The following is a 57,472-nucleotide window of genomic DNA, read 5'->3' as shown; positions in this document are numbered from 1 at the left end:
GCGGCCTGGGCGGCTTCGTGCGCTCCGACTGGAACGAAGTCAACGAACTCATCGCCGCGGCCAACATCCATACCATCCAGCGCCATGGCCCCGACCGCGTCGTCGGCTTCTCGCCCATCCCGGCGATGTCCATGATCTCCTACGCCGCGGGCAGCCGCTATCTGTCGCTCATAGGCGGCGTCAACCTCAGTTTCTACGACTGGTATTGCGACCTGCCGCCGGCTTCGCCGCAAACCTGGGGCGAGCAGACCGACGTACCCGAATCGGCCGACTGGTACAACTCCACGTTCATCATGATGTGGGGCTCGAACGTCCCGCAAACCCGCACGCCCGACGCGCACTTCATGACCGAATCGCGCTACCGCGGCACCAAAGTCGTTTCCATCTTTCCGGACTACGCCGAGGGCGCCAAGTTCGGCGATCTATGGCTGCACCCCAAGCAGGGCACCGACTCCGCGCTCGGCCTGGCCATGGGCCACGTCGTTCTCAAGGAATTCCACGTTCCGGGCAAGTGCGACTACTTCATGGATTATTGCCGGCGGTTTACCGACATGCCCATGCTGGTGCGCGTGGTCAAGCAGGGCGACCACTACGTTCCCGAACGCCTGCTGCGCGCGGATGAATTCGAGGACGCGCTCGACCAGAAAAACAACGCCGCATGGAAAACCGTCGTCTTCGACGAATCCAGCGGCAAGCCGGTGGCGCCCGTGGGCTCCATCGGATTCCGCTGGGGCCAGAAGGAAGGCGGCGACGCGGGCAAGTGGAACCTCAAGCAGGAAGACGCGCAGGGCAACGCCATCCGCCCCCTGCTGTCGCTGGTCAACGGCCACGACGCCGTCATCGACGTTGCCTTCCCGTATTTCGGCAATGTGGAGCAGACCCATTTCACGCACACCGGCCACGCCAGCGTATTGCCGCGCCGCATCGGCGTGCGCAAGGTCGCAACACGCAACGGCGAGACGCTGGTCGCCACCGTATACGACTTGTTCATCGCCAACTACGGGGTTGATCAAGGCCTTGGCGGCCCCAACGTCGCCGCCAGCTTCGACGACGACGTGCCCTACACGCCCGCCTGGCAAGAGCGAATCACCGGCGTCAACCGCCACGAAGCCATCGCGGTGGCGCGCGAGTTCGCCGACAACGCCCTCAAGACCGAGGGCAAGTCCATGGTCATCGTGGGTGCGGGCCTGAACCACTGGTTCAATATGGACATGAGCTACCGCGCCATCATCAACCTGCTCGTCATGTGCGGCTGCGTCGGCAAATCGGGCGGCGGCTGGTCGCACTACGTGGGCCAGGAAAAGCTGCGGCCGCAAACGGGCTGGCTGCCACTGGCCTTCGCCACCGACTGGCACCGCCCGCCGCGCTTCATGAACAGCACGTCGTTCTTCTATGCCCATACCGGCCAGTGGCGCTACGAAACCCTGAAAATCTCCTCGCTGCTGTCGCCGCTGGCCGAAAACGGCCAGTACGCCGACAGCCCCATCGACTACAACGTCGCAGCGGAGCGCATGGGCTGGCTGCCGTCGGCGCCGCAGCTCAAGACCAATCCGCTGGAACTGGGCCGAGCCGCCGCCGGCAAGGATGCCGCGCAGTTCATCGCCGAGGGGCTCAAGGACGGCTCCATCGAAATGTCCTGCACCGACCCCGATGCCCCCGAAAACCATCCCAGGAATATGTTCGTGTGGCGCTCCAACCTGTTGGGGTCGTCCGGCAAGGGCCACGAATACTTCCTCAAGCACCTGCTCGGCGCCGAGCACGGCGTGCAGGGCAAAGACCTGGGAGCCAGCGCGCAGGGCCTGCCGCGCGAAGTGAAGTGGCGCGACCCCGCCCCTCAGGGCAAACTCGACCTGCTGGTCACGCTCGATTTCCGCATGTCGACCACCTGTCTGTACTCCGACATCGTGCTGCCCACCGCCACCTGGTATGAAAAGGACGACATGAATACGTCCGACATGCATCCCTTCATCCATCCCTTGTCGGCCGCCGTCGACCCGGCCTGGCAATCGAAAAGCGACTGGGAAATCTACAAGGGCATTGCCGAAACGTTTTCCCGGCTGGCCGAGGGCCGCCTGGGGGTCGAGCGCGACATCGTGCTGTCGCCGCTGCAGCACGACAGCCAGGGCGAAATCGCCCAGGACGATGCCGCCGACTGGGGCAAGGGCCAATGCGAACCGATACCGGGCAAAACCATGGCCAGCGTTGCCCTCGTAGAGCGGGACTACCCCAACACCTACAAGAAGTTCACCTCGGTGGGGCCGCTGCTGGATTCGCTGGGCAATGGCGGCAAGGGCATCAACTGGGACACCACCGAGGAAATCGAATTTCTTCGCAATCTGAACCGCAGCGTCGCGCAGGAAGGCGTGTCGCAGGGACGCCCGCAAATCCTCACCGCCCTGGACGCGGCCGAAGTCGTGCTTTCGCTGGCCCCCGAAACCAATGGCTCGGTCGCCGTCAAGGCATGGCAGGCGGTTTCGGAACGCACCGGCCTCGATCATGCCCATCTGGCCCGTGCCCGTGAAGACGAGAAAGTCCGTTTCCGCGACATACAGGCTCAGCCGCGCAAGATCATTACCTCACCCACCTGGAGCGGCATCGAATCGGAACACGTTTCCTACAACGCCAGCTACGTCAATGTGCACGAGCTCGTGCCGTGGCGCACGCTTTCGGGGCGCCAGCAACTGTACCAGGACCATCTCTGGATGCGCGAGTTCGGCGAATCCTTGTGCGTGTACAAGCCGCCGCTCGACACCCGCAGCACGCAGGGCATGCAGGGCAGCCGCTCGAACGGCAACCCGGAAATCGCGCTGAACTTCCTCACACCGCACCAGAAATGGGGCATCCACAGCACCTATACCGACAACCTCCTGATGCTTACGCTATCGCGCGGCGGCCCCATTGTCTGGATGTCCGAAACCGACGCCGCCAAGATAGGCGTGGCCGACAACGACTGGATCGAAGCCTTCAACGTGAACGGGGCACTGACCGCCCGAGCGGTCGTCAGCCAGCGCATTCCCGCCGGCGCCGTCATGATGTACCACGCACAGGAAAAGATCATCAACACGCCGGGCTCGGAAGTTACCGGGGTGCGCGGCATCCACAACTCCGTCACCCGCATCATCCCCAAGCCCACGCACATGATAGGCGGCTACGTGCAGCTTTCCTACGGCTTCAATTACTACGGCACCGTCGGCTCGAACCGCGACGAGTTCGTCATCATCCGCAAGATGAACGTCGTGGACTGGAAGGACGAATCGACGCCGGCCTCGGTGCTGTCGGCACAGGCCGCCGCCCGGCACGCCCACACTCTGGAGCATGGCGCGCCGACACTGGCCATGGTGGATAACGAAGCGGAGGGCAAGCAATGAAGATCCGCGCACAGATCGGCATGGTCATGAACCTGGACAAGTGCATAGGCTGCCACACCTGTTCCGTCACCTGTAAAAACGTCTGGACCTCGCGCGAAGGCATGGAGTACGCCTGGTTCAACAATGTCGAAACCAAACCCGGCATCGGCTATCCCAAGGATTGGGAAAACCAGAAACGCTGGAAAGGCGGCTGGAAGCGCAAGGCCAGCGGCAAGATCGAGCTTGCGGCGGGCAGCAAATGGCGCGTGCTGTCGAATATCTTCGGCAACCCCAACCTGCCGGAAATCGACGACTACTACGAGCCGTTCACCTTCGACTACGCGCACCTGCACGATGCTCCCGACGTCAAGGTCGGGCCGGTGGCCCGCCCCCGGTCGCTCATTACGGGCGAACGCATGGAGAAAATCGAGTGGGGACCCAACTGGGAGGAAATCCTCGGCGGCGAATTCGAAAAGCGCAAGGCCGACTATAACTTCGACCAGGTCCAGACCGACATCTACGGCGAATTCGAAAACACTTTCATGATGTACCTGCCGCGCCTGTGCGAGCACTGCCTGAACCCGGCTTGTGTGGCGTCCTGTCCTTCGGGCGCCATCTACAAGCGCGAAGAAGACGGCATCGTCCTGATCGACCAGGACAAATGCCGCGGCTGGCGGATGTGCGTGTCGGGCTGCCCCTACAAGAAAATCTACTACAACTGGCAAAGCGGCAAATCGGAAAAATGCATCTTCTGCTATCCGCGCATCGAAGTCGGCCAGCCGACCGTCTGTTCGGAAACCTGTGTGGGGCGCATTCGCTACCTGGGCGTGCTGCTGTACGACGCCGACCGCATCAAGGAAGCGGCGTCGGTCGAAGACCCGCAAGATCTTTACGAAGCGCAGCTCTCGGTCTTCCTGGACCCGAACGATCCGCAAGTGTGCGCCCAGGCCGAACGCGACGGGGTTCCGGCCAACTGGCTCGAGGCGGCGCGGCGCTCGCCAGTCTACAAGATGGCGATGGACTGGAAAATCGCCTTCCCGCTGCATCCGGAATACCGCACCCTGCCCATGGTCTGGTATGTTCCGCCGCTGTCGCCCATCAATGCCGCCGCCAGCGACGGCCGGCTCGGCATGCAGGGCCTGCTGCCCGACGTCGACGCCCTGAGGATTCCTCTGCGCTATCTTGCCAACCTGCTCACGGCCGGGCGCGAAGAGCCGGTGCGGCTTGCACTGAAACGCATGCTGGCGATGCGCGCCTTCATGCGCGAGCGCCATGTCGAACGGCGCGACAACCCTGCATTGCTGGACGAAGTGGCCCTGAGCACCGCGCAAGTCGACGAAATGTACCGCTACCTGGCCATTGCCAACTACGAGGATCGATTCGTCATTCCCACCACCCACCGCGAATACGCCGAGGACGCCTTCGACCTGCGCGCCTCCTGCGGCTTTTCGTTCGGCAACGGCTGTTCGGACGGCACGACCGAGACCAGCCTGTTCGGCGGGCGCAAGGGCATCGGCAAGGAACGCAAGGTCATCCCCATACGGGCGGCAGGAGAATAAATGGAAACCCACGAACCGGTTCTCAGTGTCCTGAGCGCCCTGCTCGATTATCCCGACCAGCCGCTGCTTGACGCCATTCCCGAAATCCGCGGCATACTGAACGGCCACCGGAAACTGCCGCGCGCCACGCGCGCGGGCCTCGACGGCCTGATCGCCCACCTCGAGGCCACGCCGCTCATCGAGCTGCAGGAAGCCTATGTCGAAGCGTTCGACCGAGGCCGCGCAACCTCGTTGTACCTTTTCGAACACGTGCACGGCGAATCGCGCGAACGCGGACAGGCCATGATCGATCTGCTGGCCATGTACGAGGCCGGCGGGCTGTACCTGTCCGCCGGAGAACTGCCCGATTACCTGCCCGTCTTTCTGGAGTTCCTGGCGCACGAGCCGCCCGAGCGGGCGCGTTCGCTGCTGGGCGAGGTGGCCGACATCAACCGGGCGATTGCGGAGCAGCTGGCCAAGCGCGGCGCGCCCTATTTTGCGGCCGTTGCCGCCCTGCTGCCGCTGGCGGGCGAACCGCCGCTGGCGCTGGACGGACAAGCCGTGGACGAAAGCCCGCCCATCGACACCGAAGCGCTGGACAAGGAATGGCAGGACGAGCCGGTCAGTTTCCTTAATGCCCAAAGCCCTGTTTCCGCACAGCCCATCCGGTTCTACGACAAGCGGCCGCCGGGATAGCTTCGGGGCTGGTCGTGGCCCAGCCCGCAGCGGCTCTCAGGAATCAGCGTTTCCAGGAGAAACTTCATGGATCAGAACGTCGTGAATACATTGCTGTTTGGCATATACCCTTATGTTTGCCTGACCATTCTGCTGCTTGGCAGCCTCATCCGCTTCGACCGCGAACAATACACCTGGAAAAGCGATTCGTCGCAACTGCTCAGGCGCAAGCTGCTGCGCCTGGGAAGCAACCTGTTCCATTTCGGCATTCTCATCGTCGTCGCCGGGCACTTCGTGGGCTTTCTGGCGCCGCACTGGATGGTCTCGCCCTTTTTGAACGCCTCGCAACACCAGATGCTGGCCATGGCGGCGGGCGGCGCCGCAGGCATCGTGGCCATTGTCGGCCTGAGCATCCTGGCCTACCGCCGGCTTTCCGACCCACGCATCCGCATCAACAGCGCCAGGGCGGATATCGTGGTTCTGGCAGTGCTTTGGGTGCAATTGGCACTGGGCCTGCTGACCATTCCCATGTCCATGTCCCACATGGACGGCGTCATGTTCGAAACCCTGAGCGATTACGTCAAGGGCATCGTCACCCTCCAGCCGGAAGCGGGTCTGCTCCTTGCGGTGCCGCTCGTCTACAAAGTCCACATCGCGCTGGGATTCACCATATTCCTGATCTCCCCGTTCACGCGGCTGGTGCACATCTGGAGCGGCGTATCCACCGTCGGATACCTGGCTCGCCCGCAACAAATCGTGCGTAAACGCTGAACCAAGGAAACCCATGGCAGGAACTACTCTCGAAACACAGGACAACATGTCCAGGGCAAACGAGCTCAGCGTCAACGGCATCGTCATCGGCGCTGCTGAAATCCGTGCCGAAGCGGCATCGCATGCGGGCGACGCCGATCCCGACCTCGCCGCACGGCGCGCGCTGGTGGTGCGCGAGCTCCTGACCCAGCGGGCACGCGCCACGGGATTGCTGGCCGCGGACGCCGAAATCGACGACGACGTCATCGATCAGTTGCTGGCCATGGAATGCGCCACCCCCCTGCCTTCGGAAGACGAGTGCCGGCGCTACTACACCGCCAATACCGCAAAATTCAGCAGCCCCGACATCGTCTTCGCACGCCATATTCTTTTCGCTCTGCCCCCCGGCGCGGCCATGGCCTCCATACGCGCCCGCGCCGAACATAGCCTGCGCGAGCTCAGGCGGCATCCCGACCGCTTCGAGGCGCTGGCCGCGAGCCAGTCCAACTGTCCCTCGGGCCAGGTCGGCGGCAACCTGGGCCAGTTGTCCCGGGGCGAAAGCGTGCCCGAATTCGAAGCCGCCGTGTTCGGCGCAACGCATACGGGTGTTCTGCCGGATCTGGTCAAGACACGCTACGGCTTCCACATCGTTCAGGTGGAACGCCGAATCGACGGAGAGCCGCTGCCCTTCGAAAGCGTGCACAAAAGCATCGAACGCTTTCTTTGCGAATATGTGCGGCATAAATCGATTCAGCAATACCTGACGCTGCTGGCGTCGGAGGCCGAATTGCACGGTATCGCGCTGGACGTGCGTGCCGGGCCGCTGTTGCAGTAGTGCGCCGAAGCGGCGTTTGCCCCCGTATTCGCAAGCCAGCGCGGCATGGCCGCACACACACGTAACCGAACCGGAGTCGCTATGGTCATGCAAAAGAAGCCCATGCTGGTATTGCTGGTCACCACCCTGGCATTCATGGTCTGCTTTGTCGTCTGGATGATGTTTGGTGTAATAGGCATCGAATTGCGCAAGGAGCTGGGGTTGAACAGTTCCGAATTCGGCCTGCTGACGGCCACGCCGGTTCTGACTGGCGCGCTGCTGCGCCTGCCTTTAGGCGTCTGGACGGACAGGTTCGGCGGCCGCCTGGTCATGACCGTGCTGCTTGTCGCCTGCGCCATTCCCGTATTTCTTGTGTCGTACGCCGCCGCCCTATGGCATTTCCTGCTCATCGGGCTTTGCCTGGGCGCCGTAGGCGCCTCGTTCGCCGTTGGCACGCCCTATGTCGCCCGGCTTTTCCCCCCCGAAAAGCGCGGCTTCGCCATGGGGTTCTTCGGCGCGGGCACGGTCGGCGCCGCCGTCAACCTGTTCATCACGCCATCGCTCCAGGACATCTACGGCTGGCGCGCCGTCCCCAAGATATACGCCGTCGCTCTCATGGTCACCGCCGTAGTGTTCTGGCTGGGCTCCTCGCCCGACCCCAGCGCGGGCAAGGCCGCAAATTCGCTGCGCCAGCAATTCACCGTGCTGAGGGACGCCAAAGTATGGAAATACTGCCAGTATTACTCCATCTGCTTTGGCGGCTTCACCGCCCTGTCGCTGTGGATACCGCAATACATGATGCAGGAATTCAACTATTCGGTCACCCTGGCCGCCGCCCTGGCAGCGGGCTTTTCGCTGCCGGGCTCGGTGCTGCGGGCGTTGGGCGGCGGCCTGGCCGACCGCTACGGAGCGCACAAGGTAACCTGGTGGGGGCTGTGGGTTGCGTGGGTATGCCTGTTCCTGCTGTCGTATCCCGACACGACCTTCGTGGTGAAAACCATCAACGGCCCGGCCAGTTTCCACATTCATCTTGGCGTGTACGTCTTCACTGCGCTGCTGTTCATCCTGGGCACGGTGTTCGCTTTCGGCATGGCCTCGACCTTCAAGTACGTTGCCGACGACTTCCCCGAGCAAATGGGGGTCGTGACCGGCATTGTCGGCCTGGCGGGCGGCGTGGGCGGATTCCTGCTGCCGATTCTATTCGGGATAGCCCTGGACTTGACGGGCGTGCGATCCAGTTGCTTCATGCTGCTGTACGGAATCGTCTGGGTATCGTTGATTCTGCTGTACCAATCGAATGTGCGGCGTATTTCGATCACCGGCCAGTACGACAATGCCTGAAGCCCGCCTCGCCATAATCCATGATATTCGCGGCGCCGCGCGTGCATGCACGTCAATCTAAAACGGATCATCCATGAATATAACAAGCCTCGACGACCTGATCGTTGCAGCCCGGGCCCAGCCCGAGCCGCAACGGCTGCTTTTCGTATTCACCAAAGTCGAGCTGCCTGACGACTGCACTCCCGCGCAACGCGCTTCGTTCGAAGCCGGTTCCGGAGGGGCCTTGACGCCGCTGGCCTGTCTGGACAAGCCTCCCGAGGAAATCGGGTCGTTTGCGGAACTGCTCGAAGAGTCCAGGCAACACATCCCCGACTGGGCCATCGTCTTTGTCGCGGCCATCTCGGGCAGAAACGGGCAAGCCCCCGCCACCGAAGACGCCGAAGCACCTTTGAACAAGATGGTGGACATGATCAAGACGGGCCTGATCGGATCGCTCATCCCCTTCGATGCGCGGGGCGAAACCGTATTGATCGGGCCTTGAGCGGCTGGCGACGCGTTTCGAGCCGGCACACGCCACCCCCGATAAACTGCCGCCGGCACGGCGGCAGGACTGCGCCACGGCGAACAAGCCATGATCATCGAGCCTCGCCGCGTGGCTCCGCAATCGCACGCGCAATGGCCATGGCCTGCTTGCCACTCGCAACGCCGACCACCATCTCTCCCTGCGTCAACGGCTTGCCGATGCGAGGCGCCGCCACCAAATCGTTGTCGATGGTAAGCACTAGCAGCTTGCCCGGGAAACGACGGCTTAGCGCCTGGAGCTTGCGAGCGCCCTCCTGGGTAAAGCCAAAGCGGACAAAGGCCCTGCCCTGTTGCGTCTGGATAGGCTCGACGCTGGAAAGATCGGCGCGGCTCAACACGGGCTGCGGCAATACCCAGATCGAGCCGCCGGACAGGCGAAGCTCGCTAAGCCCCTTGGCCTCTTTAGCTTGCGCCAGCCGAAAGAATACCTCCGCTCGATGCCGAGGCTGTCGCGCGCCCGGCTGCCGCACGGTATTTTCGGCATTGCCCTCTGTCGCGGCACGCTGTGCAGGCCCGGCGGCCTGGCAACCGGCCAATGCCACGGCCATAGCCGCCAGGACGGGAATGCAATGTGCATACTTCATATAGATCCTTCCATAAGGCAACATCATTCAGTGGGGACGCCCGCTGCGCCGATACTTTCAGTTCAACTGCGAAACACATGCTTCGGGCTTCCAGAAGAAGCTCCGGGCATGCTTATCCTTGTCGAAAAGAATCTTGTACTGGCAGGTCTTTTCGCCCCGAGACGTGCGGAAATGGAATAGATAATCCCATTCGCGCACCCCGGCCAGGCCTTCGCCAAAATGCGGGCGGCCCAGCAGGTTGTACAACTGATCCTTGCTCATGCCCGGTTCGATCAGGCGCAAGGCATCGACCTTGGGATACGAACCCGCCTCGAAGCTCGCGCTTGCCGGATCGGGCCAGACGGGTTCGCTCGTCGTGCCTTGGTCGCTGACCTGGCTGAGATTGCCGCAAGCGGCAAGCGCCACAGCCAGCAGGATGCCGCCTGAGCGCAGAACAATGGTTTGCAATGACTTCAACATCTGATTTTTTCCTTGGGTAGCCGAACCCGCCGGCCGTGCGCCAGCGGGCCGCGCAAACAATGACGGTCTGACAATTACCACTGATAGCCGACGCCGACCGCGCCGCCGTAGTCGCCGCGCGAGGAGCCGGCGAAGCTTCCCTTGACGATCTACTTGCCGTTGTCGGAGACCGTCGACAGGCCCATGGCGTAGCCGCTTTCTCCACGCCATGTACCGCTCGCGAGGCTGAACATGCTCTTGCCCGGCAAATAAGCCTGCGGCAGGCCTGACATGGCAAGCGCCGCGGCCACGCCCGCGCTGGCCCGGTTGTCGACTTGACTCACCCTGCCATCCAGACGATTGATGCTGTTGGCCACACTGCCCGCTACCTTGTTCAACTGGCCGACGTTGACCGCATCGCTGTCGGCCTTGCCATCGGCCAGGTTGGTGATCTGCTTGCCGCCCATGTCGATGCCGTTCTGGTTGATCGTCGGGCCGTTCTCGATTGCCAGCTCCTTGGTCGTCACCTTGTTGCTGGTCACGGTGTCGACTTTGATGTTCTTGGCCATGCTCACCGTGATATTGGCGTTGTCGCGGGTGATCTCGACATTGTCGCCATTGATGAACTGCACGGTATCGCCCGGGCCGACCTTGCTCGCCGCATCGCCATTGGCCTGCACATTCCAGCCCATGTTGGCGACGTTGCTTACATCGTCGATATTCGCCTGCACGCCATTGAGCGCATCATTGACGTTGTTGTAAGTGCTGCCGCCTACATTCAGCTCGGTCACCAGCTTGCCGTCGACGAACGTCGAGCCACCGCCCATGCCTTCGGCAATACTGTTGCCCATGTCGTGGATCTGGCTGCCGTTGACGGCATCCGTGCTGTTCGCGGAAATGTCGCCGCGCGCCACATTGGTGATGCCGGTGCCGCCCGTGCGGCCTCCATCCGAGGAAACGTCGCCCGCCATCGTCACCTTGCCGTAGTTGACGGTATTGTCGGGATTCAAGTCGTACTTGACCGCGCGGTCGGCCAGGTCCTGCGTGGCGCCCTGCACCAGCTTGAGCTGCTCTTCGGTGGCCGCGCGGCCCGCCGTGGCAAAGCCGGGCGCCGTCAATGCCGTATTGGACAGGCCGACGATGTCGTTGGTGGCCGACGAGATCACAATCGTGCCCGCCCGCATGCCGGTATTGGTCAGTGCCACGTTTGCGCCGACACGCACGCCGTCCGTATCCATGACGGCATCGCCGGTCGTGACGCTGTCGAAGGTCGCGTCCTTGGCCAGCTCGATGCTGATGCCATCCGCCGTGGTGCGTGTGACGACATTCTCGCCGCTGGTCGCGGAGGCGAGGGTGGAGCCCGCCATGCCGCCGCGTATGGCCAGAGTCTGGCCCAGGTCGCGATGCACGTCGCCACCCGCGTTGGCCGAGAAGTTCATTCCTGCGCCGGTTACGTTCTGGACGGCATTGTTCAGGTCCCCCGCATTCACCGCGTTCAGCGCATTGCCGGCATCGGTGTAGTCGCCCGCACTGGCCACGTTGGTGATCTGCGTCCCGCCCGTCGTTTCGATGCGCCCGGTGTCCGCATCCTTCGTCGCGCCGCCCGGCGTACCCGCCATCGTCACACGGTCATAGTTGACGGTATTGTCCGGATTGAGGTCATACTTGACCGCGCGATCGCTCAATCCGCCCGTCTGCTCCTGCACCAGCTTGAGCTGCTCTTCAGTGGCGGCGCGGCCTTGCGTGGCGAAGTCCGCGGCGTCCAGGTCCCGGTTGGCAAGACCGGTGATGTCGCCGGCACTGCCGTTGATGACGATCGTCTTGGCGCCGCTGCCAACAACGATGCCGCCCGCGCCGACCTGGGTGACAAGCGCTCCGTGGACGACGCTCAGGCCGGAGTCGCTCATCAGGCTGTTGCCGGTTCTGACGCTGCCGGCCGCGCCCAGGTCGATATTCTTGTTCAGTGCGACATTGATGGCGCCGTTGTCATCAACACCCGCTTGCACAACCGTAATGTTGCCGTCGCCATTGAACATGACGTCGCCGCCAGGGCCTATATTGGCCGTCGTGGATCCTGCGCCGTTGGCCGCCAGGTTCCAGCCCGCGTTGGCCGCCGTGTTCACCGACTTGATGGCATCGTGGATGGTATTTTCGCCCGTGTCACCAATGTTGGTGAAGGTGATGGCGCCGTTGTTGTTGACCGCATTGCCGCCGAAGATATTGGTGACGTTGCCCGCCAGGCTGTACAACTGGCTGCCGTTGACTGCCTCGGTGCTGGCGGCGTTCACCGCTCCGGCAGCCACGCCGCTGATCTTGCCGGTATTGCCGGCATTGACGACGACATTGCCGAATTTGGGCGAGTCGGCCATCTGGATGTTGATCGCGCCGCTGGCGGGATCGGTCACCGTCTTGACATTGGCGCCGCTGAAAGCGCCAGCCGTGGGTGTCGCACCGCCCCTGATGGCCAGCACCTGGCCCAGGTCGCGATGCACTTGCCCTCCCTCGTTGCCGGAATAGTTCGTGCCCCGCTCCGTCAGCAGCGTGTCCAGCGCCTTGAGCTGCAGCACGTTGACCGCGTCGGTGTCGTCCTGCCCTCCCGCCAGGTTGGTGATGCGCCGTTCGATGGTGCCATTGGTGGCATTGGACGAGCTGGAATCATGGCTGCCCACGGATACCACGCCCGATTTGGCATCGTCATGCGCCACGTTGGAATACGCCGAGGTGGTGGACACATAGACGTTGCGGGTGGTGGAATCCACGCCCAGGGCCACGGAGTTCTTGGCCAAGGCCTGGGAACGCGTGCCGATGGCTATGGTGTCCAGGTTGTTCGGCACGTCCTCGGGCGACGGATCGGCAATGCCCGACACAGCGCCGCTGCCCACGGCGATGGCGTTGGAGGCGTAGCCCCGCGCGCCCGTTCCGGAGGCAATGGCATTCTCGCCCGATGCCTGGGCGTCCGTGCCGCTGGCGTAGGCGTTGGAGGCTGTGGCGCGCGAACCGCTGCCGATGGCCATCGCATCCACGCCGGAAGATTCGGCATCGTAGCCCTGCGCCACACTGCGCAGATTGGAAGCCAGCGCGCTGCGCCCCATGGCCATGCCGTCATCGGCGGTCGCTTCGGCGCCGGTACCGATGACCACCGCATTATCGACCGTATCCAGCGGCGTCTTCAGGTCGGCCTGCGCTCCCGTGCCGATGACGATGGAGTTTTCACCGCGGCTGACGGCCTGCTGGCCTACGGCTACGCCACCCGTTCCATAGGCCAGGCTGTTGTTGCCCAGCACGCTGGCGTTGGCGCCTATGGCCTGGGCCAGTGTGCCGATGGCGACGGAATTGCTTTGCTCCGCACTGGCCTGCAGGCCCAACGCCAGGCTGGCATCGCCCACCGCCGCAGCCTCGGGACCTATGGCAATGGCATCGTTGCCGGACGCTCCGGTATTGTCGCGGTTGCCGGGCCGGCTGGTCTTGACGCTGAAATACTTGGACTTGCCATCCGCCACCGCGCTATTCAACTGGCGCACGTTCACCGCATCCATGGGATCGCTGCCGTCCGCCACATTGGCCAACACCGTGCCGCCGCTCCCGCCCTGCAGGGTGACTTTGCCATTGCCGGCGCCGCTGTCGTAGCGGACGAAGGAAGGATCGGCCGGCGTGATCGTGCTGCCAGGCGACGTGATGGAGCTTAGCGCATCGTTGATGGAAGCATAATAGTCGTCGCCGATCTTGATCGGGCCTTTTCCGGCATCCGGACCCACCAGCCTGCCGTTCTCCACCTTGACTCCGCCGCCGATAATGGCGGCCACATCCGTCTGCGCTGCATTCAACTGGCGCACGTTCACGGCATCATAGCCCTGCGAACCATCGGCCACATTGGTGACGCGGCGCTGCAGGCCGGCATTGCCGACGGACACGACATTGTTGGGAGCCGCGCTGCCTGTGATATAACCCAAGGCGGTCGATGCCGGCTGGTAGGCTTCCGAGCGCGCACCCAACGCCACGCTGTCGCCCTCTGTAATGGCGTTGCGCCCGATGGCCACGCCCCAGCCCGTGGTCGACTGGGCCTCCACCCCGATGGCTACCGAGCCTTCGCTGACACCGTCGGCCCCGTAGCCGATGGCCACCGCATTGGTGCCGGCATTGGTGTTGGAGCCTATGGCCGTCGAATGTTCGCGCGCGACGGCCGAGCCATTGCCATAGTTGGCTTTGTAGCCTATGGCTACGCTTTCGTCTCCATCGAGGTCGGTGCCGGCCAAGGCGCCCAGAGCAATGTTGTAGTCTCCATCTACATTGGAACCCGCGCCGAACCCGATGGCCGTCGTCTGATTGCCCACCACGCCCTGCCCCGAATTGGTACCAATGGCGATATGGGACGTGCGGTCGCCGCCGCTATTGCCGAAGGTGCCGGCGCCCGCGCCGCTGCCAAGTGCAATGCTGTTGGCCGTCGCAGCCAGGGCGCCGTCGCCGACGGCCACTGCACCGTCAGCAGTCGCGGCGGCATTGCGCCCAAAGGCCGATGCGCTGGCGCCCGTGGCCAGGGCGCCGCTGCCCACGGCGGCCGCATCGGCGGCGCCAGCGAGCGCCCCGCTACCCACCGCCAACGCACCGCTGCTGTAATTGCCCTCCACCGTCGCCTGGGTCCCCAGGGCCAACGCATTCTGGACATCCTTGGAGTTGACCGTGGCGCCATCGCCCAGGGCGATATTGCTGTTGCCTTGGGCCGCGCTGTTGCGTCCGATGGCAATGGAGGCAACGCCATCCACCTCATCGTCCGTCCCGACTTTTGCGTCCTGCCCCAATGCGATGGCCGCCTCGGCGCTGGCCGTGGTGGCCGCGCCATGGCCCGCGGCAAAGCTGCCCTTGCCAGCCGACTCCGCCTCGGGCCCGATGGCGATGGATTCGCTTCCGGCCGCCGTGGAGTCGTCCAACGCGGAATTGGCGTGGAAATACTTGACGCCCTGGCCTTGCGAGTAGAGCTTCTGTTCCAGCGTGTACATTTGCCCGCCGGTTATGGCGTCCTTGCTTCCCGACGCGATATTGCCGTCGGCCAGGTTCGTGATGCGGGTACCGGAGCCGCCGCCCTGCAGCGTGATCAGATTTTTGGCAGCGGCGTCGTCATAGCGCACAGAGGCATTGGCTGCTGTCTGCAGGCTCGATATCTGCGTGGCATGGGTGTCGACCGTCGTGCTCAACGCACCGATATTGCTGGTCAAGGCGCCGACAGATGTGTTCAAAGCGCCGACATTGGTGGTCAAGCTGCCGACATCGGTGGTCAAGGCGCCCACGGAGGCATTCAGCCCTGTAACCGTAGCGGTGACCGTGACCAGGTCCTCATTGGTCTGCCACAACTGCCCGGTGGTGACGGCGTTCGTGCCGTTCGAAACCAGCGTGCTGGTCGTCAGCCCGCTGATGGTGCCGCCATCCTGGAAGTCGATGGTTCCGGCGCCATTGCTGAACTGAATACCGTTGCCATCGGCATGCACGGGAGAAACGCTGTCATCGATGCTCACGTCGGCAAATGCCGGCGCCCCCATACTTGACAGTATCGCTCCCGCCAGCACGGCAGCCGCCAAAGACAGCAGGCCGGACAGCCTGGCGCGCGACGAGACGCTGCCTACGGAAGTCCTCGCGCTTTTGCCGCGTGCATGCGCAAGCTCTGAAACCGCGACGAACGTTCGTGTCCGCTCATTCCAAACCGTTTTGTATACCCGATTCACAATACTCTCCACCCAATACAAGAACCGCCTCGCGCAAACACCGCGCCTGTTATGCAAGCGCACGATTACAAGAGGCGAAGATTCATCAACCGGCATCTGGATTGCCGCTTCGATACTTTGCAGAATCAGGAGGAGGTCAGCATTTACTTTTGAAGCAGAAACTTTTAGTTTTTTGCTGAATGGGTATCGCAACTGTCAAGGATTGAAAAATCGCATGGATGAACCACATCGATCACCTTGCGCGAGGCTAAAGATAGGTACGGCCAACATCACCCGGCACGATGGAGGCGGTTCAGCGCGGGGGAATGGCTCGCCCCCTGAGGCCGGAGCCCGCGGGCTCGATACCCCCCGAGTTTCGTCGGAACGCCGAAGGAGCCTGGCCGGAATATTCCTTGAACGCGGTGGAGAAATTCGCAGCGCTGGAGAATCCCAGTTCCTCCGCAATGGAAATGATGCTCAACGCCGAGTGGGACAGCAAATACTCCGCGCGGCGCATGCGCTTCAAACGTATGAAACCCGGCACCGTCATGCCCAGGCATTGCTCGAATGCGCGGGTGAGTCGGCGTTCGGAGACGCCAAGCTCCCGCGCAAGATCAGACGCACGGGGCGGCATGGAAAGCCGCTGGAAAATAATGCGCCGGGCCGCCACGACCAAGGCGGATTCGCCATTCGTATGGGAATCACGGCCGGCGTTCATCGGCGCAGGCGGAAACACCCGCGTTCGCTGAATATGCCCGGCGGTTTTCGCGATAGGTCTCGACGGCGCGAAAGAATACGCGGCGGGCGGCCGCACAAGTTGGCCCTCGCCGGCCTCGTGTCGCACGCCGGCGCGCAAATCGGCTTCGTCGACGCCCTCGGCCAGAGTCCGTTGCCGCGCCAATTCCAGATGGATATTGACACGCTCGACAACCTCTTCGGCCAGATAGGGCTTGACGATGTAATCGACCCCTCCGTTGCGCAACCCCTCCAGCCGATCGGTAAGATCGGCGCCGGACGAAAGAAACAGTATGGGAATATGCGCCGTCACCGGGTTCGCCTTCAACAGCCGGGCCAGTGCAAAGCCGTCCATCTTCGGCATGTATACATCAAGCAGGATCAGGTCGGGCAGGTTCGCCAAGGCGCGGGCGTATCCTTGCGCCCCGTCAAAAGCAACCGTGATGCGGTATCCGCGATGCCGCAGCTTTTCAAACAACATCCGGAGCTGCTCGGAATCATCGTCTACAGCCAATATATGAGCACGGAACGGAGCACAAGTATTCATAAATCGACAAACTCATTTAGCTACGCCATCGACGATAACGAGCGTAAATATGATTGTCTATATATCTACCTGAATATTTCCAATGCTTGACAAAATGAGGGGCTGGCAAATGAAGAGCCGGCCGAGCCTAGCTGACATCCTCGTGAACCTCGCGCACGCCGGGGGTTGCCTTCAGACGCTCGCGTATGGCCGAATATTGCGTCGGCGACACTTTGGTCAGTGTAATGTGAACCTCGTCCAGCGCTTTGTCGCTGTCGCTCGGCTGCACGACGAACTGCTTGATCCGGCTTCCGCCCGAGCCCAGGGTCGATGACAGCACATGCAAGTTCAACGCCCCATGCTCCACCACCAGTTGCATGCGGCGCTCTTGCTTGGCGGCGATGTAGCGCTGCTCCAGCGGCTTGATACCGGCCAGGATGATCAGGATGATGATGGTCGAGGCAATGGACGCCACGTACATCCCTCCGCCGACGGCCAGGCCGATTGCGGCAACCGACCAAAGGCTGGCCGCGGTGGTGAGCCCGCGGATGACCTCGCCGCGCAGCAAAATAGAGCCCGCCCCAAGAAAACCGATGCCCGACACCACCTGCGCGGCCATGCGCGAGGGGTCGAGCGTCACATTGCCCTGGCCAAGGATGTCCGCAAAGCCAAAGGCCGAGACGATCATGATCAGCGTGGACCCCACGCACACCAGCATATGGGTCCGCAGCCCCGCCGCCCACGACAGCCGCTCGCGCTCGAAACCGATCACGCTGCCAAGCGCCGCGCCAAGCAATAGGCGGCCGACGAGTTCTGTATCACTGAGCATATTTTTCCTTTGGCGAGCCCGGCATGACGCATTGGAGCTGAATGCTCGAGCTAAGTACGGCCATGCCCGCAATGTCTCTGATGCAATCAGTCGTTTCGTGAAACGGCTTATATTTTGACACAGTGGGATATGCTGGCAAGGTCTTTCATATTCACGACAAATTAATTTTTTATCGATGAAATTATTGACCAGCGATAAAAAATTATATAAAGTCTGGATATCGCCCACGGACCTGGAAATGGCATGCGCCTCAAGGAAGTCACCATCGTCTTCAACTACCGAAGCCCGTTTTGCGCATTGATAGTCGAAGACATATTCCAGCTTGCGCAACGCTACTCGGTCGACGTGAAATGGCGAATCTCGCGCGAAGTGCCGCGCCCTTCCAGCCTTCCCGTCACGAAAGAGAACCCGCGCTTCGCCTACAACCGCCAGGACTGCGCCCGAAGGGCGGCCTGGCAAGGGCTCGCGTGGCATCCGCCGGAGTGGCGCCTGACGGATGTCGACGCGGCCTCCGTCATTGGACACTGGCTGCTGACCCAAAACTCCCCATGCTTTCAGGAATTCACCATCCGCTGCAGCCAGGCGTACTGGTGCCATGGCTTGAATACCAGCGACCGGCTCGTGGTGGAACGCATCGCTCTTGAAGCGGGACTCGATCCGGCCGATCTACGGCAAATATGGAGCGAAGAACATCGGCTCCGGGCGGAGCTCGACGCCAATGCCAACTGGTGCTCCGGCAACGGCGTGCTGGGCGTGCCGTACTTCATCGTCGACGACCAGCGCTTCTGGGGCTCCGACCGGTTCGGAGCCTTGGAGTACTACCTTGCCGACCAGCATGCAGGCCCCGCTCCCTGCGGGCTCGATGACGGTCTGCTGTTCGCGGATCGTTGCGTGCCCACGATTCCCATACAAGGAAAAACAGCCAAGGCCGCCGTCAATCGCGTCTTCTGCGTCGAATGGGAAGCCCCGGCAAGCCCAAGGCGGGCAGAAGCGGCTCCCGATCCCGAGCCCCTGTTGTTTTTCATGAAACCGTCCAGCGCGGTGGCGCTCGACGGCGCAGCCGTCCCCTACCCTTCGCGGGCCTGCGGCCTACAGGGCGAGCTGAAGCTCGTGGCCGTGCTGCGCGACCCTTTATTCAATGCCACGGAAGCCGAAGCGGCGCGGGCCATCTTCGGCTACGCGGCGGGGCTCGACATGGCCAGGCCCGTCCTGCAGTTGCGCGCCATGGAAAAAGGCGGCCCTTGGGAGGCGGCGCGGGTTTTCGACAGTTCCGCCATCGTTGGACCCATCCACCCATACGACGACTCGATCAGTGCAAAGGGCGAAGAAATCCTCTTGACCATCGACGGGGAAACCGCATGCTCAGGCTCGGCTGAAGACGTGCTCTCGTCCATGCCCAGAATACTCAGCGAACTCTCCCGACACCTCCAGCTTCAACCGGGAGATCTCGTATATGCCGGCCGTACTGGCGCCAGCCGCCCGCTGCGGCCGGGCATGACGCTGCACGGCAAGATCGGGCGCCTGGGATCCGTGGAGTGCTCCATCGGCGAAGAACAAGGCGCCGAACCACCCGCAACACCACAAGCGCACAGCATCTCCCAAAGGCTGCAAGCAAGCGGGCATTGAACGATCAACGACAAACAATAGCGACAACATTCGACAAGAGGCAGAGGAACTGAAAATGAACAGCCGTTTGAAAACAGAATATCCGGTGATTGTGGCCGGAGGCGGGATCGGAGGGCTCAGTGTGGCGCTGGGCCTGGCGCGCAGCGGTTTCCAGGTACAGGTGTTCGAGCAGGCTTCGGAATTTCGCGAAGTGGGCGCCGGCATCCAGCTTGCGCCGAATGGGATGAGGGCGTTGCACCGCCTGGGGCTGACGGACAAGATCAATGTATGGACATCGCTGCCGCCAGCCATAGAGCTGCGGGACGCCCTGGACGGCAGCAGGTTCGCGCGCCTGGACCTGGGCCAGGACTTCATCAAGCGCTTCGGACACCCGTACGCCGTCATTCACCGCGCGGATCTGCTCTCCACGATTTTCGCGGCATGCGAAGAACATCCGAACATCCGGCTGGAGCGAAACGCCGAAGTCGCGGACTTCGACCAGGACGACAGCTCGGTAACGGTATCGTTAGCGGATGGCCGCGCCATCAAGGGCCACGCGCTGGTGGGGGCGGACGGATTGCGGTCGGTGATCCGGCAGAAAATCATCGGGGATGGGCGAAACAAGACATCCAGACTGGTCTGCTACCGGTCCGTCGTGCCTCGTTCCGCAATCCCGGACTCTTTGTGGAATCCGGACGTCGTCATGTGGAGCGGGCCGAACGCGGATTTCGTGCATTATCCGCTGCGGCGCGGAGAACTTTACAATCTGGTCGCCACCTTTCTTTCCGACGAAGAGTTCGACGTCACCGATATTGCCGGACGGCCGGACGAGGTCCATGGCAGCTTCCAGGGCCACCTTCCTGAAGTCCACGAACTGCTGCAGAAGATCGACATGGGCCGCCGCTGGCTGGTAGGAGGACGCGAACCCGTCAAGAACTGGTCCGAAGGCAGGGTCACCTTGATCGGCGACGCCGCGCATCCCATGTACCAATATGCCGCGCAGGGCGCCTGCCAGGCCCTGGAAGACTCCGTATGCCTGGCCGAAAGAATGAAGGCGGCCCCTGAAGATCCCGCCGCAGCCTTCCAGGCTTATTATTCCGCGCGGTACGTGCACACCGCGCGGGTGCAGCTCACCGCCAAGCACCTCAGGGAATTGGCTCAGTTCGGCGGCGCGCTCGCGGATCTGCGCGCCCAGCTCTTCGCGGAACGCTGGGCCACCCAGGACAAGAGCTACGACACGCTGACCTGGCTATGGGGAGAAGCCACGACCGAACAAAGCCTGCTTTGCCTGGACGAGGCAGCGTAGTCTCCAACCGGCGCGGGAGGCCGCAACGCATCGGGCCCCCCCGCGCCATCGTTCCCGGTCAACGTTTGATCAGCGCCAGGGCCTTGCCGAAAAGCAGGCTGCCAGGATCGGCAAGCTCATCGACGATTTCAAAGTGATTGCGGCCTCTTGCCACATACCGCTCCAGTCCACGGCATTGCGGGTCGAATACTTGCGCACAGAGATCCGACTGGCGATTGAACTCCGCGGACTCCAGCTCGCCGCTGGCGACAAGCAAAGGAGAGTCGATGCGCAGCTCACGGCGCACGGGACTTTGCTTTTGTGCCTGCTCCTCATCGAGATTCAAGTTCATTTTCTGCGAAGTGAACAGCAGCGGCGCAAGATCGAAAATACCCGAAACCAGCAACGCGCTCTTGAACAGATTGCCTGAAAGGCCGTTCGCGACGGATGTCCAGTCCGTCGTCAGCATCATCGCCGAGAGATGGGCCCCCGCCGAATGGCCGCCGATATGCAGATTGTCCCGGTCCAGCCCCAATGCCGCACCGTTATTCCATATCCAGGCGACGGCGCGCTGAACCTGCGCCGCGATCTGGGCAAGAGACACCGTGGGGCACAAGTCATAGCTCAAGGCCAGGAACGAGACTTCGTTGGCAACGAACGGTTCGGCCAGAAAACTATAAACGGACTTGTCGCCTTTCTGCCAATACCCGCCATGGATGAACACCAGCGTGGGCGCGTGCCCGGCATCGCCGGCGGGGAAAAAATCCAGCTTCGAGCGCGGGCCCGAATCGTAGCCGATATCGAGCTCGCATGCCGCAACGCTCCGGTATGCCTCGCTACGCTCCGCCCAGGGCGGCAGATACTTCACTTGCGGCTGTAGCTGATCGAGCCGGTACTGCCTCTCCATTTCTTCGAGAAATGCCTTCGTTCCCAGAGGCGCTCCGCCTTGCGGAATTTCATGATCCATATTCTTCCCTTACGTTTGCATGCCGGGCTAGACGCCCAAAAACCGCTGCCGCAGCGAGCCGTCGGCCAGCAGGGCCGGCGACGTTCCGCTCCACATGATCCTTCCCTTCTCCAGGATGTAGTGCCTGTCGGCCAGGCGGGCAAGCGCGTCGACATTCTTGTCGATGATGAGGATGGACTGGCCGGCGTTCCGCAGGGTTTGCAGAACCCGCCAGATTTCATTCCTTATCAGCGGAGCGAGCCCCTCGGTGGCTTCGTCCAGCACAAGCAGCGAAGGGTTGGTCATCAGGGCGCGCCCCACGGCCAGCATCTGCTGCTCGCCGCCCGACAGCAGTCCCGCCATGCTGTGCAGGCGGGGCACAAGCCCCGGAAACAGCGCCAGGACGCTTTCCAAGACCCAGGTTCCGTCGCCTTCCCGCGCGGACGCCGTGGCGAGCAGATTCTCCTGGACCGTCAGATTGGGAAAGACCTGGCGCCCCTCGGGCACCAGCCCGAGCCCCGCCCGGGCAACCTCGTAGGGCTGGCTGCCGAAGATCGACTTCCCGTTGAAAACGATTGCTCCCCCGCACGGCCTCACGATTCCCATGAGCGACGAGACCGTCGTGGTCTTGCCCATGCCGTTGCGGCCCAGCAGGGTCACGACCTCGCCGCGCTGGATCTCGAAGTCGATGCCGAAAAGCACCTGGCTCTCGCCATAGCCGGCCTGAAGATTCGACACCTTGAGCATCAGGCATTCTCCTCTTCGCCCAGATAAGCCTGACGCACGGCCGGATTGCTCCGTATCTCGTCCGCCGCGCCGGTGGCGATGATCCGGCCATGAACCAGAACGGTAATCCGATCCGCCAGCGCGAACACGGCGTCCATGTCGTGCTCGACCAGCACTATCGTTACATTGCCCTTCAACGTGGAAAGAAAAGAGACCATTCTTTTCGAATCCTCGGGCCCCATCCCGGCCATGGGCTCGTCCAGAAGCAACAGCCTGGGCTCCGTGGAAAGCGCCATCGCCAGCTCCAGCGCACGCTTCTCGCCATGGGCCAGCGCCGAGACCAGCCATTCCGCCTTTTCGTGCAACCCGACCTTGCGCAAGGCTGCGCGGGCCGGCCCGCGCAGTTCTTCTTCCGAATCGGCGGCTTTATAAAAATGGAAGCTGTGGCCGGCATGCGCCTGCACAGCCAAGGCCACATTATCCAAGACCGTGAATCCGGAAAAAACACTGGTGATCTGGAAAGTCCGGGCCAGCCCGCAAGCGGCCCGCTGGAAAGCCTTCAAGCGCGTGAAGTCGCGCCCATCGAAGAAAATCCCGCCGTCATCGGGCCGCAGTTCGCCAGACAGTTGGGAAATCAAGGTTGTCTTCCCCGCGCCATTGGGCCCGATGATCGCATGGACCTCGCCTTCGGCCACTGCCAGGTCCACGTGGTCGGTGACCACCATGCCGCCGTAGCTCTTGCTCAGGCCCGAGGTTCGCAAGATCGTCTTCGGACTGTTCGCGGGATCCGCAATGGCCGGCATCGAAAAAACTTCAGACATGAGACGCAACCCCCTTCTTGCCCAAAGCCATGCGAAGCCGGTCTTTGATGCATGGTGGCGCCGACGCCCCTTGCGCGCCGCCCGGCCCGTCGCGGAATATTCCGAGGATGCCCCGTTTGGCAAACAGTACGACCAGGATCAGGAAAGGCCCCATGAGCGCCTGCCAATGCTCCGTGGCATTGGAAAGCCAATGCTCCAGCAGCAGGTAGGCGGTCGCCCCCACCACGGGGCCGAACAGCGATCCCATGCCTCCAAGAATCACCATGATCATGATTTCGCCCGAGCGCGTCCAGTGCATGGCCGAGGGCGAAATGAACAGCAGTTGATTGGCCAGCAAGGCGCCGGCCAGGCCGCATACGGAGCCGGCGATCACGAAGGCCGTCAGCTTGTAGCGGAATACAGGGTAGCCAAGAGCCGTCATCCTGCGCTCATTGGCCTTTGCCCCTCGTATGACCATGCCGAAGCGCGATTTGACGATGCGGCGGAAGGCCCATAGAACAACCAGGAGCACGGCAAACGAAACGTAGTACAGCACGATGGGCTTGCTGAAGTCGAGCCCCGGAAACTCACTGGGCTGCATGATGTTGAGACCGTCGTCCCCTCCGTAGGTGTCGATGCTGATGGCGAGGAAATACAGCATTTGCGCGAATGCAAGCGTAATCATGATGAAATGGATGCCGGTCGTTCTAAGAGAGACCAGCCCGATCAGCAGCGCCAGCAGCGCGCAGACCAGGATCGCCGCCGCGAAGTGGATGAACCCGTCCGTTACGCCGTGGTAGCTGAGGATGCCTACGGTGTAGGCGCCTATTCCCAGATAGGCGGCATGGCCGAAACTGACCATGCCGCCATAGCCCAGGATGAGGTCCAGGCTTACCGCCGCAATGCTGAAGACGAGAATGCGCGTGACGATATCCATGTAGAAGGGTTGGTCGAAGACACGCGACAGCACCGGGACGGACGCCAGCGCCAAAAGAAATACAACGATGAATAGGTTTTTTGCTTTCATGCACTCACCTGGTTCGGGGCGGGAACAATCCCTGCGGGCGGGCGAACAGGATCGCCGCCATGAGCAGGTAGATCAGCATCGAGGCGATCGCCGGGCCTGCGCTATTGGCCGCGGAGTCCGACACCAGGCTTCCCAGCGCGGGCTTCAGCAACGAGCGCCCCAGCGTATCGACCACGCCGATTCCGAGCGATGCGATGAGCGCGCCTTTGATGGAGCCGATCCCTCCGATCACGATCGCCACCAGCACCAGGATCAGGAAGTTGTCGCCCATGCCGGACTCCACCGAAAATATCGGGCCGGCCATCAGCCCCGCCAAAGCGGCCAGCACCGCTCCCAGGCCGAAGACCATCGTGTACAGCCACTTGATATTGACGCCCAGCGCATTGACCATTGTCCGGTTGCTTGCGCCCGCCCTGATCAACATGCCCAGTTTGGTTCTGGTGATGACGAAATGCAGCAGAAGCGCCACCAGCAGGCCGGCCACGATGATGGTCAGCCGGTAAGTGGGATAGCTCAGGTCGGGAAGGATCCGAGTCTGCCCGGCCAGGTAGGCGGGCAGGTTCACGCTCAGGGCTGAGCGGCCCCAGATCATGCGGCATCCCTCGTTGAACAGCAGGATCAGGCCGAAGGTCGCCAGCACCTGATCCAGATGATCCCGTTCGGAAAGTGTCCTGAATATGACCAGCTCGATGAGCACGCCGATGACGAACGCCGCAGCGAGCGCGGCCAGCACCGATAGCGCGACCGAACCGGTCGATGCCAGCGACCATGCGAATACATAGGCGCCGATCATGTAAAGCGAACCGTGCGCCAGGTTGATGAGGTTCATGATTCCGAACACCAGGGTCAGGCCGGCCGCCATCAAGAAGAGCATCACCCCGTACTGGATCCCGTTCAACAACTGCACGAACAGCAGACTACCCATATCCATATTGCGTTTCCCACGATAGATTTTCGCCGCCGCGTTCTGCGGGAAGGAGACCGGGACTTCCCAGCCTCTTCCCGCCCCCCTCCATCCGGGCCCGCGCCGGCGAGCCAGCCCGGGCCAGCCTTTGCCATGCGCTATTTCATCGCGCACTGGTCGTAGTAGTGATCCTTGTGCGCCTGGAATACCGTGGCTATCGTCTTGCGCACCAGATTGCCCTGCTCGTCCTTGACCACCTGGAACAAATAGAAATTCTGAATGGGGAAATGGTTGGTGTTGTAGTGGAACGGTCCGCGCACGGAATCGAAATCCGCCTTTTCCATGGCTGCTATCATTCCCTTCTTGTCCTTGACATTGCCATGCACGGCCTTTACCGCGCTGTTGATCAGGTTGATCGCGTCATAGCTTTGGGCCGCATAGTACGAAGGGATGTAGCCGTATTTCTTGCGGAACGCATCGACGAACTTACGGTTGGCGGGGAAATCCAGGTCGTAGTTCCAGAACCCCGCCTCGTAGTTTCCGACGGCCGCGTCGCCGATTGCCGGAAGCGTGGTTTCATCGGCGCCGAACACGGAGTACAGCGGAATGTCGCGCAGGCCGGCCTGCGCGTACTGCTTGAAGAACTGGATGCCCATTCCGCCGGAATAGAACACGAAGACAGCCTTGGGCTTCGCCGCCTTGAGCTGGCTCAGCTCGGCCTGGTAGTCGGCCTGCCCGAAAGTCGTGTAGACCTCGTTGATGATCCTGCCCTTGAAATAGCGCTTGAATCCGGCCACCATATCCTTGCCGGCCGCGTAATTGGGAGCCATGACGTAGACATCCGTTATCTTCTTGTCGTTCATGTACTTGCCCATGGCCTCCGGGGTCTGATCGTTCTGCCACGAAGTCGTGAAGAAGTTGGGGGCGCACATCTTGCCCGCGATCTGGCTTGGCCCCGCATTCGCGCTGACGAGGATATTGCCCGACTTGATCACGGGCTGGTAGACGGCCAGCAGCGTGCTCGACAAGATGACGCCGGTGACGAAGTCGACCTTGTCCTGCTTGAGCATTTGCTCGGCAAGCTGGCGGCCGACGTCCGGCTTGTATTGCGCATCGCCATAGATGATCTCGGCATCGACTCCCCCCAGTTTGCCGCCGAGGTTTTCCAGGGCCAGATCGGCCCCGTCCTTCATATGCTTGCCGACAATGCCGCTGGGGCCGGACGTGGTCGTGATGAAACCAACCTTGATCTTGGCGCCGGCCAGTGTGGGCGCTACGCATAGGCAAGACGCGAGTAGCGCCGCGATAAAGCTCGTTTTCATTGTGTCTCCTTTTTCCTGTTTGCTTCGGCTTGAAGCCCGCGCCGCGGGTTGCCTCGCGACCGGACCGTCGTCATTCGGCACTGGACGCGCTATTGGGCGCCGGCTCCGACAAAACCCATGGCCTTGATCTCCACTTTCAACGCGGGGATCGCAAGGCCCTTCACCTCCACCAGCGTGCAGCACGGAAAATCGCCGGTGAAGTATTCCCTGCGGGCGCGCCAGACCTCCTCCCGCTCTCGTATGTCGGTCACGAAGATATTGAGCTCGATGATGTCGTTCATCTTCGCGCCCGCCGCCAGCGTCAGATCGTGGATTTTCTGGAATGTGGCTTTAGCCTGTTCATACATGCTTTCGCCGCCCATCACATTGCCTTCCAGGTCATGCGCCGTCATGCCCGAAATAAAGAACTGATTGCCAAAGATTTTTGCGTTGGTCCACGCCCCCGGCTTTGGCTCTTTGACGGTAGGGGCCTTAACGCTTTGCATCTTCATTACATCTCCTTGAAAAATTCTGGAATACCGCGCCATGCGCGTCGAAACCGGAAAAAAACCGCTCAAGCCCGGAAGCTTGAGAGCACGGCCTGGTGGCCGCCGTTCTCCTCAAAGGACTCGCTGCGGAACAAGCCAAGGGCCTGCATCACCGGCTTGTCCGTCGCGGAAAACAAATAAGCCTCGCCGCTGCCGGCCGCATGCTCGTGCCAGGACCATGGGGGCACGACGAAGACATCGCCGCGCGCCCAAGGGAATGTCACGCCATCGATGACCGTCGCCCCCTCGCCGCCGATGACGAAATACACGGTACTGGAGGTCGAGCGCCGCGCCGCGGTGCGCATCCCGCCGCGCAGCAACTGCGCCCGGCAGGAAAGCGTCGGAAGCGTCGGCCCCGAGGTCAGGGGATTCACATATTCAAGAAGCACGCCTTCGTGCCTGTCCTCGGCTTCCCGGCCCATGGAATGCAGCGCTTCCCGCATTTGCGTCCAGGGATAGCGCAGAACAGGGTGGGCTTCCGGATAGGGAAAATCCTTCGGCGGGCGGAACAGGCCCAGGCGCTCATTGGAAAAGCCGTCCGGACGATCGGGCGCCACCTGGCCTTCGCCGGGCTGGAACATGCTTGCCTGCAGCAAATTGACCAGGGGGAAATCCAGCACATCGAGCCAGACGATGTCGTGCGCGGTTTCGTTGGCATGTTCATGCCACATGCCCGACGGCGTCAGGAGGAGGTCGTTTTCCTCCATCATGAGACGTTCGCCCTGGACCTTGGTGTAGACCGCCCCGCCATGGCTGCGGGCCGCGAACCGTATGGCGCCGGCGGCATGGCGGTGGGCGGGCGCCCGCTCGCCGGCGCGCACAAGCTGGAAGGCGGTGGCTATGGTGTGGCTGGCGCTATATGAAAACCCGAGATCGGGATTGACGTGCTCCATGGATCGCCGCTCCGCCCCCCGGTCGGGGGTGATCAGTTCTCCGGACCGCATGAGCAGCGGGATGACTTCATCCCACTTCCACAGCCAGGGCCGGTAGCCGACCCGCGGGGATTTTGAAATGAAAGACGAAATGTACTTCCAGGTCGGCGCCATGTTGGCCGCCTCCAGGTCCTCGTGCAACCGTTCAAGCGAATCCGCAGATGCATTCGTCGCGCATGCCATGCCTGTCTCCTCTCCATGCAAATTTATCGATGTATATATTTTTTATCGATAAAAATTTAGTTATATAATGCTACGAGCTAATTTATATGTAGTCAATAGCTTTATCGATAAAAAATAGAAATTTTGCTTTGGCATATCGGGGATCAATCATGTTCGAACACTCCCAACTCCTCGCGCTTCCCACCGAAACACCGAATCCGGCAGGCAATGGCGACTTGGCCGGTATCGCCTGGCAGCGTATTCGCGCCGACATCATCGCGGGAAAGCTGGCGCCCAATACGCGCCTGCGCATCGCCCTGCTGCGAACCGCCTACGGCATCGGCGCCACGCCGCTCAGGGAAGCCTTGTCCCGCCTGGTTTCGGAAAGGCTGGTCGTCAGCATGGACAGGCGGGGTTTCGCCGTCGCTCCGATTTCATTGAAAGAGCTGCGCGACCTGACCGATCTGCGCAAGCTGCTGGAAAAGGAAGCGCTGCGGCAATCCTTGAAGAACGGCGACGAGCAATGGGAGGCGGATGTCGTCTCGGCGGTCTACAAGCTTGGCCGGCTGCACGAGCGCATCCAGGGTGGGGATTTATCAGCGATCGATGGCTGGGAGCTTTTGAATCAGGAATTCCACGAAGCCCTGGTTTCGGCCTGCGATGCCCCGTGCCTTCTGCATTTTCGGCGCACGGTCTACCTGTACCTGCAACGTTATCGGCAAATCTGCCTGTCGCTGACCTCGCCGACGCGCAACGTGCACAATGAACATGTCGCCATGCAGAAGGCGGCCATCGCCCGCAACTACGAACTCCTTTGCGAGCTGACCGACGAGCATCTGGAACGCACTTACCAGCGGATCGCCGAAAACGGGTCGCTGGCGTCGACGGAAAGCGGCAAAAAGCCCGAATGAACGGATTTCGCCCTCGCGTCCATCGCCAGGGCATAAAATGAAGTCCAGCATACAGCAGAGCCGGCACTGTCGGGATGGCATCAAACCGCATCCGGCCCCGCATGCCTCTTCGACCCACCGGCAGTCCTTTCTTCCTGGAGACAAACGTGCCAAGCTTATTGCCCAATGTCGACCCCGACGGCTTGCTGGAGTATTCGGTGGTTTACACCGACCGCGCCATCAATCATATGTCCAGCGCCTTTCAGGACGTCATGCGGGGCATCTCGCGCATCCTGAAGCAAGTCTACAGCGCCGAGGCGGCCATCATCGTTCCGGGCAGCGGCACGTTCGGCATGGAGGCGGTGGCGCGGCAGTTCGCCACCAACAAGAAATGCCTGGTCATCCGCAACGGCTGGTTCAGCTTCCGCTGGAGCCAGATCTTCGACATGGGCGGCATTCCCGCCAGCACCACCGTGCTCAAGGCGCGCCCGGTGGCCGACGGCCCGCAGGCCGCCTTCGGGCCGCCGCCGCTGCACGAGGTGCTTGCCGCGATCAAGTCCGAAAAACCCGACATGGTGTTCGCGCCCCATGTCGAGACCGCGTCCGGCATCCTCCTGCCAGACGACTATATCCGCGCGGTAGCCGAAGCGGTGCACGAGCACGGCGGCCTATTCGTGCTGGACTGCATTGCCTCCGGCACCATCTGGGTGGACATGAAGGAAACCGGTGTGGACGTGCTGATCAGCGCGCCGCAAAAAGGCTGGAGCGGTCCGGCATGCTGCGCCCTGGTCATGCTTGGCGCTGAGGCCCGCAAGCAAATCGACGCCACGACGAGCACCAGCTTTGCCTGCGACCTGCGCAAATGGCTGCAGATCATGCAGGCTTACGAGCAAGGCGGCCATGCCTACCACGCCACCATGCCCACCGACGCCCTCACCGCCTTATATAAAATCATGCTCGACATGGAAGCCGAAGGCTTCGGCAAGCTGCGCGACGCCCAGCAGGAGCTGGGCGCCAAGGTGCGCGCGATGCTGGTCAAACGAGGGTTCAAAAGCGTGGCCGCCGAAGGCTTCCAGGCTCCGGGGGTGGTGGTCAGCTACACCAGCGACGACGGCATACACTCCACCAGGAAATTCGCGCAAGCGGGCGTGCAGGCCGCCGCCGGCGTACCGCTGCAATGCGACGAGCCCGAGGGCTTCAAGACCTTCCGCATCGGGCTGTTCGGCCTGGACAAGCTTCATCACATTGAACGAACCGTGGATTATCTGGCAAAAGCGATCAGCAAAATCGCCTAGTGCCCTGTCTGGTCCAAATCGAGCAAGCTCTGGCCAAAACACGCCGGCCCGCCAATTCAGGTATTCTCTTTGCTTCATCAAAAAGGAGCACGACTCATGACCCAAGCCACCGCACGCCACATCCTGGTATCCACCGAAGAACAATGCAACGAACTGAAAACCGCCATTGAAAACGGCGCCGACTTTGCGCAAGTCGCCAAAGAGCACTCCAGCTGCCCCTCCAGTCGCGACGGCGGCAACCTGGGCTCGTTCGGCCCCGGCCAGATGGTCAAGGAATTCGACACCGTCGTATTCAGCGCGCCGGTCAACGTCGTGCAGGGCCCGGTCAAAACCCAGTTCGGCTACCATCTGGTCGAAGTCACCAGCCGCCAGGACTGATCCGGCCTACCCAAGCGGCGGCCATACGGCCGCCGCACGCCCTAACGCGCTCAGTGGCTTTCCGGAGCGTGTTGCCTACCGCGCTCTTCCGCAAGGGCGATGGTCAAGCGCTGCACCTTCTTCTTCAATTGATCGCGCTCTTCGGTAAGCGTGCCGACCAGCTGCATCAGGCGGTGAATCTCGATTTGATCGGGCGTGGCGTCGCCAGGCAAGGGCTCGAGCCGAGGCTTCGGCGGCATTCTGGCCTCGCGCACCTGCCGCGCCGCCTCGCGCAGTTCCTTCTTGCCTCCGGCCACGGCCGCCACCTGCTTTTCGCTGGGCAAGGAAGCGACCGCGGCCGCGGCATTGATGGAGATCACGCCCGACTTTACCGCGCCGACCAATTCAGGCGCCGCCGTCTTCTGGATTTTTTCAATCTGCCCCAGCGTGGCGCTGCTGATGCGGGCTGCTCGCGCAACAGCTTCGCGCGTCCAGGGCGGTTCTGGCTGAGTGCTGCTTTCGGCAGCCGATTCAACGCCGGCGAGCTCGGCGGATGGCGCTTTCGCTCGAGCCTGGGCCTGGCGCGCAGCCATGATTTCCTTTTTGCGCAATGCAAGCACGCCTCGCTGGAAGTCCGAGACGCTGCGCCTCCCCAAGTGATTGTCGATCATCCACACATGCACGTCCTCCATCGAGCGGAAAGACGTGTTCTGAACCGTATTGAACGCAATTCCATGTTTCCGGCAAATGGCATAGCGATTGTGCCCATCCACCAAAAGGTCGCCCCACAGCACCAGCGCATCGCGGCACCCCTCCGACAACAGACTGCTTTCCAAGGCCGCGAACTCGTCCTCGGTCAGCGGATCGATATAGGAGCGCAGGTCGTCGTTGATGATGATGGTCATGTCGGGAAGAAAATAGAACGATGGCGCTGACAGTGTAATAGGCAAAGGCACGCCCCAGGCAAGCGGGCGGGACGCAAAGGCTAAAGCCTGCTTGCGGCCTGCTCCGAGCCAAGGCCAGCGCTCAATGCTCGAACCGCGCGCATTGTCGAAGCGCAAGCCCTTGCCGCTTCAGCGCCCTTGACCCGGAAATGCTCGAGGAAGAACTGCTGGTGTTCTTGCCCCGCATGGAAATGATGCGGCGTCAACACCGCTGAAATCACCGGGACGCCGGTGGCCAGTTGAACATCCATCAGCCCCGATATGACGGCCTGGGCGACGAATTCATGGCGGTAGATACCGCCATCCACGACCAGGCCGGCGGCCACGACGGCCATATACCGCCCGCTGCCCGCCAGCAGCTTCGCATGCAGCGGGATCTCGAAAGCGCCGGCGACCTCGAAAAAGTCGATCTCGGACTCCGCATGGCCCAAGCCGGCCATCTCGAGAATGAAAGACACGCGGCACTGATCGACGATGTCGCGATGCCAGGCGGCCTGAACAAAAGCAATGCGTCCGGCGGACTGGGCCGGGACAGTTGTAAACGTTGTTTTTTGCAGCATTGAACCACTCCTGTTTTCAATAGAAAAAACAGGGCATGCAGAATAGATGGGAACCGGCAAGGCGGAGAAACCCCGCGCCACGATCGGACTTCGAAAACCCGGCGACGCAGCCGGCCATGAAACGGAAGGCTCCGTCCACGCACCGCGCCCGCCGGCTTTGGCAAAGCTCGTGCAGTATCCCGCTCTCTCTTTATCCGGACTATGACCGTCGGTTCCGGAATCGCACCGGATCTGCTGACCCTGCTGGCAAGCCGCACACACGGCTCTTCCTGCAAGCGCTCGCGGACTAGGCGCATTGCACGCCATTACCGCCGGTGGGGAATTGCACCCCGCCCTGAGAACGTATGCGGCGCTATGGCATCATTGCGTAAAGCGCCGCGCAGTGAATTTATCACAATCGCCGGCCGAGCACCAAAACGCCCAAGGTCCTTGGCGGCGCCAGGCCAAAATAGAGGCCAGCCCACGGTCAATAGGCGGAAATGGCTCTTTTAGTGTAGAATGGCGGGCTTAGCTTGTTGGGCTAATTACAGTCCAGCCAAGTATCGGCGCAATGGCAGAGTGGTTATGCAGCGGATTGCAAATCCGTGTACCCCGGTTCGATTCCGAGTTGCGCCTCCAATACTCATGCGGGTTTCCAAGGAATTGGAAACCCGCTTTTCTTTTGTACTATCGAGAAGGTATCAACGCCCGGACTTCAGCTTGAGCCCGCTGCTCTAGAAGCCCGCCGGCCCTGGACAAAGAAATCTTCAATCGCAAGCAAGCATTCGACTCCTAAGCTATTCTCCTCTTGGCAATCCAAACTCAAAGAACAAACAAAATTGCTTATAAAAATAAGCAATTTTGTTTATTATTACTCTGTATTCAATAGAAACGCATTGAAGCCTATATGCACTATCCCGCTCAATTTGAGGCCGCTCCCGAAGGCGGCTTTGTTGTGACGTTCCGGGATATTCCCGAAGCGATCACCCAGGGCGACACAGAAGCCGATGCCTTGGAAATGGCCGCCGATGCGCTGCTGACGTCAATGGATTTCTACTTCGAGGGCCACCGGCCAGTACCGCCGGCATCAGCGCCACGCAAGAGCGAACGCATGGTATCTTTGCCCGCCAGCGTCAGCGCCAAGGTTCTGCTACTTAATGAAATGCTGGCCCAAGGTGTGACGCCAACAGAGCTTGCTCGCCGTATGGGGGTCCGCCCCCAGGAAGTGACTCGCATCATGGATCTGAGGCACGCGACAAAAATTGATACGATCGAAAAGGCCTTGGCGGCCCTCGATCATCAGTTGTGCTTATCGCTCGCATAAACGACAACACAAATTTCACGCTGTATTACGCACTAAAAGCGATTGTTGAAACTTTCTGAACCAAGTCGCGCCCAGGGATGGCCTTGCGGCTTCAACGCCCAGGCAGCATCCGCCGCAAGGTGTTGTCGCGCATCACAAAATGATGCCCCAGGGCTGCCAGCACATGCAGGCCTATCAGGTAATAGCCGATAGTGCCTATCGTCTCGTGAATTTCCTTCAGCGATTTGTACAGCGCCTTGTCGGTGCCGATCAGCATGGGCAACTGCCAGCCGAAAAAATGCACCGGGCTGCCTTTTGCGCTGATGGCAACCCATCCCAGCACTGGCATGCCGAGCATGAAGGCATACAGCGCAAAATGCATGATGCCCGCAAAAACCTTCTGCCAGCGCGGTATGGGAGGCGCGATGAGCGGGGCCGGGCCGCTTGAAAAACGAGCCCAGATGCGCACCACCACCAGCACGAGAACGCACAGGCCAAGCCCGAAGTGCCAGTTCAGCATCGCCGCCCGCAAGGCGCTGCCCTTGGGCTGGTAGCCATGCAGATTGATCGCCACATAGACCGCGACCAGGAAAAGAAACATTATCCAATGCAGGCCGATCGGCAGCGAGCCGTAGCGGCTGGTTGTGTTTTTGCAGCTCATGAATGTCCTCCAGCGTTACCGTCATTAAACCTGAAACTCACCGCGTTCAGGCAAGCTGTTCGTTTTCATCCTTGTAACAGACCAGGAAATCGATCAAGTCCCTGGCGAATACGGGCAGGGTGTCGGGATCCCGGGTGCATATCTGCAAGTCGCGCAATGCCCAGGCATCGCTCAGGCGCACCAGCCTTATGGCCATGCTCCTGGCATGCCTCAAGGCGGCCGACTCGGGAAGTATGCCTATGCCGATGCCCGACTCGGTCATGCGGCAAAGCGTCTCGAAATCGCTTACCTGGATGCGCGTCTGCAAGGTGGTGCGAAGCTCGCGGGCGGCGTGGGCGAGAAAGAAATGGATGGCGCTGCTTTCATGCAAGCCAATGAAGTCGTACTCCAGCGCCTGGCTGAAGCCGACCGATTCCTGCTTGGCCAAAGGATGGTCGGGCGCGGCAACCAGCACCAGCCGGTCGCTTTTATACGGCCTGACGTGCAGGCCCTCGGTGTTTTCGCTGGCCGCCACGATACCTATGTCGCAGGTGCCCTCGCCGACCGCGCGCACGATGTCGCCGCTGAGGCGTTCGCGCAGCTCGATATTGACATTGGGATGCATGACGAGGAATTCCCGCAGCACCACAGGCAGGAACTCCGTCATGGCCGTGGTGTTGGCCAGGATGCGGACCTGCCCCTTGACGCCGGGCGCGTATTGCTGCAAATCGCCGCGCAGGGTTTCCAACTGGTTCAATACCAGCCTGGCGTGGCGCAACAGGGTCTGCCCCGCCGGCCTGAGCGTGATGCCGCTGTTGTCGCGGTTGATCAGCGCAATGCCCAGGGACTGCTCCAGGTTCTTGACCCGGACGCTGACGGCCGGCAACGACATGTGCGCGCGGGCGGCGGCGCGGGTCAGGCTGCTTTCTTCAGCGATATACACGAACAACTGAAGATCCGTAAGGTCGAAATGGTATGCCATGGGTCAAGAAGGCAGCTCGCGATTCGGTTCGCCGGAAAGACGGCCACGGTTGTGGGTTAAGCCAGGCTTAACCCGCTATTTGTGAAATATGAATTGTACATAGGCGCAAGATACGCCATTCTTGCCAGATCGAAGATTCCAGCATCCGCCCCCCTGGCAAAAGGCGGCCGGCGATGCCAGGGGATGAAACCGCCTGGCGGCGGGGAAACCAGCCGCCGCCAATGGAAATGCCATGACGATAGACATACAACACCTGAAACAATGGGAAGGCAAGACCGAGTCCTGCGACGACCTGATCTCCCCCAATCCCATTGCGGCCCTGGCGGCCACCCTGGGCAACGAGGCCCGGATGCAGGCCTCGGCCGGCGAACTGCCCCCGTTGTGGCACTGGATGTACTGCTTGTCCCTCGCCCCGCGGCAGCAGCTGGATTCGGACGGACATCCCGTGCGCGGCGGCTTCCTGCCGCCCGTGCCCTTGCCCCGCAGAATGTGGGCCGGCGGCCGCCTCACGTTTCTGCGCCCGCTGCGCGTCGGCGAGGCCATCGAACGAACCTCACGCGTCGTCAACGTGACCGCCAAGGAAGGACGTTCGGGCAGCCTGGTCTTCCTGCTGGTTCGCCACGAACTCGGCAACTCCGAAGGGCCCGCCATCGTCGAGGAACAGGACATCGTCTACCGGGAGCGGCCATCCGGCCTTGCTCCGGCTGCCAAGCCTGCCCCAGCGCCCACGCAGAGCCTGTGGGAGGAGCGGATACATCCGGACGAAGTGCTGTTGTTCCGCTATTCGGCGCTTACCTTCAACGGACACCGCATTCACTACAGCCGCAACTATGCGACCCAGGAAGAAGGCTACCCAGGCCTGGTGGTGCACGGACCTCTTATCGCCACGCTGCTGCTCGACCTGCTGGCTCGGCGCATGCCGCTGGCGCGGGTGGCGTCGTTCAGCTTCCGCGCCGTCCATCCCCTGTTCGACACGGGCGATTTCTACCTATGCGGCTCCCCTTCGGAAGACGGGCGCACCGTCGAGCTGTGGGCCCGCGACGAGAACGGCCTCCTGGCCATGCAGGCGCAAGCCGTGCTGGCGGCCGCATCACCGATCAATCCTTGACCTCCCGCCTGCCATGGACGGTCGCCCCCAACCACGAGAATCCCGATGCAAACTTTATCCGACAACTACCAGGACATCCGCGAAGCGGTGCGAGACCTCTGTTCGAACTACCCCGACGAGTATTTCCGCGAAATCGACGAACAACGCGGCTATCCCGAGGCATTCGTCGACGCGCTGACCAAGGCTGGCTGGCTGGCCGCCATGATCCCGCAGGAATACGGCGGGTCGGGACTGGGCCTGACCGAGGCTTCCGTGATCATGGAGGAAATCAATCGCTCGGGCGGCAACTCGGGCGCCTGCCATGGACAGATGTACAACATGGGGACCGTGCTGCGGCACGGCTCGGAACGGCAGAAGCAGGAGTACCTGCCGCAGATCGCCAGCGGCGACCTGCGGCTGCAAACCATGGCCGTTACCGAGCCCAGCACCGGCACGGACACGACCAAGCTGAAGACCACGGCCGTCAAGAAAGGCGATCGCTATGTCGTGAACGGCCAGAAAGTGTGGATCTCGCGCATCCAGCACTCGGACCTGATGATATTGCTGGCGCGCACCACGCCGCTGGCCGAGGTCAGGAAAAAATCGGAAGGCATGTCGATTTTCCTGGTCGACCTGCGCACCGCGCTGGGCAACGGCCTGACCGTGCGCCCCATCATGAACATGGTTAACCATGAAACCAACGAAGTCTTCTTCGACAATCTGGAAATTCCCGAGGAAAACCTGATCGGCGAGGAAGGCCAGGGCTTCAAGTACATCCTGGACGGCCTGAATGCCGAACGCACGCTGATTGCCGCCGAATGCATCGGGGACGGCTACTGGTTCGTCGACCGGGCCGTCAACTATGCCAATGAGCGCGTCGTCTTCGATCGCCCCATAGGCCGGAACCAGGGCGTGCAGTTTCCCATTGCCAAGTCCTTCGTGAACATCGAAGCCGCCAACCTCATGCGATACAAGGCCTGCGAACTGTTCGACGCCGGCCTGCCCTGCGGCGCCCAGGCCAATATGGCCAAGATGCTGGCGGCCGACGCCTCCTGGGAGGCGGCCAACGCCTGCCTGCAATTCCACGGCGGCTTCGGCTTCGCCTGCGAATACGACATCGAACGCAAGTTCCGCGAAACCCGCCTGTACCAGGTCGCGCCCATCTCGACCAATCTCATCCTGTCATACGTGGCCGAGCACATGCTCGGGCTGCCGCGATCGTTCTAACCCTGGAGCTCAATCAATGCGCCCTCTTGACGGAATAACCGTGGTAACGCTCGAACACGCAGTCGCCGCGCCGCTGGCAACGCGCCAGCTGGCCGACCTGGGCGCGCGCGTCATCAAGATCGAACGCCCGGGCCAGGGCGACTTCGCGCGCGCCTACGACACCCGGGTGGACGGCATGTCCTCGTACTTCGTATGGATCAACCGTTCGAAGGAAAGCATCACCCTCGACCTGAAAAAGCCCGAGGCGGTCGAAGTGCTGCAAAAGCTGGTCGGCAAGGCCGACGTGCTGGTGCAGAACCTGTCCCCCGGCGCCGCCGCCCGGCTGGGCCTGTCCGCGCAGGCGCTGCGCCCCGCACACCCCGGCCTGATCGTCTGCGACATATCGGGCTATGGCTCGGACGGCCCCTACAGCAATAAAAAAGCCTACGACATCCTGATCCAGGCCGAAGCCGGGCTGCTGTCGGTAACGGGCTCCCCGGAAGAGCCGGCCCGGACGGGCTTTTCGGCGGCCGACGTCGCGGCCGGATCCTACGCCTACAGCAATATCCTGGCGGCCCTGCTGCTGCGCATGCGCACCGGCCAGGGCAGCCACATCGATCTTTCCATGCTCGAGGCTCTGGGCGAGTGGATGTCCAATCCGCTGTACTACTCATACAAGGGCAACACACCCCCGCCCCGCGCCGCAGCCAGCCACCCCAGCATCTACCCCTACGGGCCCTTCCGTACCGGCGACGGAAAAACGGTGATCCTGGGCGTGCAGAACGAACGCGAATGGGCGTTGTTCTGCTCGGACGTTCTGCAGCAGCCGCAACTGGCGCTGGATCCCCGGTTCGCCTCGAACGTCGAACGCAACGCGCACCGCGGCGCCCTGCGCGAGATCATCGAGGACACCTTCGCCCCCCTGTCGGCCGCGCAGGTCATAGAACGCCTGGACCGCGCCAAGATCGGCAACGCCCGCATGAACACCATGAACGAAGTCTGGGAACACCCGCAGCTCAAGGCTCGCGACCGCTGGACGGAGGTCGATTCCCCCGTCGGCGCCATCCCGGCGCTGAAGCCGCCGGGAGTGAACGACGGCTTCGACTACCGCGTCGACGCCATCCCCGCGCTTGGGCAACACACCCACGCCATCCTGCAGGAGCTGGGCTACACCGGCGACGCCATCGCGGCGCTGCGCGAAGCCCAGGCCATTTGAAAGAGAATCATATGCAGAACCCTCAAAGCCCAAGCGCCATACTGGCGGAATTCGCCGCCCGACTGTCCTTCGACCAGATCCCCGAGGCGGTCGTGCGCCGCACCGAAGACCTGCTGCTGGACTGGTACGGCTCGGCACTGGCCGGCAAAGGCGCCCGGCCCGTGGAGTCCATAGAGCGCTTTGCCGTTGCGATGGGACCCGGACAAGGCGCCTCCGACGTCCTGATCTCCCGCCGCCGCAGCACGCCCTATTTCGCCGCCATGGTCAACGCCGCCTCGTCGCATTTCGCCGAGCAGGACGATGTACACAACGGCTCGGTATTTCACCCGGCAACCGTGGTGTTCCCCGCCGCCCTCGCCGTGGCCCAGGCCCTGGGACGCTCGGGCCGCGACCTGCTGACAGCGGCCGTGGCCGGATACGAGGCGGGCATCCGCATCGGTGAGTTCCTGGGCCGGTCCCACTACAAGGTGTTCCACACCACAGGCACCGCTGGCACCATTGCAGCAGCCGTCGCCACGGCTCGCCTGCTCGACGCCACGCCCGAGCAAATGCTGCATGCCATCGGCTCGGCGGGCACCCAGGCGGCCGGCCTGTGGGAATTCCTGCACGACGCCGCCGACTCCAAGCAACTGCACACGGCGCATGCCTGCGCCAGCGGCCTGGCCGCCGCCTACCTCGCCAAAGACGGCTTTACCGGGGCCAGACAAATACTGGAAGGCGCGCAAGGCATGGCAGCGGGAATGTCCAGCGATGCGGTTCCGGGCAAACTGACCGACCGCCTGTCCGAGCGCTGGGCGCTGGCTGAAACCTCTTTTAAATACCATGCCTCCTGCCGGCACACCCACCCGGCCGCAGACGCCTTGCTATTGCTGATGCAGCAGCAAGACCTGCAGGCCGACGACATTGCGCACGTCACCGCGCACGTCCACCAGGGCGCCATCGACGTCCTCGGCCCGGTCGTCGAGCCCGTTACCGTGCATCAGGCCAAGTTCTCGATGGGAACGGTGCTGGGCCTCATCGCCATCTTCCAGCATGCCGGCGTCAATGAATTCGAATCGTCGTTCAACGATCCGCGCGTGGCCGCGTTCAACAAGAGGGTCAGCATGGCGCTGGACGAGGAAGTCGATCGAGCCTATCCCGCGCGCTGGCTTGGCAAGGTGAGCGTGCGCACCACCGACGGCCGCGTGTTCACAGCCCGCGTGGACGAACCCAAGGGCGACCCCGGCAATACCCTGACGCGCGCCGAGCTGGAAGAAAAAGCGCTGCGGCTCGCCCGCTTCTCGGGCGCCGCGGACGAAGCGCAAATGCACCGGGCTTTCCGTAATATCTGGGATGTGGCCAATGCGCCTATCATCGGCAGCTGGATTGCGTGATCCACTCATTGACTCATCACATCGTTCCGCCCATGCAAACAAAACCCGCCAGCTCTTATCTCTTCGTACCGGGAACCCGCCCCGACCGCTATGCCAAGGCGTTCGACAGTGGCGCCGACGCGGTCATCCTCGACCTGGAAGACGCCGTGGCGCCGCAGGACAAACAGTCCGCCCGCGACAGCGTCGCCCAGCATCTTGCCGCCCTGCCGCCGGCATTGGTCCGGATCAACGGCATCGAAACCGAGTGGTTCCGCGACGACCTGCAGATGTGCCGAATCGCCGGTGCGGCGGGAATCGTCCTGCCCAAGGCCGAGCAGGTCGGCGACATCGAGTTCATCGTCAAGCAGCTCGGCGGCGCCCCCCTCCTGCCGATGATCGAATCGGCCAAGGGCATGTGGAATGCCCATGCCATGGCGCAGTGCGAAGGCGTGCAGCGGCTGATGTTCGGCTCCTTCGATTTCCAGCTCGACATGGGAATCCCGGACGATAACGAAGCCCTGCTGTATTACCGCTCCCAGTTGGTTCTGGTGTCGCGGGTCGCGGGCATTCAAAGCCCGGTCGACGGCGTCACCGCATCGCTGCAGGATCCCGCGGTGCTGCGCGCCGATGCGCGGCGCGCCAAAAGCCTCGGGTTCGGCGCCAAGCTGTGCATACATCCGCGGCAGGTCGACATCGTCAACGACATCTTCAGGCCCTCGGAACAGGAAATACAGTGGGCGAAGCGCATCGTCGAGGCCGCCGCTTCGGCTCACGGAGCGGCCATCGCCGTCGACGGCAAGATGGTCGACAAGCCTGTACTGCTGCGCGCGCAGGCCATTCTCGCCCGCGCTACCTGACGGACGAAGCCGGCGCGGGGCCGCCTCCGACGCCGTATCGACATTGTCTCGCTCGACCTCGGCCTGACCTCCAGGGCTTGCGCTTTGGCGTGCAGTCATTTACTATTGCATTACAGTGAAATTTCACTGTGATTTTACAAACCGAAATCAGGAGACATCCCATGTCGAAGAAAACCCGCGTCATCAGCCCCAATGTCGCAGAAGCTGCGCCCGGCCTTTGGTCCAACTGCCTCAAAGTGGACGACACCTTGTATCTTTCCGGGCTCACCTCGCGCGCCAACGACGGCGAAACCATCCTCGGCAGCGACGAATACGAACAAGCCAAGGTGATTTTCGGCAAAATCAAGAACCTGGTCGAAGCCGGCGGCGGCAAAATGGACGATGTCGTCACCATGACTATCTTCGTCACCAATATCAAGGGCAACCAGGGCGTCTGGAAAGCCCGCAAGGAATTCTTCACCGGAGACTTCCCGGCATGCGCCCTCATCGAAGTCAAAGGATTGGCCAAGCCCGAAATCCTGCTGGAAATCCAGGCTCAGGCCCGCATAGGCTGCAGCGCCTGAACCGGCATGCCGGTTCAGCCGGACACAGCGCGCGGCCACGCCGCATTGGCCCAGCCACGCCGTCGAATCTGGCCGGCCCGAATGGCTGCGGGCCGCGTCGGCGCCCCGCAGCCGTGCTACAGTGCGAACGACAAAGTCAAAAACGTCCCGCCGGTTTCTTCAGTTTCGTACAGAAAGCCCCTGTCCTATGCCCACCGCGCCCTCAACGCCACGTAACTCCAGGAAAAAAAAGCCGGCAATCACCGTGCCTCTGGCGGACAAAGCCTATATAGCCATCAAGAAAATGATCCTGACGCACCAGTTGACGCCGGGCGAACATATCAACGTGGCGATCCTGTGCGAAACCTTGTCCCTGGGCCGCAGCCCCATTCATCTGGCCATACACCGGCTCGATCGCGAGGGCCTGGTGGAGATCCTGCCGCGCAAGGGCATTTTGGTAAAGGCCGAGACGCTGGACGGCTTTCTGGACCTCATTGCCTCTCGTCAACTGGTGGAGCCTTACCTAACCGGCCTGGCCGTCGAGCACTCGACGCCGGAGCTGCTGTCCAAGCTGAAACAGCTTATCGAAGCCGGCAAGGAACGGCACCGGAACAACGACCGCTACGGCGCCATGGAAATCGACCGGCTGTTCCATCAAACCTTGTACGAAGCTGCCAACAACAAGCTGCTGGCGAACTTTGCCGCCCAGTTGCTGGACCGATCGGTTCGCCTGTGGTTTCGTCCCTTGACGGATCGCAGCGAACCCGCGAACACCGACGAACTGGAACGCCTGTACGCCGAAATCGAACGCGGCGACAAAAAGGCCGCGATCCAGCGCATGCAGGAGCATATCGGCTCGATCCAGCAAAAATACCTGGGTTAGGCGAAAACGGCAGCCGCAACCCCGATGCGCGGCCCGATACCCAACCACGCATTTCCCGCCAGGGACTCAACGGTTCAGTCCGGCTTCGCCAGGAAGCCGCCGATCGTTTCATCGGTATGGAACACCGGCTTCTCGTGATAGTGGGGCCCGTCGTAGATTTCGATGAGCACGCTACGCTCATGAGCCAGTGTGGGGCCGTGCGGATGCCCCACCGGGTTCATGTAGAACGAACCGGGCCTCAGGCGCAAGCCCACATCCGTATATTCGTAGTCGCCCTCCAGGCAGTACATGAACTGGTTGGAAGCATGCGTGTGCTTGACTGGAATATGGCCGCCCTTCTCGAACTCGAGCAGCGCAATGCTGGCGCTGGTGTCGGGGTTCTTCCATAGAAAATACTGGCGCAGCCCGAAGTCCGGAAAGAGCACCCACTTTTCGGGGTCGAGCTCGGTAGAGTGGATCAGAAGCTCGAGCGTCTTCATTGTATTCATATCGGCCGTCATTCCACGAACTCCGCCAATGACGGGCGCCCCGCCTTCACCCAGCGCTCGTATTCCTTGAGGCTTTCGGGCGTGGCGGGGAACATTTCCATGAGCGACCGGCCATTTTCAATATGCAGGGCGGCGAAGACTTCGTACTCCTCGGCGGCCCCGGCCTCCTCGGCCACCTCGTCGACCAAATGGCGCGGAATCACCACCACGCCATCGGCATCGCCCACGATGATGTCGCCGGGATAAATGGCCACGCCGGCGCAGCCGACCGGCTTGTTCAGCTCGAGCGCATGCATCGCGATGGGCGTCGCTGGCGAAGCCCCCTGCCGTTGATAGGCCGGCAGCCCCGTGCCTTTTATGCCGCTGGTATCGCGATAGCCGCCATCCGTGACCACGCCGGCGACACCGCGCTTCTTCAGTCGGCTGGCCATCATGTCGCCCATGGACGAAACGCGCGTATTGCCGAACGCATCGATGACCAGCACGCTGCCTGCCGGGCATTCCTCCATGGCGACGCGGTGCTTATTCTCAAGGCTGCCATAGTTCGTCAGGCTGTCTATGTCCTCGCGGGCGGGAATGAACCGCAAGGTATAGGCCGGACCGACCATGCGGGGCTGGTCCGGCGACAACGGCGACAGCCCCAGCATGCACGTATTGCGAAAGCCTCGCTTGAGCAAGGCATTCGCGATATTGGCCGTACTGGCCAACATGAGCGCCTGCCGGGTTTGCGGGGAAAGACCATCGACCTTGGAAGCGTCATCCGCCCCGGCCAGGTTTTGCACACTGATGTTTATCGAGTTCATAGTAGTCATTACATAGTTAGCGATGAAATCGCGGGAAGATCGGCGGCTCGGGCCTGAACGATCCGCCCGGGCTTGAAATTCCAATGCCGGGCCTATCGGGCCGTCTCCTTCATTACCGGATTGCGCAAGACGCCAATGCCCTGCACCTCGACCTCGACCGTGTCGCCATGCTTCATGAACAAAGGCGGATCGCGCCGCAGCCCCACTCCGCCCGGCGTTCCCGTGACGATCACGTCGCCCGGCTCCAGCGTGGTAAAGGTCGAGATATGGCTGATCAGCTCGGGCATCGAGAACGTCAGCATGTCAGTGGTGGTGCGTTGCATCTCGACGCCGTTCAGGCGTGTGACCAGGCTGGTCGGGACCGCGGGCGGCAACTCGTCCGCGGTGACCATCCATGGGCCGAAGGCTCCGGTGGCCGGGAAATTCTTGCCAGGCGCCCATTGCGACGTGGCCAGTTGCCAATCGCGCACCGAGCCGTCGTTGTAGCAAGACATGCCCGCAATATGGGAATAGGCCTGGTCTTGCGGAATACGGCGCCCGCCTTTGCCGATGACGATGGCGATCTCGCCCTCGAAATCGAATTGATCCGACTCGATGGGACACACCAGGGGCCGTCCGTGCCCCGTCTGGGACTCCGCCACGCGGGTGAAAACCACGGGGACGGCGGTGTCCGGGCGGTTCCCCTCGACCCGGTGCGCCTTGTAATTGAGCCCGGCGCAGAAAATGCGCGGCGGATTCGGGATGACCGGCAGGAACGTGACCTCGTCGACCCGGTAATCGGCCGGAGCACCCGCCACAAGGCCTTCGAAACGATCCAGCCAACCGCCCCTCAGAGCGAACAGCAGATCAGGGCAATTGTCCCGCAGCCGCACCCCAAGATCGAAAATCCGCTCGCCCTCGACCAGACCGAAGGTGGCGCGATGCTGAACAAAAAACGACATAAGCTTCATTGAATACCCCTCAAACTCCCAGGCAATGGAAAAACGTCAGGTTCTCGCCGATGTCCCAAGCGCGAACGCCAGGGCGCGCTTGGCCGCGACGCCCACCAGGCTGGCCCGATAGGATGCGCTGGCATGGATGTCGGAATTGAGCCCCTCCGGCGACTGCGCGCAATCGGTCAGCGCCGCTGGCCCGAACTCCAGGCCCAGCCGGCGTTCGAACTCGCGCTGGCGGAACACGCAGGGTCCCGCCCCGTTGACCGCCACCCTCACCCCGCCCGGCTCCGTCCGGGCAATGAAGCAGCCGGCCACCACGAAGCCCGAAGCCGGATTGGGTATCTTGCAATAGCCCGCCTGCAACGGGATCGGGAAGCGTATCTGCATCAGCAGCTCGCCGGCCTCCAGCGCGGTGCTGAACAGGCCGGTGAAGAAATCGTCGGCGGCAATGGTGCGGCGATTGGTGCGCAGCTCGGCGCCAAGCCCCAGCACCGCCGCAGGATAGTCGGCGGCGGGATCGTTGTTGGACACGGAACCGCCCATGGTGCCCATGTGGCGAACCTGCGAATCGGCAATGCCACCGGCCAGGAACGCCAGCGCGGGAATGGCTTTTTTGATGCCCGCATGCGCCGCCACTTCCGCATGCCGCGTCATGGCGCCGACCACAATATGCGTGCTGCCCGCCTCGATGCCGTACAACTCGGGTATGCCCTGCAGATCGACCAGCACGGTGGGGCTTGCCAATCGTTGCTTCAAGGTGGGAATCAAGGTCTGCCCGCCCGACAGCGGACGGGCATTGGGGTCGCCAAGCAGGATTTTCGCTGCCTCGTCGATGCTGCCCGGACGTACATAGCTGAAGTCGTACATGTTCAGGCCTCGCCGATGGGTATCTGGGACGGGACGGCGTCGGCACACGAATGAATCGCATCGACGATGTTCTGATAGCCCGTGCAGCGGCACAGGTTTCCCTCGAGCTCGTGACGTATCGTCGCCTCGTCGCCCGCGCAGCCGCGCCGCAGGATATCGACGCCCTGCATCACCATGCCGGGCGTGCAGTAGCCGCACTGCAGGGCGTGATGCTCGCGAAAAGCCTCCTGCAGGGGATGCATATGGGCCGCGGTGCCCAGGCCTTCTATGGTCGTCACTTCGCGGCCATCGGCCATGACGGCCAGCACCGTGCAGGACTTCACGCTACGGCCATCCAGGTGAACGGTGCAGCAGCCGCATTGCGTCGTGTCGCAACCCACGTGCGCGCCTTTTTGCGAGCAGTGCTCGCGCAGGTAATGCACAAGCAGCGTCCTGGCCTCGACTTCATGCGAATGCACGATGCCATTGACGGTGATGGTAACTATGGAACGGGACATCAACACACCCTCCCTATCGCGTTGCCAGATAGGCGGCCAATAGCGCGATCACCGTTACGGTAAACGCCCAGGTCCAGGCCGGCATCTGCACGGTAACCATGGCGCGACCGCCGCCGGCCGGAGCCTGCTCGGCCGCCTCGCGGGCCGCCACCGGGGCAACCGCGGGCGTGGCTCCCGCCTGCGCACCGGTCGGCGCCTCCGCCCGCGGCTCGGCCGGAGCGGTCAGGCGCTGGGTCAGCCGATCGAAAAACTGGGTGGCCATGCGGGCGGCGGTTGCATCGATCAGCCGCGAACCGATTTGAGCCAGGCGCCCGCCTATCTTGGCCTGCGCCTTGTAAGTCAGATTGGTGCTTTGCTCCGAGAGCTCGGCCAGTTCGACCTCGGCGCTTCCCTTGGCGAAACCCGCCACCCCGCCGTCGCCCTCGAAATCCAGCGTGTAGCGGGCGGGAGCCTGCACATCCTGGAATCTCAGTTTTCCGGAGAATCGGGCCTTCACCGGCCCGATGGCAGCCACGACCACCGCCTTGTAGCTGCCATCGCCCTGATCCACGACCGACTCGCAGCCCGGTATCGCCGCCTTCAGGGTTTCCGGATCCATCAGCGCCGTCCAGACACGCTCTCGCGCCAAGGGCAGGCTTTGCTCTCCAGTAAGGTTCATTTAAACAGTCTCCATTTTCAATTCTTGTCTTGCGGCGCAGCGTCGCCATGAGAGCCTTGCCCGGCGTTCCCGCTCTGGGCAATGGCCTGCCAGACCTTCAGGGGGGTCAGCGGCATGTCCAGATGCCGCACGCCATATGGGTGCAACGCATCGATCACGGCGGAAACGATGGCGGGCGGCAGCCCGACCGTACCGGTTTCCGCGCCGCCCTTGACGCCCAGCGGATTGGTCTTGGTGGGCACCGGGCGCAACGCGGTGATGAAGCGTGGAAAATCCTTGGCCTTCGGCATGGCGTAGTCGGTGAAGGATCCAGTAATGAGCTGGCCATCGTCCGCATGCACAACCTGCTCTTTCAGGGCCTGGCCAGCCGCCTGGGCGATGCCGCCGTGGATCTGGCCTTCCAGCAACAGCGGGTTGACGACATTGCCTACATCGTCGACCGCCACCACAGTGTCCAGCGCGACCATGCCCGTGTCGGGGTCGACCTCGACCTCGGCGATGTAGCACCCGTTGGGATAGTTTTGGGGATTGGCCGAAAAATACCCCCTGCCTTCAAGCCCGTTCCATAATTCGGCGGGCAGAGGCTTGGGAGCCCCCCAGGCATAGGTGGCCCGCGCCACGCGGTCCAGGGTGACCATCTTGCCGTCGCGATGCCTGTAGACGCCGCCCTCGAAATCCAGGTCGTCCTCCTGGCAATCGAGCAGAATGGCCGCAACGCTGCGTCCCCGCGCAATGATCTGCCGGCAGGCGGCCAACAGCGCCGAACCGCCCACGGTCATGCTGCGCGAGCCGAAACTGCCCCGGCCATTGGCGACCTTGTCGGTATCCCCCTGAACGTAGCGGATACGGTCTATCGGCACAGCCAGCCACTCGTGCACCATCTGCGAAAAACTGGTTTCATGCCCCTGCCCGTAGGAAAACGTGCCTGCCAATATCGTCACGCCGCCAGTGGCGTCGAACCGGACTTCCATGCGGTCGCTGATGGTGGCGCACACTTCGATATAGACGGACAGGCCACGGCCCCGCAGCAGCCCTTTTTCTTCGCTTTGCTTCTTGCGCGCCTCGAAACCGTTCCACTGATCCAGTTCGAGCGCCGCATCCATGACGGCTTCGAACTCGCCGCAATCGTAGGTCTCGTTGATGGCCGTGCGATAAGGCATCTGGTCGGGCCGGATGAAGTTGCGCCGGCGGATTTCCACGGGATCCAGGCCCAGTTCCGCGGCCGCGATGTCCAGCATCCGCTCTACCACCATCGTGGATTCGGGACGGCCCGCGCCCCGATACGTGGTGAGCGTACGGCTATGCGTGAATATGCCGTTGATTTCCACATGCATGGCGGGAAAGGCATACACGCCTGAAAGCATGCGGGCTCCGACCAGAGGTGGATGGGCGGTGGACGGCCCGAGCTGGCAGCCCAGGTCGTGATTCAGGATAACGCGCATTCCCAGCACCGTGCCGTCCTTGAGCAGGGCCAGCTGGGCATCGGCGATCTGATCGCGGCCGTTGAAGTCGGAAAGAAAGGCCTCGCTGCGGTCGCAGACCCACTTGACCGGCCGGCCGACGCGCCGCGCCGCCCACAGCACCAGGATTTCCTCGGGATACAGCCCTCCCTTGGTGCCGAACCCTCCGCCCACATCGCCCGCCACGACATGCACCCGATGCGCGGGCACCCGGAATATGTGCTCGGCAAGCAGCAGCCGGATGCGGTGCGGATTGGACGTCGAGGTTCGCAATTGGTATTGCTGGTTGGCTTCGTGATAACTGCCCAAATAGGTGCGGGGCTCCAGCGGATTGCCCGCCATGCGCTGATTGACGATGCGCGCCTTGACGACGTGCTCGGCACGCGCAAACGCGGCATCGGTCTTCGCCGCATCGCCAAGCTCGTGCTGGAAGCAACGGTTGCCGGCGGCGTCCGGCCATACCAGCGGCGCGCCGTCGGCAATGGCGGCGGCTACCGTGGGCGCGGCCGGCAGCACCTCGTAGTCGACCTTGATGCGCTCGGCGGCGTCCATGGCGATTTCCAGGGTCTGCGCAACAATGAATGCCACGCCCGAACCGATCGCCAGCACCCGGCCATCGGACAAAGGCGGAAATGGCGTGCGGTGATACGTCTTGCCCGTTATGGACGGCGGAATGCTCACGCAGGGCATCTCGCCAAGGCCGTCGGCCTTGTAGTCCTCGGCCGTCAGCACCGCGTACACACCGGGCACGTCGAGTGCAGGGGCGACATCGATATCGCGTATCAGCGCATGGGCCACGGGCGAACGCAGCACATAGCCGCGCGCCTGGTCGGGAAGGTTGAAGTCGTCGGCATAAGCGCCTTGCCCGGTCAGCAGGCGTGGATCCTCCAGGCGCGGCATGGAAGCCCCGATGCCTTGCGATACGGCGGCCAGGGGTTCAGATTTCATGGCGCCCGCCTTTTCGACCGATATGTGCAAATGAATTCTTCACGGCAAATTTCCATTCTCTTCAAGCTTGCGTGGCGCCGCCCATGGCCATGGAATCAGACCCGGCCAGCCTGGCATAGCGGCCGCCGTGAAACAGCAGTGGGCCCTCGTCGCGCGATCGATGCTCGAGGCTCTTGACCTCGCCCACGAACAAAGTGTGATCGCCGCAGGCATAGACATGCCGCAGCTCGGCGGCGATCTTGACCTTGGCCTGCGCCAGGACAGGCGCGCCGCTCAGCGATTCGAACTCGGGTTGCCGCCCCTCGGCCGGCTTGCCGGCAAAATGGTTGCTGCACCATTCCTGGTGCTCGCTGAGCATGCTGACTCCGAAGCGGCCTCCCTGCGCTATCTTGGAGTGCATCCGCGCATTGCAGGCCACCGACACGATGATCAGGGGAGGCTCCAGCGAGCCCGACATGAATGCATTGGCCGTCATGCCGTGCGTATGGCCGTCGATGCTCGTGGCGATCACCACGACCCCCGTGGCGAACTGGCCCATGGCATTGCGAAAATCCCGCGCGTCGAAGCCGGGCGCATCGCCGCCCCTGTCCACGTTGATTCCGATATCCGATGTTCGCATTCCATTCTCCTTGAAAAACCCGCCGCCGCTGCCACCCGATTCCAGTCCCGTGGAAGCGGCGTGCACGTCATCTTCGCGACGCGGCCCGCTACTCGAAAAACTCCGGCGTGGGATCCATCCCCCACTGGGTGGTCTCGTCGGCGCGCCCTGCGAACTTGCCGGGCTGGAACTCCCGATCGACGGCATCGCCGTCGGTGTAGTGCTCGACCCGGAAGCCGAAGGGATCCCGCCAGTAATCGAATATCTGGCTGCCGATCAGGTGGCGGCCGACACCGACATCGAGGCGATAGCCCCGCGAGGCCAGGTAATCGTGCGCTCCCATGACTGCATCCAGATCCTGCAGCTCGAACGAGCAGTGATGCACGCCGGTTTCCTCCGCTTGGACGATGAGCATGGAGTGGTGGTCGACCAGCTCCGGACCCTTGTCGCAGCGCAGGAACGTGCCGATCACCGTGCTCTCGTCACCCGGAATGCACATATAGTCGGAGGGCAGCAACTGGAAACGCTTCTGGAACCAGGCGACGGATTCGTCGTGATTGCTGACTCGCAGGACGAAGTGCCCCAGGCGCAGCACCAGGCCCGGCTCGCGCTTGGGCCGCAGCGACTGGTTATGGCGCTGCTTGTCCCTGCCGCTGTTGAAGGGATGGGGATCCCGGACGGGCAAGGGGCTGGCGGCCTCCTGGCCCCATACGGCGTCGATGGCGACGCCGTCGGGCGTAGTCATGCGCACTCTCCAGCCGCCGCCTGGGGCATCGATGGCCTCCACCGGCGATGACCCTTCCAGCCCGGCCAGGGCATCGAGCTCGGCGCGCGAGCCGACCAGCAGGCCGCCTCCCAGGAAGCGATTGTCGGCGCCCAGTCGGGTGACGTGCAGGTATGGCGCCGTGTCCGCGCCACGCATGTAAAGAACGTCGGGTTCCTTCCTGGCCGTGACCAGGCCGAAATCCCGCATGAAGGACTCCATGAGATCCAGGTCGGTGGCCTGGTAAACCACATAGGCGATCCCTTGTGCTTTAGTCATTGATTGCTCCGCAAACATGTGATCCATGGGACTCGCGCTTAACGGCGCAGGACGCTCACGTCGTCCGGATTGACCAGATCCGGCACCGTCCAGCCGTCCAGATCGTATTCGTTCATGCAGGTCTCGACGAAGCTCTTCATGTTGGCCATGTCGCCGCTGCCTTGCGCATCGAACAGGTTCGCCATGCGGGTGACGTCGTTGGAACCCAGGTAATTGATTTCGTACAGCTCGTGGCGGGCGCCGAATTCGGTGCCGATGGTGTCCCAAAGCAGCTTCATGGTCTTGACGCGCTCCACCGCGTCGATGTCTCCGGTGCCGCGCACGTATTGGTCGAGATAGCCGCGGATTTCCGGCGCCTTGAAGTCGTCGGCGTGCGAGTTCAGGTAAATGAGGCCGCTGGCGACGCTGGTCTCGATGATGTTCTTGATCGCAGGGAATGCAATTTGCGACAGTACGCGGTAGGCGGTCGCAAACCGCGCATCGGGCTGCACCATGCCGTTCCAGGCAATATCGCTTTTCGCCATGGCGTCCGACATGGCCCACATGGAGTTGCGCCAGGCAAGCACCTCGCCCAGGCGCGACTGAACACCATGGAAGGAAACGCTGCCGGTGATTTCCAGGGCCTTGCACAACAAGCCGCAAATGAAATCCAGCTTCACGGCCAGGCGGGTGCAGCCATGCATGGAGGCCCGGCTGTTGAAGCCGGAGTCGGGTGCAAAGCGGTTGGCCTGATCGACATCGCCATGCATGAACACGTCTTCCCAAGGGACGAACACATTGTCCAGAACCAGGATGGCGTCGTTCTCGTCCAGGCGGCTGGAAAGCGGGTAGTCGAAGGGGCTGCCCAGCACGGCCGCGCGGTATTCATTGGAAATGCGCGAGATCATCTTGACCCCGGGCGCCCCGGTGGGCACCATGAATACCGGCGCGAACCGCGGATCCTTGATGGGCACCTGCCCTGCGTGGGCGACAAACGTATAGTGCGTAAGCGCAGAAGCCGTCGCCACGACCTTGGCGCCGCTCACGTAAATGCCCGCGTCGGTTTCCTTGACGACGCGGATGAACACGTCGGAGGTATCGGCGCTGGGCTTGTTGCGGTCGACCGGCGGATTCATGATGGCGTGATTGATGTACCAGGTGCGCTCCTGGGCCTTTTTGTACCAGCGCAACGCATTTTGCTCGTAGCCCCGGTAGAACGCCGAATTGGCGCCCAGCGTCCCCAGGAAGGAGCCCTTGTAATCGGGCGAACGCCCCATCCATCCATAAGACACGCGCTGTATTTCGGCGATCGCGTCGCGCTGCGCCACTTGCTCCGCAACGGTATGCGGCGCGCGGAAAAAGCGATGGGTAAAACCACCCGAGTCGTTGGCCGTCGTCAGGATGTCGCGCTTCGACTCGTCGTGCAGCGCATCGTAGATGCGCGCCACCATGCGGGCGGAATTGCGGAATGCGGGGTGCTCGGTGATTTTTTCGACCCGCTTCCCGTAGATCCAGACCTCGCGGCCGTCATCCAGGCTGTCCAGGTACTCCTTGCCGGTAAAGGGCACATTCTTTACGCCGGAAATCACTTCAGGGCTATTCATGGATTCAGTCTCCTAAGATATTTGTAGGTTGGCCGCGCCGTTCTTGCGCCCGGCAAGCCAGTAGTCATAAACAAGATTCATTTTCTGGAAAGCGCCATCGCAAAGATCAGGATCGCGCCGATCGCCATCGTCGAAGCATAGGCGCCGACCTGCATGAGGTTCAAGCCGTTCTGCACCAGCATGATCAGTACCGTTCCCAGCACGACGTTGAATGTGCGGCCCACGCCCCCCGCCAGGCTGACGCCGGCGATGACGCAGGCGGCAATCGATTCCAGCGGCAGGCTCGAGCCTATATTCGACTCACCGGTGTCCAGGCGCGCCGTCAACAGCAATCCCGTGATGGCGGCGAATACGCCGGCAATGACGAAGGCCAGGATGATCACCCGTTCGCAACGAACCCCCGAAAGCTGGGCGGCGCGCAGGTTTCCGCCCACCGCGTACAGGTGGCGGCCAAAGCGCGTCCACTCCAGCAGGAAGTAAACGCACACGATCAAGGCAATGGTCACCAGGGTGGGGATGGGAATGCCCGCAATCTCGCCAAAGCCGAATGTCTCGCCGAACTGGGTCGGAATGCCGTAGACGGGCACGCCGCCGCCGATGAAAAGCGCCACGCCGAACACGACCGAGGACATGCCCAGCGTCATCATGAACGGCGGGATGCGCATGATGGCCGAGCCCACGCCGTTGATGAGGCCGACGCAAGCTCCGATCGCGGCGCCAGCCAGGATGCCCAGGCCAATGGCAAGCCATGGGTAGTCAGGCATGGCGGCGAACGTGCCGGCCATGACCATCGCCCCCACCACCGACACCAGCGCGGCAATGACGCCCACTGAAAGGTCCAGTCCTCCGACGATCAGCACCACCAGTTGCCCCAGCGAAACAATCATCAGGTAAACGGATTGGCGCGCAACGTTGGTAAGGTTGTCGGCGCTGAGGAATCCCGGCGCCCCCAGCGAAAACAGGATCAGCGCGGCGACGAACAGCACCGGCAGCACCAGCGCCTGGCGGTAATAAAGCAGGAACTTGACCGCAGGCCTGAGCCTGCCCTGACGGTCGGGAATCTGGACTGCCGCCAGGGGCTTGGAAATGTCCGAGGTAGCCATAAGAAGTCTCACTAAAAAAATTTTTCCAGAACGCGATGTTCTTCGTAATCACCGCGTTGAAACTCATCGACGATGCGCCCGCCATTCATGACCAAAACACGATGAGACAAGCCGAACAGCTCGGATAGATCCGACGACACCAGCAAGATTGCGGCGCCGGCCTTGAGCAGATTCGCCATATATTGGTAAATGGCCGGGCGGGCGCCCACGTCGACGCCCACGGTGGGCTCGTCGAAGACATACACGCCGATATTCTGGGCCAGGCCCTTGGCGAGCAATACTTTTTGCTGGTTGCCACCCGAAAAGTTGCTGACGGACTCGCCCAGCCTGGCTTGCGGAAACATGACGCTGCGGGACAATTCGCCAAGCAACTGGTTCTCCTGGCGGGGCTTGAGCCACCGGCCCGCAATGCGCCCCCAGGCAAGACCCGACAAGCTCATGTTCTCCCGAGCCGAACGGCCCATCGCCAGGCCATCGTTCTTGCGATCGGAAGGGCTGTACCAAAGTCCCTTGGCAATGGCATGCGCCGGGTGCGAGAAACGCACGGGCTCGCCATCCAGGCGGATCTCGCCCGCCTTGACTTTGCGCAGGCCGAAACAGGCTTGCCCCAGCTCGCTCTTGCCGCAGCCGACCAGGCCGGCCACACCGACGATTTCGCCGGCCCGGACTTCCAGATTGATGTCCGTTACCGTCGTCACGCCCAGCTCCGGCGCAAGGCTGAGATTGCGCAGCGTCAGGCGGCTGTCTCCTGTGGGCTCTGGCAGTTCCGGGTAGATGTCGGACAATGCCCTGCCCGTCATCAATTGAATCAGCTCGCTCTCGGGAGTGTCCGCCGGAACCGTGGCAATGAGGTTCCCGTCCCGCAACACCGACACCTCATCGCCCAGCAAGGGGATTTCGTGCATGCGGTGCGTAATGTAGATGATGGCGCAGCCGTCGTCCCGCAGGCGCCGGACCAGCGCGAACAGCGCCTTGGCGTCATGCTCGGACAAGGAGGCGGTGGGCTCGTCCAGGATCAGCACGGCGGGCGGGCGGCGCAGCGCCTTGCAGATCTCCACCATTTGCTGCTTGCCCCGGGCCAATGTACAGACATGATCGCCCGGCGCCAGGTCGAAGCCCAGGTCGGAAATCAGCGCCCGGGCGGACTGGGTGGCCTCGGCCTTGGAAAGCACCCCCAGCGTGGAGGCCGGCTCCTCGCCGAGCACGATGTTCTCGGCGACGGTCAGCTGCGGAACGAGCGAGAACTCCTGAAATACCGCGCGGATGCCGTGCGACCTGGCGTCGGCCACGCTGCGGAAGGCGCCGGCATGGCCGCCTATTTCAACCCGGCCTTTGGTGGGCTGGTTGGCGCCCGCCAGCATGGAGATGAACGTCGATTTCCCCGAGCCGTTCTCGCCGAAGAGCACATGCACCCGGCCCGGCAGGATGTCGAGGTCGACCCGGTTGAGCGCGACGTTCGTCCCATAATGCTTGGTCAAGCCCCGCACCCTCAGCAAAGCCTCGGGCGCGGGATGCAGATCGGCGGCATTCATTTGCGCAATCTCCCGCAACGCGGCTACTTGGCGCCGTTGAAGCTGAAGATCGGCTTGAAGCTGGGAGGAGCCAGGACTTCAAGAGGATCGATTTCCTTGACCGTGGCGGGCGTATACACCTTGCCCAGCGTATTGACCGTGGTCACGGGCTCGCGGTTCTTGCCCTCTTCGAGTATGCGCACGGCGGTGTCGATCTGCATGCGCGAGGTCAGCACCACGGGCGCGACACCCGCCGCCTCGATCCGGTTGCTCTTCAAGGCCTGGTACACACCCGGGGTCAGGTATACGGAAACCAGCTTTACCTTTTTATCCAGCTTTTGCGCCCGCAGCAAGGGAATGGCGGCCTCGACCATGACGGCCGTTCCCACCACGTAGTCCAGGTCCTTGTGAGTTTGAAGCATGTCCTCCACCAGGCGGCCCTGCACCTCTTTGCCCACGTCGCCATACTTGGTCTCGTCGACAACCACCGCGCTGTCCTTGATTCCTTCGTGGAACCCTGCGTTGAAGGCCTCGACGAAACCCGCGCCGGCAGGCCCCGGCAGCCAGCCCACATGAACGGTGGGCGTGCCCTTGGGATGCTTCTTCGCCAGGTACTGGCCTGCGCGCATCGCCTCGTCGTGAGGATTGGTCAGCACGCGGGCCGATACGTCTTTGGACGTTACGCCATTGATGGCGTCGACGACGACAATATTCTTTTCCTTGAGGCTGCGCAACAGGTTATCCATGCCATCCGCCGCAATGGCCACCATCACCACCGCATTGGCGCCGCCGGCGACGCAATCCTCGATCTGCGAGATTTGATTGCTCAATTGCGTATAGCCGCCCGCGTCCAGGACCTGTACGCTCACTCCCAGGCGTTTGGCCTCTTCGACGGCACCGTAATCGGACGCCAGGAAGAACGGGTCCTTCATATGGGGGTAGGAAACGCAAATTTTCCAGTTGCGGCTGGCCTTCTTGGTTTGCGCCTGATATTCGACTTGCGTGGTCTTGCCGTCCGCCGTGGTCAGGTTCACGGGTTGCGGGAACCAGTCGGCGGCCTGGGCGGACGCGGTGATTGCCAAAACAGCCATGGCGGCGGCACTGCGCGCCACGATGCGACGAGTAATCATGATTAGGTCCTTTTGTCTCGCGTAGTTATGGATGGCGGTTGCGCCATTTCGTCTTGTCTTTTTAACGACGTGAGACATGGTAGACATTGGCCTGACATAAGGTCAATTGAAATTTAAAGGCGTTTCACATAACATTTAGCTCATATCCATGATTACCCTGGGGCACCGTCACCATGTCCAGATCCGATTGGTATATCCGCGCAAACCTCAAGCTCAGGCATCTGCAATTGCTCGTCGCGCTGGACGAGATGCGCAGCGTCAGCAGGGTGGCGGCGGCGCTTTCGCTGACCCAGCCGGCAGTCTCCAAAATGCTGTCGTCGCTCGAGTCGGGCATGGGCCTGCGGATTTTCGAACGCACGCCCGCCGGGCTGGCGCCCACGGAACACGGGGTATGCCTTATTCGCCACGCCCACGATATCCTGGCGCGCCTCAACATGGTCCAGTCCGATCTGCGCGACATCAGCGAAGTGCCGGTCATACGGGTATCGCTGGGGGTCATGCCGGCCGCCGCGCTGAAGCTCGGGCCGCAGCTCATCGAACTGCTGGAATCACAGACCCAGGACGTCGCCGTGTCCGTGCAGGAAGGCACAATGGAAAGCCTGCTGCCCGCGCTGCGCGCCGGTTCCATCGACTTCCTCGTGGGGGTGTTGCCCAATCGGCCGCTGGGGGCCGAATTCAGCTACGAAGTGTTTTACGAAGACCCCTTCGTCATCTCCGTCCGCTGCGGGCACCCGCTGGCCCGGAAGGATTCGGTCGACTGGAGCGACCTGCAGGGCCTTCCCATGATCCTGCCGCCGCAAGGGGCGCTTACCCGCGAATTGATCATCAGCATCCTGGCAAACCACCAAATCAACATTCCGCGGCGCATCATCGAATCGGTGTCCATGATGACCATCGTGGGGGTCTTGCAGAACCGCGACATCTTCGGCCTGCTGCCGCTGGAAATGGCGCAGTACTTCGCGGCCCTGGGCGTGCTGTCCATCCTGCCCCTGCCCGTGCCTGACGCCCATCGCAACGTCGGCATCATGTGGCGCACCGACGTGCAATCCAGCACGACCCACAATCGCGTGCTCCAGATATTCCGCGGCGCCTACCCGAAAACGGCAAGCTCCTAGACACGCCCCTAGTCAAACCCCGGCCTGACTGGTTATAGTGTTGGTTGCACTGCAACATAGACAAACGGGCCACGGCGGCATCGGGCCTACCAGGAGACTTTGTGGATCACTCAGCACCCGGCGCCGCGGCGTCCTCTTCCCTGCGCAACGATATCCGCCTGCTTGGCAAGACCTTGGGCGAAGTCATCAAGGAATGCGACGGCAAGGCCGTCTACGAAATCATCGAAAAGCTTCGTCAGGCGGCCGTGAAGTTTCGCCGCGAGGGGGATGCGGCATCGGGAAAAATCCTGGAGCGTCAAATCGTTCGGCTGGCCAGCCACAAGGCCAACTCGGTCGCTCGGGCGTTCAGCTATTTCCTGCAATTGTCCAACATCGCCGAAGACCGCGACCAGAACCGGCGCCAGCGCAAGCACGAGCTGACCAGCGGCGAGCCGGCGCACGGCAGCCTGCAGCACGCCCTGACCTTCCTGAAGGCCCAGGGCATTGGCGGACACAAGGTTAGGCGCTACCTGGAAAGCGCCTGCATCATGCCGGTGCTTACCGCGCACCCCACCGAAGTCCAGCGCAAAAGCACCCTGGACCTGCACCGCGAGATCGCCGCCCTGCTGGCCCA

The 57,472-nt window shown here is 62.3% G+C and carries 51 protein-coding genes, 1 tRNA gene, 1 pseudogene and 1 riboswitch (2 of these 54 only partly in view); of the genes and pseudogenes, 23 read left to right on the top strand and 30 right to left on the bottom strand.

The genetic code is table 11. The features are described from left to right. From VNT00_RS04165 to VNT00_RS04135, 7 genes are all read left to right on the top strand, one after another. A protein-coding gene (locus tag VNT00_RS04165; protein WP_325584813.1) for a nitrate reductase subunit alpha crosses the window boundary here: on the top strand, positions 1-3,368 show its 3' portion. The gene continues 454 nt to the left of window position 1, outside the view; the window shows 3,368 of its 3,822 coding nt (coding positions 455-3,822); its start codon lies beyond the left edge, outside the window; the stop codon is at positions 3,366-3,368. Further along, complete coding sequence (narH, locus tag VNT00_RS04160) at positions 3,365-4,906, top strand: nitrate reductase subunit beta (RefSeq protein ID WP_325584811.1); 1,542 nt, start codon at positions 3,365-3,367, stop codon at positions 4,904-4,906. Before VNT00_RS04165 ends, narH begins: the two co-directional genes overlap by 4 nt. Further along, positions 4,907-5,581 carry a nitrate reductase molybdenum cofactor assembly chaperone gene (gene narJ / locus VNT00_RS04155; RefSeq protein ID WP_325584809.1) on the top strand — a complete coding sequence of 225 codons (675 nt, stop codon included), beginning with the start codon at positions 4,907-4,909 and terminating at the stop codon, positions 5,579-5,581. It begins immediately after the preceding gene. Between the two features lie 66 nt (positions 5,582-5,647). Further along, positions 5,648-6,331, top strand: a complete 684-nt coding sequence (gene narI / locus VNT00_RS04150) for a respiratory nitrate reductase subunit gamma (protein ID WP_325584807.1) — start codon at positions 5,648-5,650, stop codon at positions 6,329-6,331. 13 nt (positions 6,332-6,344) lie between these two features. Next, positions 6,345-7,145 carry a peptidylprolyl isomerase gene (locus VNT00_RS04145; protein ID WP_325584805.1) on the top strand — a complete coding sequence of 267 codons (801 nt, stop codon included), beginning with the start codon at positions 6,345-6,347 and terminating at the stop codon, positions 7,143-7,145. Positions 7,146-7,226: 81 nt separating this feature from the next. Next, positions 7,227-8,465 carry an MFS transporter gene (locus tag VNT00_RS04140; RefSeq protein ID WP_325584803.1) on the top strand — a complete coding sequence of 413 codons (1,239 nt, stop codon included), beginning with the start codon at positions 7,227-7,229 and terminating at the stop codon, positions 8,463-8,465. Between the two features lie 73 nt (positions 8,466-8,538). Beyond that, entirely contained in the window at positions 8,539-8,946 is a 408-nt protein-coding gene (locus VNT00_RS04135) for a ribonucleotide reductase subunit alpha (RefSeq protein WP_325584801.1), read from the top strand. A gap of 94 nt (positions 8,947-9,040) precedes the next feature. On the opposite strand, the gene VNT00_RS04130 is transcribed toward VNT00_RS04135, so the two are convergent. The 5 genes and pseudogenes from VNT00_RS04130 to VNT00_RS04110 form a co-directional block, all read right to left on the bottom strand. Then, the gene (locus VNT00_RS04130) at positions 9,041-9,571 is read right to left on the bottom strand and encodes a SecDF P1 head subdomain-containing protein (protein WP_325584799.1); all 531 of its coding nucleotides are present in this window, start codon (positions 9,569-9,571) and stop codon (positions 9,041-9,043) included. A gap of 57 nt (positions 9,572-9,628) precedes the next feature. Further along, the gene (locus tag VNT00_RS04125) at positions 9,629-10,030 is read right to left on the bottom strand and encodes an outer membrane protein assembly factor BamE (RefSeq protein WP_325584797.1); all 402 of its coding nucleotides are present in this window, start codon (positions 10,028-10,030) and stop codon (positions 9,629-9,631) included. Positions 10,031-10,104: 74 nt separating this feature from the next. Continuing rightward, positions 10,105-15,723 (bottom strand): annotated as a pseudogene (locus VNT00_RS04120) (YadA-like family protein). A gap of 292 nt (positions 15,724-16,015) precedes the next feature. Next, a complete protein-coding gene (locus tag VNT00_RS04115) occupies positions 16,016-16,984 on the bottom strand; it encodes a response regulator transcription factor (protein ID WP_325584795.1) in 969 nt (322 codons plus the stop codon). Between the two features lie 127 nt (positions 16,985-17,111). Further along, positions 17,112-17,792 (bottom strand): MgtC/SapB family protein, encoded by a 681-nt coding sequence (locus VNT00_RS04110; RefSeq protein WP_325584793.1) that lies wholly within the window; start codon positions 17,790-17,792, stop codon positions 17,112-17,114. 243 nt (positions 17,793-18,035) lie between these two features. Between VNT00_RS04110 and VNT00_RS04105 the strand changes: the two genes are divergently transcribed. Then, positions 18,036-19,418, top strand: coding sequence for a fumarylacetoacetate hydrolase family protein (locus VNT00_RS04105; RefSeq protein ID WP_325584791.1), 1,383 nt, complete (start codon positions 18,036-18,038; stop codon positions 19,416-19,418). A 55-nt stretch (positions 19,419-19,473) separates the two neighbouring features. Then, a complete protein-coding gene (locus VNT00_RS04100; protein WP_325584789.1) occupies positions 19,474-20,703 on the top strand; it encodes an FAD-dependent monooxygenase in 1,230 nt (409 codons plus the stop codon). 58 nt (positions 20,704-20,761) lie between these two features. Here VNT00_RS04100 and VNT00_RS04095 read toward each other — a convergent pair whose 3' ends face one another. The 8 genes from VNT00_RS04095 to mabB all read right to left on the bottom strand — a co-directional run bounded on the left by VNT00_RS04095 (position 20,762) and on the right by mabB (position 28,049). Next, positions 20,762-21,649 (bottom strand): alpha/beta hydrolase, encoded by an 888-nt coding sequence (locus VNT00_RS04095; protein ID WP_325584787.1) that lies wholly within the window; start codon positions 21,647-21,649, stop codon positions 20,762-20,764. A gap of 27 nt (positions 21,650-21,676) precedes the next feature. After that, positions 21,677-22,375, bottom strand: coding sequence for an ABC transporter ATP-binding protein (locus VNT00_RS04090; RefSeq protein ID WP_325584785.1), 699 nt, complete (start codon positions 22,373-22,375; stop codon positions 21,677-21,679). After that, positions 22,375-23,175, bottom strand: coding sequence for an ABC transporter ATP-binding protein (locus tag VNT00_RS04085; RefSeq protein WP_414650878.1), 801 nt, complete (start codon positions 23,173-23,175; stop codon positions 22,375-22,377). Before VNT00_RS04085 ends, VNT00_RS04090 begins: the two co-directional genes overlap by 1 nt. Then, positions 23,168-24,181 carry a branched-chain amino acid ABC transporter permease gene (locus VNT00_RS04080; protein WP_325584783.1) on the bottom strand — a complete coding sequence of 338 codons (1,014 nt, stop codon included), beginning with the start codon at positions 24,179-24,181 and terminating at the stop codon, positions 23,168-23,170. Before VNT00_RS04080 ends, VNT00_RS04085 begins: the two co-directional genes overlap by 8 nt. 4 nt (positions 24,182-24,185) lie before the next feature. Further along, positions 24,186-25,106: a branched-chain amino acid ABC transporter permease gene (locus tag VNT00_RS04075; protein WP_325584836.1), complete on the bottom strand. Its 921-nt coding sequence runs from the start codon at positions 25,104-25,106 to the stop codon at positions 24,186-24,188. A 137-nt stretch (positions 25,107-25,243) separates the two neighbouring features. Continuing rightward, positions 25,244-26,407 (bottom strand): ABC transporter substrate-binding protein, encoded by a 1,164-nt coding sequence (locus VNT00_RS04070; RefSeq protein ID WP_325584781.1) that lies wholly within the window; start codon positions 26,405-26,407, stop codon positions 25,244-25,246. Between the two features lie 89 nt (positions 26,408-26,496). Continuing rightward, positions 26,497-26,898: a RidA family protein gene (locus VNT00_RS04065; protein ID WP_325584779.1), complete on the bottom strand. Its 402-nt coding sequence runs from the start codon at positions 26,896-26,898 to the stop codon at positions 26,497-26,499. Positions 26,899-26,960: 62 nt separating this feature from the next. Further along, the gene (gene mabB / locus VNT00_RS04060; protein ID WP_325584777.1) at positions 26,961-28,049 is read right to left on the bottom strand and encodes a 5-aminosalicylate 1,2-dioxygenase; all 1,089 of its coding nucleotides are present in this window, start codon (positions 28,047-28,049) and stop codon (positions 26,961-26,963) included. 149 nt (positions 28,050-28,198) lie between these two features. Here mabB and VNT00_RS04055 point away from each other — a divergent pair, with 149 nt between their 5' ends. The 3 genes from VNT00_RS04055 to VNT00_RS04045 all read left to right on the top strand — a co-directional run bounded on the left by VNT00_RS04055 (position 28,199) and on the right by VNT00_RS04045 (position 30,591). After that, positions 28,199-28,939, top strand: coding sequence for a GntR family transcriptional regulator (locus VNT00_RS04055; RefSeq protein ID WP_325584775.1), 741 nt, complete (start codon positions 28,199-28,201; stop codon positions 28,937-28,939). Between the two features lie 146 nt (positions 28,940-29,085). Then, positions 29,086-30,213: an aminotransferase class V-fold PLP-dependent enzyme gene (locus tag VNT00_RS04050; RefSeq protein ID WP_325584773.1), complete on the top strand. Its 1,128-nt coding sequence runs from the start codon at positions 29,086-29,088 to the stop codon at positions 30,211-30,213. A gap of 96 nt (positions 30,214-30,309) precedes the next feature. Then, positions 30,310-30,591: a peptidylprolyl isomerase gene (locus VNT00_RS04045; protein ID WP_325584771.1), complete on the top strand. Its 282-nt coding sequence runs from the start codon at positions 30,310-30,312 to the stop codon at positions 30,589-30,591. Between the two features lie 50 nt (positions 30,592-30,641). Here the strand turns inward: VNT00_RS04045 and VNT00_RS04040 are convergent, their stop codons facing one another. Together VNT00_RS04040 and VNT00_RS04035 are read right to left on the bottom strand one after the other, a co-directional pair. Further along, positions 30,642-31,475: a ParB N-terminal domain-containing protein gene (locus VNT00_RS04040; RefSeq protein WP_325584834.1), complete on the bottom strand. Its 834-nt coding sequence runs from the start codon at positions 31,473-31,475 to the stop codon at positions 30,642-30,644. Between the two features lie 80 nt (positions 31,476-31,555). Beyond that, the gene (locus VNT00_RS04035) at positions 31,556-32,074 is read right to left on the bottom strand and encodes a 6,7-dimethyl-8-ribityllumazine synthase (RefSeq protein ID WP_325584769.1); all 519 of its coding nucleotides are present in this window, start codon (positions 32,072-32,074) and stop codon (positions 31,556-31,558) included. Between the two features lie 177 nt (positions 32,075-32,251). Further along, a riboswitch (FMN riboswitch) is annotated at positions 32,252-32,420 on the bottom strand. Between the two features lie 198 nt (positions 32,421-32,618). Between VNT00_RS04035 and VNT00_RS04030 the strand changes: the two genes are divergently transcribed. Beyond that, positions 32,619-32,692, top strand: a tRNA-Cys gene (locus tag VNT00_RS04030). A 268-nt stretch (positions 32,693-32,960) separates the two neighbouring features. Beyond that, positions 32,961-33,377 carry a type II toxin-antitoxin system HicB family antitoxin gene (locus VNT00_RS04025; RefSeq protein WP_325584768.1) on the top strand — a complete coding sequence of 139 codons (417 nt, stop codon included), beginning with the start codon at positions 32,961-32,963 and terminating at the stop codon, positions 33,375-33,377. A 91-nt stretch (positions 33,378-33,468) separates the two neighbouring features. On the opposite strand, the gene VNT00_RS04020 is transcribed toward VNT00_RS04025, so the two are convergent. Further along, positions 33,469-34,017 carry a cytochrome b gene (locus VNT00_RS04020; RefSeq protein WP_325584767.1) on the bottom strand — a complete coding sequence of 183 codons (549 nt, stop codon included), beginning with the start codon at positions 34,015-34,017 and terminating at the stop codon, positions 33,469-33,471. A 46-nt stretch (positions 34,018-34,063) separates the two neighbouring features. Then, a complete protein-coding gene (locus tag VNT00_RS04015) occupies positions 34,064-34,978 on the bottom strand; it encodes a LysR family transcriptional regulator (protein WP_325584766.1) in 915 nt (304 codons plus the stop codon). A gap of 232 nt (positions 34,979-35,210) precedes the next feature. On the opposite strand from VNT00_RS04015, the gene VNT00_RS04010 reads away from it, so the two are divergent. The 7 genes from VNT00_RS04010 (at position 35,211) to VNT00_RS03980 (ending at position 42,121) form a co-directional block, all read left to right on the top strand. Next, a complete protein-coding gene (locus VNT00_RS04010) occupies positions 35,211-36,086 on the top strand; it encodes an HTD2 family dehydratase (RefSeq protein ID WP_325584764.1) in 876 nt (291 codons plus the stop codon). 45 nt (positions 36,087-36,131) lie between these two features. After that, a complete protein-coding gene (locus VNT00_RS04005; RefSeq protein ID WP_325584762.1) occupies positions 36,132-37,292 on the top strand; it encodes an acyl-CoA dehydrogenase family protein in 1,161 nt (386 codons plus the stop codon). A 16-nt stretch (positions 37,293-37,308) separates the two neighbouring features. Beyond that, a complete protein-coding gene (locus VNT00_RS04000) occupies positions 37,309-38,487 on the top strand; it encodes a CaiB/BaiF CoA transferase family protein (protein ID WP_325584760.1) in 1,179 nt (392 codons plus the stop codon). 11 nt (positions 38,488-38,498) lie between these two features. Then, entirely contained in the window at positions 38,499-39,860 is a 1,362-nt protein-coding gene (locus tag VNT00_RS03995; protein WP_325584758.1) for an MmgE/PrpD family protein, read from the top strand. A gap of 32 nt (positions 39,861-39,892) precedes the next feature. Further along, positions 39,893-40,696: an HpcH/HpaI aldolase/citrate lyase family protein gene (locus VNT00_RS03990; protein ID WP_325584756.1), complete on the top strand. Its 804-nt coding sequence runs from the start codon at positions 39,893-39,895 to the stop codon at positions 40,694-40,696. A 161-nt stretch (positions 40,697-40,857) separates the two neighbouring features. After that, complete coding sequence (locus VNT00_RS03985; protein ID WP_325584754.1) at positions 40,858-41,259, top strand: RidA family protein; 402 nt, start codon at positions 40,858-40,860, stop codon at positions 41,257-41,259. A gap of 244 nt (positions 41,260-41,503) precedes the next feature. Next, positions 41,504-42,121, top strand: a complete 618-nt coding sequence (locus tag VNT00_RS03980; protein WP_325584752.1) for a GntR family transcriptional regulator — start codon at positions 41,504-41,506, stop codon at positions 42,119-42,121. Positions 42,122-42,195: 74 nt separating this feature from the next. Here VNT00_RS03980 and VNT00_RS03975 read toward each other — a convergent pair whose 3' ends face one another. The 13 genes from VNT00_RS03975 to torT form a co-directional block, all read right to left on the bottom strand. Then, positions 42,196-42,609 carry a cupin domain-containing protein gene (locus VNT00_RS03975; RefSeq protein ID WP_325584751.1) on the bottom strand — a complete coding sequence of 138 codons (414 nt, stop codon included), beginning with the start codon at positions 42,607-42,609 and terminating at the stop codon, positions 42,196-42,198. A gap of 8 nt (positions 42,610-42,617) precedes the next feature. Beyond that, entirely contained in the window at positions 42,618-43,421 is an 804-nt protein-coding gene (locus tag VNT00_RS03970; protein WP_325584749.1) for a ribonuclease activity regulator RraA, read from the bottom strand. Positions 43,422-43,504: 83 nt separating this feature from the next. Beyond that, positions 43,505-44,362 (bottom strand): fumarylacetoacetate hydrolase family protein, encoded by an 858-nt coding sequence (locus VNT00_RS03965; protein WP_325584747.1) that lies wholly within the window; start codon positions 44,360-44,362, stop codon positions 43,505-43,507. Positions 44,363-44,398: 36 nt separating this feature from the next. Next, positions 44,399-45,214 (bottom strand): FAD binding domain-containing protein, encoded by an 816-nt coding sequence (locus tag VNT00_RS03960; RefSeq protein ID WP_325584745.1) that lies wholly within the window; start codon positions 45,212-45,214, stop codon positions 44,399-44,401. A 2-nt stretch (positions 45,215-45,216) separates the two neighbouring features. Next, complete coding sequence (locus VNT00_RS03955) at positions 45,217-45,711, bottom strand: (2Fe-2S)-binding protein (RefSeq protein ID WP_325584743.1); 495 nt, start codon at positions 45,709-45,711, stop codon at positions 45,217-45,219. 13 nt (positions 45,712-45,724) lie between these two features. Next, a complete protein-coding gene (locus VNT00_RS03950; protein WP_325584741.1) occupies positions 45,725-46,369 on the bottom strand; it encodes an SRPBCC family protein in 645 nt (214 codons plus the stop codon). 17 nt (positions 46,370-46,386) lie between these two features. Beyond that, entirely contained in the window at positions 46,387-48,777 is a 2,391-nt protein-coding gene (locus VNT00_RS03945) for a xanthine dehydrogenase family protein molybdopterin-binding subunit (protein ID WP_325584739.1), read from the bottom strand. A gap of 61 nt (positions 48,778-48,838) precedes the next feature. Next, complete coding sequence (locus VNT00_RS03940; RefSeq protein ID WP_325584737.1) at positions 48,839-49,396, bottom strand: flavin reductase family protein; 558 nt, start codon at positions 49,394-49,396, stop codon at positions 48,839-48,841. Positions 49,397-49,484: 88 nt separating this feature from the next. Next, positions 49,485-50,417, bottom strand: coding sequence for a VOC family protein (locus tag VNT00_RS03935; RefSeq protein ID WP_325584735.1), 933 nt, complete (start codon positions 50,415-50,417; stop codon positions 49,485-49,487). A gap of 38 nt (positions 50,418-50,455) precedes the next feature. Continuing rightward, entirely contained in the window at positions 50,456-52,000 is a 1,545-nt protein-coding gene (locus VNT00_RS03930) for a 4-hydroxyphenylacetate 3-hydroxylase N-terminal domain-containing protein (RefSeq protein ID WP_325584733.1), read from the bottom strand. A gap of 77 nt (positions 52,001-52,077) precedes the next feature. Continuing rightward, positions 52,078-53,103: an ABC transporter permease gene (locus tag VNT00_RS03925; RefSeq protein WP_325584731.1), complete on the bottom strand. Its 1,026-nt coding sequence runs from the start codon at positions 53,101-53,103 to the stop codon at positions 52,078-52,080. A gap of 11 nt (positions 53,104-53,114) precedes the next feature. Then, positions 53,115-54,635 (bottom strand): sugar ABC transporter ATP-binding protein, encoded by a 1,521-nt coding sequence (locus VNT00_RS03920; RefSeq protein WP_325584729.1) that lies wholly within the window; start codon positions 54,633-54,635, stop codon positions 53,115-53,117. 23 nt (positions 54,636-54,658) lie between these two features. Further along, the gene (torT, locus tag VNT00_RS03915; RefSeq protein ID WP_325584727.1) at positions 54,659-55,744 is read right to left on the bottom strand and encodes a TMAO reductase system periplasmic protein TorT; all 1,086 of its coding nucleotides are present in this window, start codon (positions 55,742-55,744) and stop codon (positions 54,659-54,661) included. Between the two features lie 173 nt (positions 55,745-55,917). Here torT and VNT00_RS03910 point away from each other — a divergent pair, with 173 nt between their 5' ends. Together VNT00_RS03910 and ppc are read left to right on the top strand one after the other, a co-directional pair. Continuing rightward, positions 55,918-56,859: a LysR substrate-binding domain-containing protein gene (locus VNT00_RS03910; protein WP_325584725.1), complete on the top strand. Its 942-nt coding sequence runs from the start codon at positions 55,918-55,920 to the stop codon at positions 56,857-56,859. A gap of 101 nt (positions 56,860-56,960) precedes the next feature. Next, a protein-coding gene (gene ppc / locus VNT00_RS03905; protein WP_325584723.1) for a phosphoenolpyruvate carboxylase crosses the window boundary here: on the top strand, positions 56,961-57,472 show its start. The gene runs 2,350 nt beyond the window's last position; 512 of the gene's 2,862 nt are visible here — the first part of the coding sequence; its start codon is at positions 56,961-56,963; its stop codon lies beyond the right edge, outside the window.

It is taken from the genome of Eoetvoesiella sp. (genome assembly GCF_035555955.1).
Taxonomy (GTDB): domain Bacteria; phylum Pseudomonadota; class Gammaproteobacteria; order Burkholderiales; family Burkholderiaceae_B; genus Eoetvoesia.
This window is presented reverse-complemented; position numbering and strand designations above follow the sequence as displayed.

Excerpts from the sequence above, each read along its gene's own strand:
- narH (WP_325584811.1), top strand. The coding sequence starts at position 3,365 with ATGAAGATCCGCGCACAGATCGGCATGGTCATGAACCTGGACAAGTGC.
- narJ (WP_325584809.1), top strand. The coding sequence starts at position 4,907 with ATGGAAACCCACGAACCGGTTCTCAGTGTCCTGAGCGCCCTGCTCGAT.
- narI (WP_325584807.1), top strand. The coding sequence starts at position 5,648 with ATGGATCAGAACGTCGTGAATACATTGCTGTTTGGCATATACCCTTAT.
- VNT00_RS04145 (WP_325584805.1), top strand. The coding sequence starts at position 6,345 with ATGGCAGGAACTACTCTCGAAACACAGGACAACATGTCCAGGGCAAAC.
- VNT00_RS04140 (WP_325584803.1), top strand. The coding sequence starts at position 7,227 with ATGGTCATGCAAAAGAAGCCCATGCTGGTATTGCTGGTCACCACCCTG.
- VNT00_RS04135 (WP_325584801.1), top strand. The coding sequence starts at position 8,539 with ATGAATATAACAAGCCTCGACGACCTGATCGTTGCAGCCCGGGCCCAG.
- VNT00_RS04130 (WP_325584799.1), bottom strand. The coding sequence starts at position 9,571 with ATGAAGTATGCACATTGCATTCCCGTCCTGGCGGCTATGGCCGTGGCA.
- VNT00_RS04125 (WP_325584797.1), bottom strand. The coding sequence starts at position 10,030 with ATGTTGAAGTCATTGCAAACCATTGTTCTGCGCTCAGGCGGCATCCTG.
- VNT00_RS04115 (WP_325584795.1), bottom strand. The coding sequence starts at position 16,984 with ATGAATACTTGTGCTCCGTTCCGTGCTCATATATTGGCTGTAGACGAT.
- VNT00_RS04110 (WP_325584793.1), bottom strand. The coding sequence starts at position 17,792 with ATGCTCAGTGATACAGAACTCGTCGGCCGCCTATTGCTTGGCGCGGCG.
- VNT00_RS04105 (WP_325584791.1), top strand. The coding sequence starts at position 18,036 with ATGCGCCTCAAGGAAGTCACCATCGTCTTCAACTACCGAAGCCCGTTT.
- VNT00_RS04100 (WP_325584789.1), top strand. The coding sequence starts at position 19,474 with ATGAACAGCCGTTTGAAAACAGAATATCCGGTGATTGTGGCCGGAGGC.
- VNT00_RS04095 (WP_325584787.1), bottom strand. The coding sequence starts at position 21,649 with ATGGATCATGAAATTCCGCAAGGCGGAGCGCCTCTGGGAACGAAGGCA.
- VNT00_RS04090 (WP_325584785.1), bottom strand. The coding sequence starts at position 22,375 with ATGCTCAAGGTGTCGAATCTTCAGGCCGGCTATGGCGAGAGCCAGGTG.
- VNT00_RS04085 (WP_414650878.1), bottom strand. The coding sequence starts at position 23,175 with ATGTCTGAAGTTTTTTCGATGCCGGCCATTGCGGATCCCGCGAACAGT.
- VNT00_RS04080 (WP_325584783.1), bottom strand. The coding sequence starts at position 24,181 with ATGAAAGCAAAAAACCTATTCATCGTTGTATTTCTTTTGGCGCTGGCG.
- VNT00_RS04075 (WP_325584836.1), bottom strand. The coding sequence starts at position 25,106 with ATGGGTAGTCTGCTGTTCGTGCAGTTGTTGAACGGGATCCAGTACGGG.
- VNT00_RS04070 (WP_325584781.1), bottom strand. The coding sequence starts at position 26,407 with ATGAAAACGAGCTTTATCGCGGCGCTACTCGCGTCTTGCCTATGCGTA.
- VNT00_RS04065 (WP_325584779.1), bottom strand. The coding sequence starts at position 26,898 with ATGAAGATGCAAAGCGTTAAGGCCCCTACCGTCAAAGAGCCAAAGCCG.
- mabB (WP_325584777.1), bottom strand. The coding sequence starts at position 28,049 with ATGGCATGCGCGACGAATGCATCTGCGGATTCGCTTGAACGGTTGCAC.
- VNT00_RS04055 (WP_325584775.1), top strand. The coding sequence starts at position 28,199 with ATGTTCGAACACTCCCAACTCCTCGCGCTTCCCACCGAAACACCGAAT.
- VNT00_RS04045 (WP_325584771.1), top strand. The coding sequence starts at position 30,310 with ATGACCCAAGCCACCGCACGCCACATCCTGGTATCCACCGAAGAACAA.
- VNT00_RS04040 (WP_325584834.1), bottom strand. The coding sequence starts at position 31,475 with ATGACCATCATCATCAACGACGACCTGCGCTCCTATATCGATCCGCTG.
- VNT00_RS04035 (WP_325584769.1), bottom strand. The coding sequence starts at position 32,074 with ATGCTGCAAAAAACAACGTTTACAACTGTCCCGGCCCAGTCCGCCGGA.
- VNT00_RS04025 (WP_325584768.1), top strand. The coding sequence starts at position 32,961 with ATGCACTATCCCGCTCAATTTGAGGCCGCTCCCGAAGGCGGCTTTGTT.
- VNT00_RS04020 (WP_325584767.1), bottom strand. The coding sequence starts at position 34,017 with ATGAGCTGCAAAAACACAACCAGCCGCTACGGCTCGCTGCCGATCGGC.
- VNT00_RS04015 (WP_325584766.1), bottom strand. The coding sequence starts at position 34,978 with ATGGCATACCATTTCGACCTTACGGATCTTCAGTTGTTCGTGTATATC.
- VNT00_RS04010 (WP_325584764.1), top strand. The coding sequence starts at position 35,211 with ATGACGATAGACATACAACACCTGAAACAATGGGAAGGCAAGACCGAG.
- VNT00_RS04005 (WP_325584762.1), top strand. The coding sequence starts at position 36,132 with ATGCAAACTTTATCCGACAACTACCAGGACATCCGCGAAGCGGTGCGA.
- VNT00_RS04000 (WP_325584760.1), top strand. The coding sequence starts at position 37,309 with ATGCGCCCTCTTGACGGAATAACCGTGGTAACGCTCGAACACGCAGTC.
- VNT00_RS03995 (WP_325584758.1), top strand. The coding sequence starts at position 38,499 with ATGCAGAACCCTCAAAGCCCAAGCGCCATACTGGCGGAATTCGCCGCC.
- VNT00_RS03990 (WP_325584756.1), top strand. The coding sequence starts at position 39,893 with ATGCAAACAAAACCCGCCAGCTCTTATCTCTTCGTACCGGGAACCCGC.
- VNT00_RS03985 (WP_325584754.1), top strand. The coding sequence starts at position 40,858 with ATGTCGAAGAAAACCCGCGTCATCAGCCCCAATGTCGCAGAAGCTGCG.
- VNT00_RS03975 (WP_325584751.1), bottom strand. The coding sequence starts at position 42,609 with ATGAATACAATGAAGACGCTCGAGCTTCTGATCCACTCTACCGAGCTC.
- VNT00_RS03970 (WP_325584749.1), bottom strand. The coding sequence starts at position 43,421 with ATGACTACTATGAACTCGATAAACATCAGTGTGCAAAACCTGGCCGGG.
- VNT00_RS03965 (WP_325584747.1), bottom strand. The coding sequence starts at position 44,362 with ATGAAGCTTATGTCGTTTTTTGTTCAGCATCGCGCCACCTTCGGTCTG.
- VNT00_RS03960 (WP_325584745.1), bottom strand. The coding sequence starts at position 45,214 with ATGTACGACTTCAGCTATGTACGTCCGGGCAGCATCGACGAGGCAGCG.
- VNT00_RS03955 (WP_325584743.1), bottom strand. The coding sequence starts at position 45,711 with ATGTCCCGTTCCATAGTTACCATCACCGTCAATGGCATCGTGCATTCG.
- VNT00_RS03950 (WP_325584741.1), bottom strand. The coding sequence starts at position 46,369 with ATGAACCTTACTGGAGAGCAAAGCCTGCCCTTGGCGCGAGAGCGTGTC.
- VNT00_RS03945 (WP_325584739.1), bottom strand. The coding sequence starts at position 48,777 with ATGAAATCTGAACCCCTGGCCGCCGTATCGCAAGGCATCGGGGCTTCC.
- VNT00_RS03940 (WP_325584737.1), bottom strand. The coding sequence starts at position 49,396 with ATGCGAACATCGGATATCGGAATCAACGTGGACAGGGGCGGCGATGCG.
- VNT00_RS03935 (WP_325584735.1), bottom strand. The coding sequence starts at position 50,417 with ATGACTAAAGCACAAGGGATCGCCTATGTGGTTTACCAGGCCACCGAC.
- VNT00_RS03930 (WP_325584733.1), bottom strand. The coding sequence starts at position 52,000 with ATGAATAGCCCTGAAGTGATTTCCGGCGTAAAGAATGTGCCCTTTACC.
- VNT00_RS03925 (WP_325584731.1), bottom strand. The coding sequence starts at position 53,103 with ATGGCTACCTCGGACATTTCCAAGCCCCTGGCGGCAGTCCAGATTCCC.
- VNT00_RS03920 (WP_325584729.1), bottom strand. The coding sequence starts at position 54,635 with ATGAATGCCGCCGATCTGCATCCCGCGCCCGAGGCTTTGCTGAGGGTG.
- torT (WP_325584727.1), bottom strand. The coding sequence starts at position 55,744 with ATGATTACTCGTCGCATCGTGGCGCGCAGTGCCGCCGCCATGGCTGTT.
- VNT00_RS03910 (WP_325584725.1), top strand. The coding sequence starts at position 55,918 with ATGTCCAGATCCGATTGGTATATCCGCGCAAACCTCAAGCTCAGGCAT.